Source organism: Cobetia sp. 29-18-1, from assembly GCF_029846405.1.
GTDB lineage: Bacteria > Pseudomonadota > Gammaproteobacteria > Pseudomonadales > Halomonadaceae > Cobetia > Cobetia amphilecti.
The window spans coordinates 229621-284331 of the sequence record NZ_JARWKS010000002.1 but is presented as its reverse complement, the minus strand read 5'-3'; the positions used below and the strand labels follow the sequence as shown (position 1 = coordinate 284331).

The 54711-nt window shown below is 63.0% G+C and carries 44 protein-coding genes and 5 tRNA genes (1 of these 49 only partly in view); 21 read left to right on the top strand and 28 right to left on the bottom strand.

The features are described from left to right. From QD208_RS03010 to xsc, 3 genes are all read right to left on the bottom strand, one after another. The coding region (locus QD208_RS03010) for a hypothetical protein (RefSeq protein ID WP_279835533.1) at window positions 1–801 on the bottom strand (801 nt) is incomplete at its 3' end. Window positions 802–960: 159 nt separating this feature from the next. Then, window positions 961–1980, bottom strand: a complete 1020-nt coding sequence (gene pta, locus QD208_RS03005; RefSeq protein WP_153636317.1) for a phosphate acetyltransferase — start codon at window positions 1978–1980, stop codon at window positions 961–963. Window positions 1981–2144: 164 nt separating this feature from the next. Continuing rightward, on the bottom strand, window positions 2145–3965 hold the full coding sequence (gene xsc / locus QD208_RS03000) for a sulfoacetaldehyde acetyltransferase (protein WP_235506947.1): 1821 nt from the start codon (window positions 3963–3965) through the stop codon (window positions 2145–2147). A gap of 253 nt (window positions 3966–4218) precedes the next feature. Here xsc and QD208_RS02995 point away from each other — a divergent pair, with 253 nt between their 5' ends. Both QD208_RS02995 and QD208_RS02990 read left to right on the top strand, forming a co-directional pair. Continuing rightward, on the top strand, window positions 4219–5070 hold the full coding sequence (locus QD208_RS02995) for an IclR family transcriptional regulator (protein WP_153636318.1): 852 nt from the start codon (window positions 4219–4221) through the stop codon (window positions 5068–5070). 121 nt (window positions 5071–5191) lie between these two features. Further along, window positions 5192–6076 carry a DMT family transporter gene (locus tag QD208_RS02990; protein WP_153636319.1) on the top strand — a complete coding sequence of 295 codons (885 nt, stop codon included), beginning with the start codon at window positions 5192–5194 and terminating at the stop codon, window positions 6074–6076. 161 nt (window positions 6077–6237) lie between these two features. Here QD208_RS02990 and QD208_RS02985 read toward each other — a convergent pair whose 3' ends face one another. From QD208_RS02985 to QD208_RS02965, 5 genes are all read right to left on the bottom strand, one after another. Continuing rightward, window positions 6238–8151, bottom strand: a complete 1914-nt coding sequence (locus tag QD208_RS02985; RefSeq protein WP_153636320.1) for a dihydroxyacetone kinase subunit DhaK — start codon at window positions 8149–8151, stop codon at window positions 6238–6240. A gap of 313 nt (window positions 8152–8464) precedes the next feature. Next, complete coding sequence (locus QD208_RS02980) at window positions 8465–9778, bottom strand: diguanylate cyclase (RefSeq protein ID WP_279835529.1); 1314 nt, start codon at window positions 9776–9778, stop codon at window positions 8465–8467. Window positions 9779–10231: 453 nt separating this feature from the next. Beyond that, window positions 10232–10936 carry a glutathione S-transferase gene (locus QD208_RS02975; RefSeq protein WP_153636321.1) on the bottom strand — a complete coding sequence of 235 codons (705 nt, stop codon included), beginning with the start codon at window positions 10934–10936 and terminating at the stop codon, window positions 10232–10234. 52 nt (window positions 10937–10988) lie between these two features. Further along, window positions 10989–11276, bottom strand: coding sequence for an HlyU family transcriptional regulator (locus tag QD208_RS02970; RefSeq protein WP_306424366.1), 288 nt, complete (start codon window positions 11274–11276; stop codon window positions 10989–10991). A 350-nt stretch (window positions 11277–11626) separates the two neighbouring features. Next, window positions 11627–12892 (bottom strand): argininosuccinate synthase, encoded by a 1266-nt coding sequence (locus QD208_RS02965; protein WP_225348161.1) that lies wholly within the window; start codon window positions 12890–12892, stop codon window positions 11627–11629. Between the two features lie 267 nt (window positions 12893–13159). On the opposite strand from QD208_RS02965, the gene rnt reads away from it, so the two are divergent. After that, window positions 13160–13855 carry a ribonuclease T gene (gene rnt / locus QD208_RS02960; RefSeq protein ID WP_054555724.1) on the top strand — a complete coding sequence of 232 codons (696 nt, stop codon included), beginning with the start codon at window positions 13160–13162 and terminating at the stop codon, window positions 13853–13855. A gap of 155 nt (window positions 13856–14010) precedes the next feature. On the opposite strand, the gene grxD is transcribed toward rnt, so the two are convergent. Continuing rightward, window positions 14011–14343: a Grx4 family monothiol glutaredoxin gene (gene grxD, locus QD208_RS02955; protein ID WP_043331357.1), complete on the bottom strand. Its 333-nt coding sequence runs from the start codon at window positions 14341–14343 to the stop codon at window positions 14011–14013. Between the two features lie 316 nt (window positions 14344–14659). On the opposite strand from grxD, the gene argF reads away from it, so the two are divergent. After that, window positions 14660–15577, top strand: coding sequence for an ornithine carbamoyltransferase (argF, locus tag QD208_RS02950; protein ID WP_153636322.1), 918 nt, complete (start codon window positions 14660–14662; stop codon window positions 15575–15577). Between the two features lie 146 nt (window positions 15578–15723). Next, a complete protein-coding gene (locus QD208_RS02945; protein WP_054555527.1) occupies window positions 15724–16803 on the top strand; it encodes an ABC transporter ATP-binding protein in 1080 nt (359 codons plus the stop codon). 86 nt (window positions 16804–16889) lie between these two features. On the opposite strand, the gene QD208_RS02940 is transcribed toward QD208_RS02945, so the two are convergent. The 3 genes from QD208_RS02940 to QD208_RS02930 form a co-directional block, all read right to left on the bottom strand. Next, window positions 16890–17762 carry an AraC family transcriptional regulator gene (locus QD208_RS02940; RefSeq protein ID WP_153636323.1) on the bottom strand — a complete coding sequence of 291 codons (873 nt, stop codon included), beginning with the start codon at window positions 17760–17762 and terminating at the stop codon, window positions 16890–16892. A 279-nt stretch (window positions 17763–18041) separates the two neighbouring features. Next, window positions 18042–18117: transfer RNA gene (locus QD208_RS02935), tRNA-Ala, on the bottom strand. Window positions 18118–18191: 74 nt separating this feature from the next. Continuing rightward, a tRNA-Ala gene (locus tag QD208_RS02930) sits at window positions 18192–18267 on the bottom strand. An 18-nt stretch (window positions 18268–18285) separates the two neighbouring features. Here QD208_RS02930 and QD208_RS02925 point away from each other — a divergent pair. From QD208_RS02925 to QD208_RS02890, 8 genes are all read left to right on the top strand, one after another. After that, complete coding sequence (locus tag QD208_RS02925) at window positions 18286–18438, top strand: hypothetical protein (RefSeq protein WP_153636324.1); 153 nt, start codon at window positions 18286–18288, stop codon at window positions 18436–18438. Window positions 18439–18567: 129 nt separating this feature from the next. Then, window positions 18568–19230 (top strand): UvrY/SirA/GacA family response regulator transcription factor, encoded by a 663-nt coding sequence (gene uvrY / locus QD208_RS02920; RefSeq protein ID WP_043331360.1) that lies wholly within the window; start codon window positions 18568–18570, stop codon window positions 19228–19230. Between the two features lie 299 nt (window positions 19231–19529). Beyond that, window positions 19530–21563, top strand: coding sequence for an excinuclease ABC subunit UvrC (uvrC, locus tag QD208_RS02915; RefSeq protein ID WP_277876241.1), 2034 nt, complete (start codon window positions 19530–19532; stop codon window positions 21561–21563). A gap of 249 nt (window positions 21564–21812) precedes the next feature. Continuing rightward, window positions 21813–22361 carry a CDP-diacylglycerol--glycerol-3-phosphate 3-phosphatidyltransferase gene (gene pgsA / locus QD208_RS02910; protein ID WP_043331361.1) on the top strand — a complete coding sequence of 183 codons (549 nt, stop codon included), beginning with the start codon at window positions 21813–21815 and terminating at the stop codon, window positions 22359–22361. 156 nt (window positions 22362–22517) lie between these two features. Beyond that, a tRNA-Gly gene (locus tag QD208_RS02905) sits at window positions 22518–22592 on the top strand. Window positions 22593–22704: 112 nt separating this feature from the next. Beyond that, window positions 22705–22778: transfer RNA gene (locus tag QD208_RS02900), tRNA-Cys, on the top strand. Window positions 22779–23265: 487 nt separating this feature from the next. Further along, window positions 23266–23350, top strand: a tRNA-Leu gene (locus QD208_RS02895). A gap of 343 nt (window positions 23351–23693) precedes the next feature. After that, window positions 23694–24146: an STAS/SEC14 domain-containing protein gene (locus QD208_RS02890; RefSeq protein ID WP_153636342.1), complete on the top strand. Its 453-nt coding sequence runs from the start codon at window positions 23694–23696 to the stop codon at window positions 24144–24146. Between the two features lie 44 nt (window positions 24147–24190). Here QD208_RS02890 and QD208_RS02885 read toward each other — a convergent pair whose 3' ends face one another. After that, window positions 24191–25624 (bottom strand): hypothetical protein, encoded by a 1434-nt coding sequence (locus tag QD208_RS02885; protein ID WP_153636343.1) that lies wholly within the window; start codon window positions 25622–25624, stop codon window positions 24191–24193. A 264-nt stretch (window positions 25625–25888) separates the two neighbouring features. Here QD208_RS02885 and QD208_RS02880 point away from each other — a divergent pair, with 264 nt between their 5' ends. Then, entirely contained in the window at window positions 25889–27619 is a 1731-nt protein-coding gene (locus QD208_RS02880) for a proline--tRNA ligase (protein WP_043331364.1), read from the top strand. Window positions 27620–27794: 175 nt separating this feature from the next. After that, window positions 27795–28637 (top strand): lytic transglycosylase domain-containing protein, encoded by an 843-nt coding sequence (locus tag QD208_RS17650; RefSeq protein WP_153636344.1) that lies wholly within the window; start codon window positions 27795–27797, stop codon window positions 28635–28637. 141 nt (window positions 28638–28778) lie between these two features. Here QD208_RS17650 and QD208_RS02870 read toward each other — a convergent pair whose 3' ends face one another. The 4 genes from QD208_RS02870 to yrfG form a co-directional block, all read right to left on the bottom strand. Further along, window positions 28779–30338: a phosphoenolpyruvate carboxykinase gene (locus tag QD208_RS02870; RefSeq protein WP_153636345.1), complete on the bottom strand. Its 1560-nt coding sequence runs from the start codon at window positions 30336–30338 to the stop codon at window positions 28779–28781. A 309-nt stretch (window positions 30339–30647) separates the two neighbouring features. Then, the gene (gene hslO / locus QD208_RS02865; protein WP_153636346.1) at window positions 30648–31562 is read right to left on the bottom strand and encodes an Hsp33 family molecular chaperone HslO; all 915 of its coding nucleotides are present in this window, start codon (window positions 31560–31562) and stop codon (window positions 30648–30650) included. 154 nt (window positions 31563–31716) lie between these two features. Further along, on the bottom strand, window positions 31717–32109 hold the full coding sequence (locus QD208_RS02860; protein ID WP_043331366.1) for a S4 domain-containing protein: 393 nt from the start codon (window positions 32107–32109) through the stop codon (window positions 31717–31719). Continuing rightward, window positions 32106–32816: a GMP/IMP nucleotidase gene (gene yrfG, locus QD208_RS02855; RefSeq protein ID WP_082388286.1), complete on the bottom strand. Its 711-nt coding sequence runs from the start codon at window positions 32814–32816 to the stop codon at window positions 32106–32108. The genes QD208_RS02860 and yrfG overlap by 4 nt, the downstream gene beginning before the upstream one ends. A gap of 201 nt (window positions 32817–33017) precedes the next feature. Between yrfG and nudE the strand changes: the two genes are divergently transcribed. Then, a complete protein-coding gene (nudE, locus tag QD208_RS02850) occupies window positions 33018–33614 on the top strand; it encodes an ADP compounds hydrolase NudE (RefSeq protein WP_153636952.1) in 597 nt (198 codons plus the stop codon). A 264-nt stretch (window positions 33615–33878) separates the two neighbouring features. On the opposite strand, the gene QD208_RS02845 is transcribed toward nudE, so the two are convergent. Further along, window positions 33879–34238, bottom strand: coding sequence for a hypothetical protein (locus QD208_RS02845; RefSeq protein ID WP_054555534.1), 360 nt, complete (start codon window positions 34236–34238; stop codon window positions 33879–33881). A 647-nt stretch (window positions 34239–34885) separates the two neighbouring features. Here QD208_RS02845 and QD208_RS02840 point away from each other — a divergent pair. Both QD208_RS02840 and QD208_RS02835 read left to right on the top strand, forming a co-directional pair. After that, window positions 34886–36454 (top strand): helicase HerA-like domain-containing protein, encoded by a 1569-nt coding sequence (locus tag QD208_RS02840; protein WP_153636347.1) that lies wholly within the window; start codon window positions 34886–34888, stop codon window positions 36452–36454. An 830-nt stretch (window positions 36455–37284) separates the two neighbouring features. Beyond that, window positions 37285–38898: a GGDEF domain-containing protein gene (locus QD208_RS02835; protein WP_153636348.1), complete on the top strand. Its 1614-nt coding sequence runs from the start codon at window positions 37285–37287 to the stop codon at window positions 38896–38898. Between the two features lie 214 nt (window positions 38899–39112). Here the strand turns inward: QD208_RS02835 and ilvD are convergent, their stop codons facing one another. Then, window positions 39113–40957: a dihydroxy-acid dehydratase gene (ilvD, locus tag QD208_RS02830; RefSeq protein WP_107336223.1), complete on the bottom strand. Its 1845-nt coding sequence runs from the start codon at window positions 40955–40957 to the stop codon at window positions 39113–39115. 430 nt (window positions 40958–41387) lie between these two features. Between ilvD and QD208_RS02825 the strand changes: the two genes are divergently transcribed. Continuing rightward, entirely contained in the window at window positions 41388–41729 is a 342-nt protein-coding gene (locus tag QD208_RS02825) for a YegP family protein (protein ID WP_043331370.1), read from the top strand. A gap of 281 nt (window positions 41730–42010) precedes the next feature. Here the strand turns inward: QD208_RS02825 and lon are convergent, their stop codons facing one another. From lon to nrdR, 9 genes are all read right to left on the bottom strand, one after another. After that, complete coding sequence (gene lon, locus QD208_RS02820; protein ID WP_153636349.1) at window positions 42011–44464, bottom strand: endopeptidase La; 2454 nt, start codon at window positions 44462–44464, stop codon at window positions 42011–42013. Window positions 44465–44659: 195 nt separating this feature from the next. After that, complete coding sequence (locus QD208_RS02815; RefSeq protein ID WP_153636350.1) at window positions 44660–45940, bottom strand: DUF945 family protein; 1281 nt, start codon at window positions 45938–45940, stop codon at window positions 44660–44662. Between the two features lie 115 nt (window positions 45941–46055). Next, a complete protein-coding gene (locus tag QD208_RS02810; RefSeq protein ID WP_043331372.1) occupies window positions 46056–46529 on the bottom strand; it encodes a phosphatidylglycerophosphatase A in 474 nt (157 codons plus the stop codon). Beyond that, window positions 46526–47644, bottom strand: a complete 1119-nt coding sequence (gene thiL / locus QD208_RS02805) for a thiamine-phosphate kinase (protein ID WP_279835526.1) — start codon at window positions 47642–47644, stop codon at window positions 46526–46528. The genes QD208_RS02810 and thiL overlap by 4 nt, the downstream gene beginning before the upstream one ends. 1 nt (window position 47645) lies before the next feature. After that, window positions 47646–48161: a transcription antitermination factor NusB gene (gene nusB, locus QD208_RS02800; RefSeq protein ID WP_054555539.1), complete on the bottom strand. Its 516-nt coding sequence runs from the start codon at window positions 48159–48161 to the stop codon at window positions 47646–47648. Next, entirely contained in the window at window positions 48158–48640 is a 483-nt protein-coding gene (gene ribE, locus QD208_RS02795) for a 6,7-dimethyl-8-ribityllumazine synthase (RefSeq protein WP_043331374.1), read from the bottom strand. Before ribE ends, nusB begins: the two co-directional genes overlap by 4 nt. 111 nt (window positions 48641–48751) lie before the next feature. Continuing rightward, complete coding sequence (gene ribBA / locus QD208_RS02790) at window positions 48752–49906, bottom strand: bifunctional 3,4-dihydroxy-2-butanone-4-phosphate synthase/GTP cyclohydrolase II (RefSeq protein ID WP_054555540.1); 1155 nt, start codon at window positions 49904–49906, stop codon at window positions 48752–48754. Between the two features lie 156 nt (window positions 49907–50062). After that, window positions 50063–51217, bottom strand: a complete 1155-nt coding sequence (gene ribD / locus QD208_RS02785; RefSeq protein ID WP_242007828.1) for a bifunctional diaminohydroxyphosphoribosylaminopyrimidine deaminase/5-amino-6-(5-phosphoribosylamino)uracil reductase RibD — start codon at window positions 51215–51217, stop codon at window positions 50063–50065. 232 nt (window positions 51218–51449) lie between these two features. Beyond that, window positions 51450–51938, bottom strand: a complete 489-nt coding sequence (nrdR, locus tag QD208_RS02780) for a transcriptional regulator NrdR (RefSeq protein ID WP_043331377.1) — start codon at window positions 51936–51938, stop codon at window positions 51450–51452. A 398-nt stretch (window positions 51939–52336) separates the two neighbouring features. On the opposite strand from nrdR, the gene QD208_RS02775 reads away from it, so the two are divergent. Together QD208_RS02775 and QD208_RS02770 are read left to right on the top strand one after the other, a co-directional pair. Continuing rightward, on the top strand, window positions 52337–52585 hold the full coding sequence (locus QD208_RS02775; protein WP_043331379.1) for a GlsB/YeaQ/YmgE family stress response membrane protein: 249 nt from the start codon (window positions 52337–52339) through the stop codon (window positions 52583–52585). 362 nt (window positions 52586–52947) lie between these two features. Continuing rightward, a protein-coding gene (locus tag QD208_RS02770) for a sugar phosphorylase (protein WP_279835525.1) crosses the window boundary here: on the top strand, window positions 52948–54711 show its 5' portion. The gene runs 135 nt beyond the window's last position; the window shows 1764 of its 1899 coding nt (coding positions 1–1764); its start codon is at window positions 52948–52950; its stop codon lies off the right edge, out of view.

Here is a 54711-nt window from a genome sequence, read left to right as displayed (position 1 = left end):
TGAAGCACCAGTCTGAGCGCTTAAACCGCGCAGAACCGAATTGATCATCGCTTCCTTAAGCATTTCATTGGTGACTATGGCTCTCTCATTGGTAGCTTCATTGAAGCTATTGTAATAGAGATTAATAATGCTAGATTCTGAGTTAACTCTTACTCTCCCATTTAAGGAGAGCAATGCTTCTCTCTGCCCTAAATAATGAATAAAATCTTTTGTGGTATCGAATTCTTTAAGCACTAATCCTATCGTATATTCATTAAAAACATGTATAAAGTGCTCCTGTTCGACCTCCCCAACACAAAAAGGTATGGCTTTTTCCTTACTCCATGTATCGTTACCTTTAAGAGAACTATCAAACATAAATGAAGAGTCAACATTAAAGCTACTAATGATTTCTTCGACACCATGACAAACTACTATATGATGGAAAACCACACCTTCACCAATAGGTATCTTTATAGGAATTTTATTTGTGCACAACTTATTAATATATATACGCTCAGGATATTTCTGCAACCACCTACGAGCACCATCTAACTGCTTTGCAGACTCACCTATAGCTTTCCTAGCCCACCTCGACCAAGCAATGTCAACATCTTTTTCGAGGTTGAATTTTATCTTTTTATCGCTAAACAAAATTATGTCATTATCAAAAACAACAATCAGATCACAAATTTCCTTACCATCACCATGCTTAGTAACGTCGCCTTGATCTCTAAATAAATTAGGCCAGCTCCAGAACTGCAAAAAAGAACGACCACCTAGTGAATTCAGATATTGCTCTTCTTTTGTGAATCCATTCATCACCATCTCCCATTAAACAAATAGCACTACCCTAAAGACACTTACTATAGATTAGAATGTGTATTTTATGCACTAAAGTCTTCATAAGATGATTTTCAGGCAGGCTTTCGCCTGCCCTATCCGCCGTGAGCGGCTAACAGAAGGAAAAGAAAGAGAAATTCAGTCTTGCGGGGTACGCTGCTGCGCCTGAACGACAGTCACCGCAATGACATTGAGGATGTCGGCGGTGGAGCAGCCGCGCGAGAGGTCGTTGGCGGGTTTGGAGAGGCCCTGGAGCAGCGGGCCGATGGCTTCTGCGCCGCCGATGCGTTCGGCGAGCTTGTAGCCGATATTGCCGGCTTCCAGATTGGGGAACACCAGCACGTTGGAGGTGCCTTTGACGCGTGAGGTGGGCAGCTTGCGCTCGGCGATTTCCGCCACGATGGCGGCGTCGAGCTGCACGTCTTCATCGATGGCGATATCTGGGCGTTGCTCGCGTACCCGATGCGCGGCCTGCACCACCTTGTCCACCGAGGCGTGATGCGCGCTGCCATTGGTGGAGAACGACAGCATCGCCACCCGCGGGTCTTCCCCGAGCAGAGCCTGGGCGCTGTCGGCGGCGGCCAGTGCGATCTGCGACAGCTCCTCGGCGTCGGGGTCGATCACCAGCCCGCAGTCCGAGAAGATCATGCCGCCCTTCAGATTGTGGAACGGCTTGCACAACATCATCAGAAAGAAGCTGGAGACCAGCTTGCTGCCCGGCGCCAGCCCCAGCAGTTGAATGGCGGTGCGCACCACATCGGCAGTGGTGAGCACCGCGCCGGCCACCGAGCCATCCGCCAGCCCTTCGCGCACCAGCATGTTGGCGAACGTCAGCGGATCACGAATCTTCTCGGCGGCCTGCTCCGCCGTCATGCCCTTGGCCGCGCGATGCGCGTGCAGCGCCTCGGCAAGCCTGGCGGTGTGCTCGGAGGTGGCGGGGTCGATCAGCTCGAGCCGTGCCAACGCCTGATCCTCAAGCCCGGCTTCCCTGGCGGTGGCGGCGATGACGACGGGGTCACCGACCACCATCACCTGCGCCAGGCCCTGCTCCGCCGCGCTCACCGCCGCTTGCACCACCCGCATGTCCTGCCCTTCGCAGAGCACGATACGGCGCGGGTCTGCCTTGGCCCGCGCCAGAATGTTGTTGAGTGCCTTCATGTCTGTCTCCTCGCTGCCCTTGCAGGCAGCCGACACATCCAAAAAGCCCCGGACATCTGAAATGGCCGGGGCAAGGGAGAGTTCCAGTCCTGCTTGCGCGTCGCGCTACACCCGCTTCATCGCGCTGCCATCCATGACCTGCACAGCGCGATCAGTGATGGGCGTTACACGTAATCCTGATACTTCTCGAGCAGACGCACCGGCTTCTTGAGGGCGTCGCGGCGGAACGGGTCGCCCAGTTCGCGAGTACACATCACCTCGATGACGCAGGTCTTGCCTTCGTTCATCTGCATGTCGATGGCCTTCTTGAGGGCCGGGCCCACGTCTTCCAGACGGTCGACGGTGATGCCTTCGGCACCCATGGAGCGCGCGATCTCGGCGAAGCTTTCGTTGTCCAGCTCACCGGCGACGAAGCGACGGTTGTAGAACTCGACCTGGTTCTTCTTCTCGGCCCCCCACTGACGGTTGTGGAAGACGACGGCCGTGACCGGAATGTCGTGACGCACGGCGGTCATGATTTCCATCAGGCTCATGCCCCAGGCGCCGTCACCGGCGTAGGCGATGGCCGGACGTTCCGGCGCGGCAGTCTTGGCACCCATGATGGTCGGCAGCGCGTAGCCGCAGTTGCCGAAGCTCATCGGGGCGAAGAAGCTGCGCGGACGATCGAAGCGCAGGTAGCTGTGAGCCACGGAATTGATGTTGCCGATGTCGGTGGAGACCATGACATCTTCCGGCATGGCCTTTTCCAGCTCGCGCAGTACCTGACGCGGGTGCAGGTATTCGCCGCCGGAGAACGGCTTCTCGTCCTTGGCTTCTTCGATGGCGTCGAGGCTGAAGGCGTCCTTCTCGTGGGTCCAGGCATCCAGCTCGGCTTCCCAGGCGGCCTTCTCTTCACGAATCTGGGTCAGACGCGAATCCTTGGAGGCATCGCATTCCAGATTGCGACCGGACAGGCGCTCGGTCAGGGCGATGGCCGCTTCACGCGCATCGCCGCAGATGCCGACGGAGATCTTCTTCACCAGGCCCAGCATCTTGTGGTCGGCGTCGATCTGGATGATCTTCGCGTCCTTCGGCCAGTAGTCCATGCCGTGCTGCGGCAGGGTACCGAACGGCCCGAGGCGTGTGCCCAGCGCGATGACGACATCGGCCTGGGAGATCAGCTTCATGCCCGCCTTGGAACCCTGATAACCGAGCGGACCACACCACAGCGGGTGGCTGGCCGGGAAGGAATCGTTGTGCTGGTAGCTGTTGACCACCGGCGCGCCGAGACGCTCTGCCAGTGCCTTGCACTCCTCGACGCCATCGGCCATCACCACACCACCACCGGAAACGATGACCGGGAACTTGGCGCTGGCCAGCAGCTCGGCTGCCTCATCCAGACTCTTGCTGCCACCCGGGCCGCGGTCGACACGTGCCGGCAGCGGAATCTCGCATTCGATCTCGCCGTAGAAGTAGTCACGCGGAATGTTGAGCTGGGTCGGGCCCATCTCGGACATGGCGCGGTCGAAGCAGCGACCGGTGTATTCCGCCATGCGCGACGGGTGCGTCACGTGACCCTGGTACTTGGTGAATTCCTGGAACATCGGCAGCTGCTTGCATTCCTGGAAGCCGCCCAGGCCGATGCCGGTGGTGCCGGCTTCCGGCGTGACGATGACCACCGGGCTGTGCGCCCAGTAAGCGGCCGCGATGCCGGTGACGCAGTTGGAGATGCCCGGGCCGTTCTGGCCGATGACCATGCCGTGACGGCCGGAAACGCGAGCATAGCCGTCGGCCATGTGGGCAGCGCCCTGCTCGTGCACCACCGGAATGAGGCGAATGCCGGCCGGGGCGAAGATGTCCATCGCATCCATGAAGGCGGAGCCCATGATGCCGAACATGTCGGTGACGCCATTGGCGACCATGGTTTCCACGAAGGCCTCGGAAGGGGTCATCTTCTGCTTGCCCTGCACGACCTTGCGATTGTCTGCGCTGTCTTGAGTGCTCATGGCGTCTCCAACTCTAAATTTTATGTTTATTGATACATTTAGTTCCGATTACCGAAACATGTGACCAAAATTAGCCCCCGCCGCGCGGTCCGTCAAGCCCGATTTCGGAAAATGATCAAAAACACTCCTTTTTTAGAAACTTCTTCCGATGAATGGAGTACTGTTAAAGTAGGCACAGCAACGCAAGGCACTGACGGGCCGAGCGTTTCGGCGCCACACTGCCCAGCGCACGGATTGAAGGAGGGAATAGCCCATGAACAGTGCCACCCAGCCCCAGGCGAGCCTGCCGCGTGACCGCAAGGACGCTGACAGGGAGACCGGCAAGGAAGGCAGCAAGATAGAAGGCGATACGCCCGCCCAGCGTCTGCTGGCGCTGCTGGAAGTGATCGCCGCCAAGGACCAGTTCTTCACCCTGCAGGGACTGGTGGAAGAGACCAGCCTGCCCAAGCCGACGCTGCACCGCATGCTTCAGCAGCTGGAAGGCAGCGGCATGCTGCAGCGCGAGGCGGACAACCGCCATTACAGCAAGGGCAGCCGTCTGCGCCGTCTGGCGGAGAACCTGCTGCTCAACGACACCGTGCAGGGCGCACGCCACGGCGTGCTCAACCGGCTGATGGAAGAGGTCGGCGAGAGCTGCAACATCACGGCGCTGTCCGGCAGCGAGGTGCTGTATCTGGACCGCGTCGAGACCCAGGCCCCGCTGCGCTTCTATCTGCACCCCGGTTCCCGGGTGCCGGTGCATTGCTCCGCCAGCGGCAAGCTGTTTCTGGCCCAGATGCCGCCCGCCCAGCGCCGCCGCCTGCTGACCGGCACGCCGCTGAACGCGATGACGCGCAATACCCTGACCGACATCGAGTCCGTCGAGGCCGAGATCGAGCAGGTCCGCCAACAGGGCTTCGCGCTGGATGACGAGGAATTCCTGCCCGGCCTGGTGTGCATCGCGGTACTGGCACCCAATCCCGATGGGCCTTCCAACATCGGCGTGGCGATCCAGGCGCCGGTGATGCGCCAGTCGCGCGAGGACATGCTCAAGCATCTGCCGGCTCTCGAGCGCGCCGCGCGCGATATCGCCGCCATCCAGCGCGGTGCGATACCCTCCGCCTGAGGCCAGCGGGCTGGAGCTGGGACTGGGAAAGAAGAGCGACAGGCACAAGGTCGTGCTTCCCGTGACGCGCATGAGGGGCTAGCCTAGCGGACTGCCTTTCACACGCCACGTCGAGAACACCATGTCCGCCAGCGATGCCTTGCGTCTTGTCCTGCTGTCCACCCTGTGGGGCATGTCTTTCATCTTCATGCGCGTGGCTGCGCCGGAATTCGGCCCGACCACGCTGATACTGCTGCGCATGGGCATCGGCGCGCTGGTACTCGCCCCGCTGCTGCTGGGCGCGGGACGCCTGAGGATGCTGTGGGAGCACAAGGGCCCGCTTGCGGTGCTGGGGCTGACCAGTCAGGCGCTGCCCTTCTGCCTGCTGGCGCTGGCCACCACCCAGCTGGAGGCCGGCTTCACCTCGCTGATCAATGCCACCACGCCGTTGTTCACCGCGCTGCTGGGCATGGCGCTGTTCGCCACGCCGATCCAGAAGCAGCAGTATCTCGGCCTGGCCGTGGCCTTCAGCGGTGTCTATGTGCTGTCGAGCGATCGCCTCGATTTCCAGCTCGGCGGTGACGGCTGGTTCATCCTCGCCGCCCTCGGCGCGACCTTCTGCTACGGCTTCGCCTCCAACTTCTCGCGCCAGCACCTGAATCACCTGCCGGCGCCGGTACTGGCCGCGGGCAGCTCGCTGATGTCGTTCCTGCTGTTGCTGATTCCGGGCCTGTGGATGTGGCCGACGACCAGCGTCAGCCTGGAGGCCTGGGGCAGCGCCATCGCGCTGGCGGTACTCAGCACCAGCCTCGCCTTCCTGATCTTCTTCCGTCTGCTGGCCAGCGCCGGCGCCACCGCGACCACCTCGGTGACCTTCCTGGTACCGGTCAGCGCGCTGCTATGGGGCAACATGCTGCTCGATGAGGTGATCGATGCGCGCATCCTCACCGGCATGGGCATCACCCTGCTGGGCACCGCCATCGCCACCCGTCTGATTCGCCTGCCGACACGTCAGAAAGTCGCCTGATCGCTTGCCGCATGACGCAAAAAAGGCCCGCCCCTGAACACGAGGTTCATGGGGCGGGCCTTTTGCTTTATGGGGCTTTGGCTTTATGAGCTTTGTGCTTTGTGGGCTTGAGCGCTCAGACACCAGTCATTCGGGTCAACCAGCTCAGCCGGTCAATCACATCAGCCCGCCGCTTCCTCGGCAGCATCGGCCAGCGCTTCGAAGACACGCGCCACAGCTTCCGCACCCGGGTCGCTGTTGCCGACCAGATGGGCGGAGGGCACGTAGGCGGAGCGCCCGGCCCGCGCCTTGGTCATCTCGGCGGTGGCATCCGCGCCCTGACGGGCGGCGCGCGCCATCGCGGCCCAGTCGACCCGCCCGGCGCGTATCTCCTGCCTGCTCTCGGCCGGCGAGGCTGACTGATAACCCTGCACCGATACCTGCTTTTCAGACTGCACCGACGCTTGCAGTGCCTCCAATGCCGGCAGCAATGCATCCAGCAGGCTGCGATCGCCGCGTGAGGCGCCACCGTAGTGCTGCATGCGGGCGACGCCGTGACTCAGGGCGTCGTGCCAGCGCTGGCCCAGCGGCGCCTGGCCATGCGCGTCCGACTGCTCCTTCCAGCGGGTGGCGGCGGCGGTGAACAGCGTCGAGAGCAGCACACCACTGGAGCCGCCCATGCCATGGGCAAGCTGCTTGCCGATGGTGGTCATCAGCTCACCGGAATCGCCACACGCCAGCTCGCAGTCTTCCAGCGCCTCGATCACCGCGCGCGCACCGTTGGCGAAGGTGCTGCCGGTATCGCCGTCACCGCTGATGGCATCGAGGCGGTCAAGGTCCGCCTCGCTGGCAAGCAGGATTTCCAGTGCCGCGCGCAGGCGTTGCTCGACCTGCGGATCGCCCGGCAGGCCGGCACGCGATTTCACGCCACGGGCGGCACGCTCCTGGCAGTCGGCCTTGGCCTGGGCACGTCTGGCATCCGAGGCCTCATCACTGGCCGTTCTGACGGCGTCCTGACTCGGCGAGAAGTGCGCCAGTGGCGTCACCGGCTGCACGCCCGGCCAGGCGACCGGCGCGCAGCTGGCGCTCAGCGCCTCTTCCAGCAGGCTATCCAGCGGCAGCAGCGTCAGCGAGAAACCGTGCATGTCCAGCGAGGTCATCAGCGGTTGCGGGCCGACCACGGCATGAATGCCCAGCGCCTGCAGCGACGGATGGGTCAGCGCTTCTTCCAGCAGCAGGCTGCGCTCCAGCGCCGAGCAACCGCCCAGATCATTGATCAGCAGCAGATGGCCACTGGCCGGCAGGTCGCCGCCGACATCCTTGCGCGAATGACCCTGCACCAGCGCCGTGACCACGGTGTCCATGACCGCATGCACGCCGTGGGTGTCCGAGTCGCTGCCAAGCTCGAGCGCCATGGCGCCCGGCTCGCCGTGAATGCCCAGCCCCAGTTCCGGTGCGCGTTGCTCACGCGGCTTGCCGGGATGGCGGCCGACATTGAAGGCCACGCCCAGGGTCGAACAGCTGTCGGCGACGCGCCGTGCGACGGCGGTGATTTCCTTGAGGCCCGCCCCGCGGGCCGCCAGCGCACCGGTGACCTTGTGCACCAGCAGCGTGCCGGCCAGCCCGCGCGGCTGCGGGTTGTCGGGCAGCGCCACATCATCGGCGACGATGACCATCTCGACCTTGAAGCCTTCCTGACGCGCCCGCTCGGCGGCCAGCCCGAAGTTGAGGCGATCCCCGGTGTAGTTCTTGACGATCAGCAAGGCCCCGGCCTCACCAGTCACTTCGCGGATCGCCGCCAGCACGGCGTCCACCGTCGGCGAGGCGAACAGCTCACCACACACGGCGGCCGTCAGCATGCCCGCGCCGACGAAGCCTGCGTGCGCGGGTTCATGCCCCGAGCCGCCACCGGATATCAGCGCGACCTGATCACGCGCCCAGTCATCGCGTACCACCAGGCGCATGCCACTGGCGGGGTCTGACAGCCGCACGCCACTGCCATCCGGGTGGCGCAGTCGTGCGCAGCCTTCCAGCGCCTCGCCGACGACCTGGCGTGGCTGATTGATGAACTGTCGGCCAGACTCGCTGCTACTCATCCTTCTCTCCTTGAGGACACTCGCCCTGCTGATAAAGGCGGCACTTGAGGCCGCCGTTCATGCCTGTCTTGTGCCACGACACTTCCCTGACGCTCGGGGGCCTCGACTCATCCTACCTTGCCGTTCCCCCAGCGTCGTTCGCGACTTTGCCGGATGCAATAGTCATATCAGAAAATGATGGCATTCGCGCTGCAGCGTTGTGCCACGCCCATCAGTCGGGTGGCCTGAAAGACAAAAGCCCCCCGACGCCTGCGCGTGCGGGGGGCTTGGAATGTCGGGAGCCAGCGGGAAGCGGGCTCGTTTGTCATGCGAGTCACCTTTCCTCCTTGGCCCTGGCCTCGGCAGACTCGGAATCAGCAGACACGCTATCGCCACGCTCGGTATCGGCAGGCTTGGTACCGGCAGACTCAGTACCGGCAGACTCAGTACCGGCAGACCCGGTACCGGCAGAAGCTGCCTGCTGCCTCGGCGGCGACTGGGAGGCTGGCCTGGGCGCTGGCGCCTGCTGCGATAGCGGCGCGGGCCTTGATGTCGGCTCGGGCTTTGATGTCGGCGCGGGCTGTGGGTGCAGCCAGGAAGGCAGGCGACTGGCGGGGGCTTCCAGGTTCGAGGCCTGGAAATCGCCGGCCTGGTATTCGCAGGAAGAGTACTCCACCGGCGTGTGCACCCTGAAGCCGTGCTTGCCGTGGTGCTTGACCCGGTACATCGCCTGATCGGCCCGTTCCAGCGCCAGCCCGAAGCGATTGTCGGCATCGCGCCCGAAGCAGATGCCGATGCTCAGGCCGATGCGGCCGAGGCCACCGCTGATCTCGAGGGGATGCGCGAAGCGCTCCAGCCAGCGACGGGCAATATGTTCGACACGCGGCAGTGACATGCGGGGCAGCTGAAAGAGGAATTCATCGCCGCCGAAACGCGCCGAGAGATGATGGTGGATGCCCAGCCGATGCAGCTCATCGTTCAGACCATGCGCGACCAGCACCAGCACTTCGTCGCCGGCACGATGGCCGAACTGGTCATTGACCTGCTTGAAGCCGTCGAGGTCGATGAAGATCAAGGCACTGTCGTCGGCCAGCGGTCGCTGATGCCAGCTGTTGATGGCCTGGCGATTGGCAAGACCCGTCAGGGCATCGGTGCTGGCCAGCGCATTGAGGCGCGATTCGTAGTCCTTCTCATGACTGATGTCGGTATGCGTGCCCAGCAGGCGCAGGGCATTGCCGTGCTCATCGCGCTCGACCACCCGCCCGCGATCGGCGACCCAGGTGATGCTGCCGTCGCGGGCCAGCATGCGATGCACGACCTGATAGACCTCGGTGCGCCCCTCAAGGTGATCATTGAGGTTGGCGAGCACTTCGTCGCGGTCTTCCGGGTGCAGGTGCTCACGCCAGACATCGAAATGGGCGTTCAGCTCGCCGGGCTGATAGCCCAGCATGCGCCCCCAGAGATAGTTGAAGATGGTGAGCTTGCCGCTGGGCACTTCGAGTTGCCAGAGGCGCAGGCCGGTACCGTCGAGCGTCGTCGACAGTTTCTCTTCCAGCCCCGCTAGTCGGCGTTCAAGGCGAGCCTTGTCGCGTTCCATCTGCTGGAGTGCTTGTTCCAGTGATTGTTCACGCAGACTCTTGCGTGCCATGCCAGGCCCCCGGTCGACTCCTTGTCCTGCATCCTGTTTATCCATCGGCACCACGGCGGACTCCCTGCTCGCTTGCCGATGCATCGCTCACGGTCTTGTGTTCTGTCTTGTTGTTATGCCATGCCGCTCTGTCTTGACGTTCAGTATTTACGTTCAGTCTTGACACTCTGGCTTGCGGTGTTTTTCCGCCTGGCGTCCTTGGCGCTTCGCTGCCCAGCCTGGTGACTGGGCGGTTGTCACCCGACTGAGGTCAATAAGCACTAACTGTAACTTAGATACCTAAAACAGAACCTATCGATATAACGTCCAGATGTGACAGCCCGAATGCCGAAAGAATCCCGACGAAAGTCTCAATCACATCAATAGCGCAAAAATGCGCAAGCCATATGATATTTGCGCAGCGCGCCCGAGCATCAGCGCATCAGCACCTCAGAGCGCAAAAGCATCAGCGCGTCAGAGCGCCAGCTCGCCACCCTTGGCCACGGCACGCTGAAAGGCTTCGCGCTGACGGATGCGGGCCAGCCATTCCTGGATATTCGGGTGATTCTTGAGCCCCTGGCGCGCATCGAGCGCCTGGATCGGGAAGCTCATCTGGATATCGGCACCGGTCAGCGAGTCGCCGGCAAGCCACTGGCGATGCTCGAGACAGGTATCCATGTAGGCGAGATGCGCCTTGATCTCCGGGCTGATGAAGCTGTCATTCACCCCCTTGGCCAGTTTGCGCGCGATCGGGCGCACCAGCCACGGCACCGGCGGCTTGTCGAGACGCGAGAACACCAGTCTGAGCATCAGCGGCAGCATCGCGGAGCCTTCGGCGAAGTGCAGCCAGAAGCGGTAGTCACGCTCGGCCTGGCTGCCGGCGGGCGGGCGCAGATGGGCAGTGCTGCCGCTGCCCTGGCCGGCGTACAGATCGATCAGGTATTCGATGATCGCACCGGACTCGGCGACCACCACCGGCTCGGCATTCTCTCCCGCCAGCGTGGTGTCGGTGATGATCGGCGCCTTGCCCAGCGGGTGAATCTCCTTCAGCGCCTTGGGCGCGCGCATGCTGTTGCTGTCGCGGGCATAGGTCTGCAGACGGTATTCAAGATTCAACTCTTCCAGCAGCCACAGGATGCGCTGCGAGCGCGAGTTTTCCAGATGGTGAACCGTGATCATGGGCGTGCTCCTGAGGGTGGGGGCAAGTGCGCAGCGGTCAGCTTCGGGGGGATCAGCGTTCGAAGATGCTGTCACCCAGGTCATCGATGGTGCGCTTCGCCTTGAGCAGGGTCAGCTCCACGGCGCCCTCTTCGCCCGGCACGGTGTCGGAGCGCTCGAAACGGTGCTCCAGCATCTCGCCGCCTTCCACCGGCTTGCGGATCACGCCCGACACCCGGTATTGACCATCGTGCTTCTGCGGCATCGCCACGATCAGATAGCCCTTGTATTCGGTGGCTTCCGGTTCCTTGACCGGCGCAGGCTCGCCTGCGGCAAACAGTTTCTTCAGCATACCCAGCATGAGACATCTTCCTTGGCCGGCCGCCATGACAGACGCCGGCGATCTACGTGCAGAAATGACAATGAAAAGGGGCTTCTGTCAGCATCGCATGCACTCACGGGGGAGAAAAGCGCTCAAAAAAGCCCCTGAGCGCCATGCGTGCCCTGGATGAGCAGCACCTCATCAGACGAAAGCGCGCCCGGCTCTGGTAGCCGACAGCGCGATTGACTCTGGCCGTCTAAAGCGCGATACGACAGCCGGATAATGTGGCACCGACAGCCGGATAGCACGACGCCGACCCCTATGGCAGCGAATGGCTGCAGCAGGGGCCGGCGTCATGGTGTTCCGAGATCAGGCTATCGGATCAGAGATTACTCGATGCCACGTCCCTTGCTGGCCGCGATACGCAGGCGCAGGGAGTTCAGCTTGATGAAGCCGGCAGCATCTTTCTGGTCGTAGGCGCCCGCATCGTCTTCGAAGGTCGCGATGGACGCATCGAACAGCGAGTCTTCGGACTGACGGCCGACGACGATCACGTTGCCCTTGTAGAGCTTGAGACGCACGACGCCGTTGACGACCTTCTGGGACTCATCGATGGCCGCCTGCAGCATGCGACGCTCCGGGCTCCACCAGTAGCCGTTGTACACCAGCTCGGCGTACTTGGGCATCATCTCGTCCTTCAGGTGGGCCGCTTCGCGGTCCAGAGTGATGGATTCGATGGCACGGTGAGCACGCATCATGATGGTGCCGCCCGGTGTTTCGTAGCAGCCACGCGACTTCATGCCGACGTAACGGTTCTCGACGATGTCGAGACGGCCGATGCCGTTGGCGCCGCCGACCTTGTTCAGGTACTCGAGCACTTCGTGAGCGGCCATTTCCTTGCCGTCGATGGCAGTGATGTCGCCCTTGGTGTAGGTCAGATCGATGTAGGTCGCGTCATTCGGCGCCTGCTCCGGGCTGACGCTCCAGCGCCACATCTCTTCTTCGCACTCGGTCCACGGGTCTTCCAGCACGCCACCTTCATAGGAGATGTGCAGAAGGTTCGCGTCCATGGAGTACGGAGACTTCTTCTTGTTCTTGGCGTAGTCGACTTCGATACCGTGCTGCTCGCAGTATTCCATCAACTTCTCGCGGGAGTTCAGGTCCCACTCACGCCACGGCGCGATGACCTGGATGCCCGGCTTCAGCGCGTAGGCGCCCAGCTCGAAACGCACCTGGTCGTTGCCCTTGCCGGTCGCGCCGTGGGAGATGGCGTCGGCGCCGGTCTCGTTGGCGATCTCGACCAGACGACGCGCGATCAGCGGACGTGCGATGGAGGTGCCCAGCAGGTACTCGCCTTCATAGATGGCGTTGGCACGGAACATCGGGAAGACGTAGTCGCGGACGAAGGTCTCGCGCAGGTCTTCGATGTAGATCTCCTTCACGCCGAGGGCTTCTGCCTTGGCACGCGCCGGCTCGACTTCCTCGCCCTGACCGAGGTCAGCTGTGAAAGTCACGACTTCACAGTTGTAGGTTTCCTGCAGCCACTTGACGATGACTGAAGTGTCCAGGCCGCCGGAGTAGGCGAGAACGACCTTTTGCACGTCGGACATGCTTGACTCCTGAGTTGATGCTTGTAGTTCCCGCGTACCACTGATGAACGCCGTGGCCGCAGGTGGGGTTGGATCGCCCGGTCCAGACGAGCGAAGGCCGCGCAAGCGCAGCCGCTCATCTACCCGAATCACGATGTGACGCCGATTATAGCGAGGCTGGCACCTCACCGATACTGCCAGGAGGGCCAGAGACACCCCGGCACGCGGCCAGCGCCGCGACGCGCCCTTTTCGCCCTGCTACAATTGGCCACCTTGAGCGTCGGCAATACGCACGACGCAGCACGAGATGCTATGACGGGATTGGAGATCTTGATGACCCAGGCGAGCGAGCGCACGCAGATGGCACAGCGCTTCCGTGGCTTTCTGCCAGTGGTGGTCGACCTCGAGACGGGTGGTTTCAATGCCGCCGGTGATGCACTGCTCGAGATCGCTGCCGTCACGCTGACCATGGACGACGATGGCAACATGGTGCCGGATGCGACCTATGCCTTCCACGTGGCCCCCTTCGAGGGCGCCAACATCGAACAGTCGGCACTGGATTTCACCGGTATCGATCTCGACAACCCGGTGCGCAAGCAGGTCGCGGTGGCCGAGAATCAGGCGCTGGGCGAGATCTTCAGCCCGGTGCGCAAGGCCATCAAGGCGCACGGCTGCACGCGTGCGGTGCTGGTCGGCCACAATGCGGCCTTCGATCAGGGCTTCCTGAACGCGGCGGTCGAGCGTTGCGGTATCAAGCGCAATCCGTTCCACCCGTTCTCGTGCTTCGATACCGCTTCGCTTGCGGGTCTGGTCTATGGCCAGACAGTGCTGGCGCGCGCCTGCCGCGCCGCCGGCATCGAGTTCGACAATGCCTCCGCCCACTCGGCGCGTTATGACACCGAACGCACCGCGGAGCTGTTCTGCGCGATGGTCAACCGCTTCAAGGACCTGGGCGGCTGGGACCTGGCGATGAAGGAACAGGGCATGAATGATGAGGTGCCGGCCTCGCTCGACGCGCCCGCGCCCTGACTGGCAGAGCTTCTGACAGCTTCTCCGGCTGACAGACTCTCCGAGAGCCAGACATGAAAACGCCCCCGCAGCCTGGCTGCGGGGGCGTTTTTCTGCTCGGCACTGCTCGGCTCAGAGCGAGCCTGATCAGAGCGACTCCTATCAGAAGATGCCGATCACTCGGCAGACGCTTCCTGAGCGGCCTGCTTGATCAGCGGCTCCAGTTCGCCGCTCTGGTACATCTCGACCACGATGTCGCAACCGCCGACCAGCTCGCCGTTGACCCACAGCTGCGGGAAGGTCGGCCAGTTGGCGTATTTCGGCAGCTCGGCGCGGATGTCCGGGTTGTCGAGAATGTTGACGAAGGCGAAACGCTCGCCGCAGGACATGACGGCCTGCACGGTCTGCGCAGAGAAACCACACTGCGGCAGCTGCGGAGTGCCCTTCATGTACAGGAGGATCGGGTTCTCGCCAATCTGCTTTTCGATCGATTCGATGGTAGTGCTCATGTGCAATCCTCGGACGGTGGGCGCAAGGCCCGTGAGTGTCATTCCCTCATTCTACTGGGGGTAAGCCATGAATTCAGCCCCCGATAGTGCCCGAGTTGTGGATTGCTGTCTGCAGCAGCGCGCATCGGCCCTGCCGCGCGCGTCATGGCCGCCCTGATAACGGCGCGAGCGTTGCACGCTCGAGCCGAGCTGGCTAGGATGGCTCTTTTGACAGGCAGCGCCATCCGGGCGCCGTGATCGTCGGCGACTTCCTTCCCTCCGACGCATGGCGCCCTTTTCGATGGTGCTGCCCGAGACCCTGACAGGAGCCCGCTCGATGGCCACCCGGCACTTTCTGACCCTGCTTGACCTTTCTCCGGAAGAACTCGACTACCTCATCAAGCGCGCCATCACCATCAAGGATGGGCTGAAGAAGGAAGGTCCGGTCTATACGCCGTTCGCCAACCGCACCCTGGCGATGATCTTCGAGAAGTCCTCCACGCGTACCCGCGTGTCCTTCGAGACGGCCATGGCGCAATTCGGTGGCCATGCGCTGTTCCTGTCGCCGCGCGACACCCAGCTGGGCCGTGGCGAGCCGATCGGCGACACCGCCCGCGTGCTCTCCGAGATGGTCGATGGCGTGATGATCCGCACCTTCGCCCACTCCGATATCGAAGCCTTCGCCGACGCCTCCAGCGTGCCGGTCATCAATGCGCTGACCGATGACTATCATCCGTGCCAGCTGCTGGCCGACGTGATGACCTGGACCGAATGTCGTGGCTCCGTGAAGGGCAAGACAGCGGTCTGGATCGGCGATGGCAACAACATGTGCCATTCCTGGATCAACGCCGCGCGTCAATTCGATTTCAATCTGCGCATCTGCTGCCCGGAAGGCTACGAGCCGGACAGCGAGATCGTCGCGGCGGCTGGCCAGCGCGTCAGCATCCATCGCGACCCGCAGCAAGCCGTGCAGGGCGCGGACCTGGTGACCACCGATGTCTGGGCCTCCATGGGCCAGGAAGAAGAGCAGCTCAAGCGTGAAGCCGACTTCGCCGGTTTCCAGGTCGATGAAGCCATGCTCGACAAGGCCGCTGACGATGTCATCTTCCTGCACTGCCTGCCGGCACACCGCGGCGAAGAGATCAGCATGGGCCTGCTGGATGACCCGCGCGCCGTCGTCTGGCAGGAAGCGGGCAATCGCCTGCACGCCCAGAAGGCACTGCTCGAGTTCCTGATGCTGGGTCGCCAGGACTGAGCCTCAAGGCTGAGCCGCCGCCCAGCAAGCCGAAGGGGTGCCCTGCCGCCGCCTGCATCCACGCAGGCGGCGCTCGCGTATGCTCAAGCGAGACGGACACTCCCCTGCTCCGCTGCCTTCATCGCCATCCGGACTGACCTGCCATCATGCAACCGCTCCTTCAGATCGATTCGCTGGAATGTCGCTACGACACTACCGTCGTGACCCGTGACATCAATTTCTCCCTCAACAAGGGTGACATTGCCTGCCTGCTCGGCCCCTCCGGCTGCGGCAAGACCACGCTGCTGCGCGCGATTGCCGGCTTCGAACCGGTAGCGATGGGCGAGATTCGTCTCGAAGGCGAGGTGCTGTCCAGCGCGACTCATCTGACTGCGCCGGAGCAGCGCCATGTCGGCATGGTCTTTCAGGATTACGCGCTGTTCCCCCACCTGAGCGTGGCGGACAACGTGGCCTTCGGCGTGCGCCGCATGACCCGTGAAGCGCGCAATGACAAGGTGACGGAGCTGCTGACGCTGGTCGGCCTCGCCCATCTCGGCGAGCGCTTCCCGCATGAGCTGTCCGGTGGCCAGCAGCAGCGCGTGGCCCTGGCCCGCGCGCTGGCGCCGGAGCCGCGCATTCTGCTGCTCGATGAGCCGTTCTCGAATCTGGACGTGGAGCTGCGTCGTCAGCTGAGTCAGGAGGTGCGGCGGATTCTCAAGCACCTTGGCATCAGCGCGGTGCTGGTCACGCATGATCAGAATGAGGCCTTCGCGATGGCCGACCAGATCGGCGTGATCCACGGCGGTCATCTGCAGCAGTGGGACACGCCGTTCAATCTGTATCACGAACCCGCCACGCGCTTCGTCGCCAACTTCATCGGCCAGGGCTATTTCATCCCCGGCACGCTGAAGGACAACGAATGCGTGAGCACGGAGCTGGGCGTGATTCGCGGCAACCGTGCCTATCCGTATGCGCCCGGCACGCCGGTGGATGTGCTGCTGCGCCCGGATGACCTGGTGCTGGCCGAAGGGGATTCGGAAGCCACCGATCTCAAGGCACGCGTGCTCAGCGCGACCTTCGCCGGTACCAGTACCCTCTATAGGCTGGCGCTGCCTTCCGGACGGGAAGTCGAGGCGGCCTTCAACAGCCATCACGACTATCAGCCCGGCGAGCAGGTCATGCTGCGTATCCAGGCCGATCACCTGATCCTCTTCGAGCGTGTCGAGGAGAGTGAAGCGGTGCTCTAGCGCCTGCGCGCAGGATGATCGCCAGCCATGAAAAAACGGCCTCCTTTCGGATGGCCGTTTTTTCTTGCCCCGCTGGTGGCGTGTCGCTATTTGAACTGACTCCATTGCTTGGGCGACTGCCCGTACAGACGCTTGAATTCGCGACTGAATTGCGAGGAGCTCACATAGCCCACGGCCATGGCCGCCTCGCTGACGGTCTTGCCATTGGCGATCTGCATGGCGGCGGTATTGAGGCGCATGGACTTCACGAACTGGATCGGCGACATCGTGGTCGCCTGCTTGAACTTGCGGTGGAAGACGGCGCGACTCATGCCGACCCGCCCGGCCATGTCTTCAATGCTGACCGGCTCATCCAGTCGGCTGGACAGGTAATCGATTGTCCGCGCGATCTCATTGCCCACACCGAAGGCACGTCGCGCCGACTCACCGGCCTCGCCCTTCAGGACGGCGTAGTAAAGCTCCCGCAGCCGCCCTTCTCCCAGTATCGCCGCATCGGCGGGGCTCTGCGCCACCTGCAGCAGCCGCAACAAGGCATCGCTGAAGGCGGCGTCCCAATGCGCCAGGGCAAGCCCGGGCGGCAGCGGGCCGCGGGCCGACTTGCGCACGAGGCCCGCGGCGCTTTCCATCTCGATGGCAAGCTCCGTCATTACCCGCGTGTCCAGCGAGAGGTAGACGCCCAGCAGCGGTGTCTCTGGCGAGGCCGTGGGGGCGCCCGCCTCGACCGGCATCGAGATGGGACAGCACAGATACTGACGGCTGTCATAGACATGCCGCTCGCCGTCCAGTATCGCCTCCTTGGCACCGCTGACGATCACCACCACGGCGGGTTCATAGATGGCCGGCGCGCAACGCACGGGCTCCGTCATGCGAAAGAGCTGCACGCCCTTCACTGCGGTCTCTCGAATGCCTTCCTCGTGGGCGAGACTCGCCACGAGTCGTGTGATCTCTTGTCTGCTCATGTCGCCAATCTAGCGCCATGCCTGCCTCTCATCAACAACTTGAGACGATCAGGCAACGAATGCAGGTAATTTCAGCCGATCTCGAGTCTGAGTGAGATTTATCGTCCATTTCTGTCAGTATTGGCAGACTCGGGCGCCGCCGGCTATATATGTGAAGCAGACAGGGTCGAGCTGCAAACAGGGGCATGCTGACAGGGGCGAGCTGCAGAAAGGAACGAGCTGAAAGCCGGGCACAAAAAAAGCGGCCACCCCGAAGGATGACCGCTTTTTCAATAATTCTGGTGGAGCCTAGCGGGATCGAACCGCTGACCTCAACACTGCCAGTGTTGCGCTCTCCCAGCTGAGCTAAGGCCCCGAATCAGACTGTCATTTCGCATGTCACTTGCAGGCAAGAGGCACATGAAATCTGGACAGGCTTGTCGTGAATCATGGTGGAGCCTAGCGGGATCGAACCGCTGACCTCAACACTGCCAGTGTTGCGCTCTCCCAGCTGAGCTAAGGCCCCGTCTTCACGATGGAGCGCATGTTACAGAGCGACGAATACGTCGTCAACCTCTTATTTTTGCTGCGCTTTGTGGAGCGCGCGAAGTCTGAGGATCACATCGCGGAGCACGGTTTCCCGCAGGGGCTCGCTCACGGACTCACGGCCGACGACAAGGAGCAGGAATCACGCTAGCACTATATCAGTAGTGGTTATCCTGAACGCGACGCACTGGATGACAGGGCATCGACAAGCCCTTGTCCAATGGGTACATTGGATCCCGCATTCACTTCACTGCTTATTGACATCTTTACTGGAGCCGCCTTGATCAAGGTTCTTGTCGCTGACGACCACCACCTGGTGCGTACCAGCATCGTCCGTACCATTGAGCTAGAGGATGGGCTCAAGGTGATTGCAGAAGCCTCGGATGGCGAAACCGCGATCAAACTCTGCCGTGAGCACAGCCCGGATATCGTGCTCATGGACATTCGCATGCCCGGCGTCGATGGCCTGGAAGCCACACAGAAGATCGTGCGCAGCCTGCCCGACGTCAGAGTCATCGTGCTGACCGCCTATCTGGAAGAGTCCTTCGCCAAACGCCTGCTGGAAGCGGGAGCCTTCGGCTTCATCTCCAAGGGCACGCCCTTTGACGAGATGATTCGCGCCATCCATCAGGTGGCCGCTGGCGAGCGCTATCTGTCCCCGGAAATCGCCCAGCGCCTGGTGTTCTCGGGCATGGACACCCAGCGCAGCAATCCCTTCGATCAGCTGTCGAGCCGAGAACTGCAGGTGGCGACGATGATCGTCAATTGCCATCGCGTCAGCGAGATCTCGGACCGCCTGCACCTGAGCCCGAAGACGGTCAACACCTACCGCTATCGCATCTTCGACAAGCTTGGCGTGACCAGCGACGTGGAGATGACGCATCTGGCCATGCGTCACCAATTGCTGGATGACTACGTGCTGGACCGTCCTGACGAGGCCTGAGCAAGCACACCTTGCTCGCCCGTCACACACTGCAGGCCCGCGCTGCTCGTAACACTCCCGAGCAGCGCCGACAACGCCTCATACAACAACGCCACCTTCCCCGGGTGGCGTTGTTGTATGAGGCGTTTCTGTCTGGAACGTTCATGCATGAGGCGTTTCTGTCTGAGATGTTCGTGAATGGCACGCCCTCACAGACGCGGCCATGACAGCAGGCATTGCAGCATGGCCCTGTTGCCCCCATGCCTGCGAGCAATCGCCCTTGTTTGATAGACTCGAGGCATCTCTGGACGAGGAACCTCATGGCCAAGCAGCACACTGATCCCACGATGACGGACACCACTTCTCAGTCGCCCGAGAATGAGGAGCCGGCAGGCACCGCCAGCCAGCCTGATGCCCAACCTACGTCCTCAGCGAGCGCGCAGGCTGACAGCCGCGCACGCAGCGACGCCGCGCGTGTCTCCAGCCGCCTGATCACCAGTGACGCGAGCAGTGATCTGCTGCAGGGCAGCGAGGCGACTGGCTTCGATGCCCGCCATTTCCTCAAGCATGTCAGCGACGCGCCCGGTATCTATCGCATGCTGGATAGCGCCGGTGACGTGCTGTACGTGGGCAAGGCCAAGCGCCTCAAGGCGCGCCTCTCCAGCTATTTTCGCAATACCGGCCTGAATGCCAAGACCCAGGCGCTGGTCGGGCGCATCGCCGATGTGCAGGTCACCATCACGCGCAGCGAGACCGAGGCCCTGCTGCTGGAGCAGACCCTGATCAAGGAGCTGCGCCCGCCCTACAACATCCTGCTGCGTGACGACAAATCCTACCCTTACGTCTTCATCAGCCAGCATCACGACTATCCGGCGCTGGAGTTCAAGCGCGTGCGCCACAAGCGCAATGACGGACGCTATTTCGGCCCCTACCCGAGCAGCGTTGCGGTACGCGAATCACTGACCCTGATGCAGAAGATCTTCCGCCTGCGCAATTGCGAGGATTCGGTGTTCGCCCACCGCGATCGCCCGTGCCTGCAATATCAGATCAACCGCTGCACCGCGCCGTGTGTCGACTACATCAGCAAGCAGGATTATCGCCGCGACATGGAACATGCGGTGATGTGCCTGAACGGCCAGAGCGACAAGGTCACCGACGAGCTCAGCCAGGCGATGGAAGACGCGGCCATGAGGCTGGAATTCGAGGAAGCGGCCCGCCTGCGTGATCAGGTCGCCCAGCTGCGCCGCATGCAGGAGAAGCAATACGTCGACACCGGCACCGGCAACGCCGACATCCTGGCGCTGGCCGAGCGCCCCGGCGGGCTCTGCATCAGCGTGGTCTCGGTCCGTCAGGGTCGCATGCTCGGCGCACGCCACTTCTCGCCGGGCAATGGTCTGGACCTGACCAGCAGCGAGCTGCTGACCAGCTTCGTCAGCCAGTACTATCTCGGCCAGGACAGGGAGATGCCCGATGAGGTGCTGACCTCGCTGGCCCTCGATGACGCCAACCTGCTGGAAGGCGCCTTGAGCGAGAAGGCCGAGCGGCGGGTACGGGTCGCGCATCAGGTGCGCGGCCATCGCGCCCAGTGGCTGACATTGGCGCAGACCAACGCCGAGCAACATCTGGCCACCCAGCTGGCCAGCCGCCAGCAGCTGTCCAACCGCTTCCTGTCGCTGCGCGATGCGCTGGGACTCGATGAGGTACCCAAGCGCCTGGAATGCTTCGATATTTCCCACAGTCATGGCGAGGCGACCGTGGCCAGCTGCGTGGTCTTCGATCATGACGGGCCGATCAAGTCGGATTACCGGCGCTTCAATATCGAAGGCGTGACGGCCGGCGATGACTACGCCGCCATGCAACAGGCACTGACGCGGCGCTTCAAGCGCCTGCAGGAAGGCGAAGGCAAGCGCCCGGACATCCTGCTGGTCGATGGCGGCAAGGGGCAGCTCAACATGGCGCGCGGGGTGTTCGAGTCACTCGGCGTGACCGATATCATCCTGCTCGGGGTAGCCAAGGGCACCACGCGCAAGGCAGGGCTCGAGACGCTGTTCATCGAGACGGTGCACGACACCCTGGACCTCGACAGCCACTCACCGGCGCTGCACTTGATCCAGCATGTGCGCGATGAATCGCACCGCTTCGCCATCGCCGGTCACCGCGCCAAGCGTGACAAGGCGCGGCGCACCTCAAGCCTGGAGGGCATCGCGGGAGTCGGCCCCAAGCGGCGCCGCGAGCTACTCAAGTTCTTCGGCGGCCTGCAGGGGGTGAAACAGGCCTCCAAGCCGGAACTGGCGCGCGTGCCCGGCATCAGCGAATCGCTCGCCGAGCTGATCCATCAGGCGCTGCATGGCTGATCCACCAGGCGCTGCATGGCTGCCCCCGTGCACGACATGGCTGCCTCTGGCACCATCGACTCAACGCTCAAGGAAGAGTGACAGAGCGTTGGCTTGAATAACCTGCCGTTTGGCATGGCTGAATGCGCCGCCGGCAGGCTAGAATAGACGACTTGTGCGGCGCCAATCGATCGGCTTTCTTCAGGGTCTCGACTCGCCCTCGATTGCGCCCAGCCACCTACGCTTCATGCAAGGACTCGTGCCGTCACGATGAGCATCCCCAATATCCTGACTCTGATCCGCATCCTGTTCATTCCGCTGCTGGTGGTATGTTTCTATCTGCCTTATGCATGGAGCCTGCCGTTGACGGCGCTGCTCTTCGCACTGGCCGCCATCACCGACTGGTTCGATGGCTATCTGGCCCGCCTGTGGAATCAGACCACGCCCTTCGGCGCCTTCCTGGACCCCGTCGCCGACAAGCTGATGGTCGCGGTGGCACTGGGCCTGCTGATCGAACGCTACGACAGCCTGTGGATGACCATCCCGAGCCTGGTCATCATCGGTCGCGAGATCGTCATCTCGGCGCTGCGTGAGTGGATGGCCGAGATCGGCAAGCGCGGCAGCGTCGCGGTGTCCTGGGTCGGCAAGCTGAAGACGGCTGCCCAGATGCTGGCCCTGTTCATGCTGCTGTTCTTCGCTCCGGGCAGTGTCGGGGGGGATGCCGGCCTGGCCCTGCTGTATATCTCGGCAGCGCTGACGCTGTGGTCGATGATCAGCTATCTGCGTGCCGCCTGGCCGGAACTGGTGCGCTCGGTCTGACACCCCGTTCAGCCACGAGACGCTGCGAATGCCTCAACGCCCACCGCCCCTGTGGCCGGTGGGCGTTTTCGTTTCCAGTGACCTGACTCGCGAGACAATTTTTCATTAACTGTTTGACAGCATGGGAATTATCCGTATAATTCGACCTCGAGTTCAGCGGGAATAGCTCAGTGGTAGAGCACAACCTTGCCAAGGTTGGGGTCGCGAGTTCGAATCTCGTTTCCCGCTCCAGTAACACAGGTAGCGCAACATTCACCTGATTTACTGACTCATGTATCTGCAGCAGCATCAGTGGATACTCCTCGGATCAGACATCAGTTTCGACTGACATCTCGATCATTGAGGCTGGATGGCAGAGTGGTCATGCAGCGGACTGCAACTCCGTGTACGCCGGTTCGATTCCGACTCCAGCCTCCATTTCAGATACCGAAACATCCCCTGTTTCCCTCTGGAATGGATTTGACACCCACCCCCTTCGGGTCGTCACACTTCCCTTACTTGTTTCGATTTACATTGCTGCAACCCTGACGCTTTTTCGCTTGGTTATCGTCTGATCTACGCCTTGCCAAGCCATTGCCTTGCCACATCATTTCTCTGTTTTCATCTGTCCGTGATTCTGACAGTGTTCCGGCACCCGTCAGCGACTTCCCCTGTGCGCCTTCGCGCTTGCTACTGACTATCTGTTGCCCCGCCCCTCTCCACCGCGCGCCTTTTCGCGTCGCTTGCCGCGATCATGCCGGGTGAAAAGCGCTCTGCTTTCCCTCCTCAATGTCAGCGCTCACGATAACCACAGACCGTCGCAATTTCATTGCATAACAGTCAGTTAAATCACGCATTCAGTAGAGTGTCATCGCCATTAAAGTTGACCTTGATCTGAAATATGATAAGTTATGCGCCAGTCTGCGCGGCCATGGTGGAATCGGTAGACACCGGAGACTTAAAATCTCCTGCCTTCGGGCGTGCCGGTTCGAGTCCGGCTGGCCGTACCAGATCAAGCAAGCACCATACTGAATTCAAGAGCGCCGCTCCTCTCACGAGGGGCGGCGCTTTTTCATGTCTGTCACTTTTCATGTCTGTCACTTTTCATGTCTGATAAATTTCGAGCCTGTCACTTTTCAAACCTGAACACAGCTCCGCTCGTCATGCCTCGCGCGGCCAGACGTCGAGAGAGGTAACCGTTGCTGGCAGCTCCTCGACAGGAACAGTACCGACAATCGCCTGGCCAGACGCCAGCAAGCTGCTTACATGCGACTACACTGAAGAGGTAGCGACGCCAGCGCTGGCTTCCAGCACGGCTCGCCCAGCCAACATGCATCAGTGCAGGAGCCAAACATGCTGACACTGCTCAAGAGTCCCGCCGATCACGTTGTCGCCCTGCATCTTGCAGGACATATCGATCAGGCCTCGCTCGCCCCCATCATCAAGGAATGCGACGAACGCCTGGCGCGCCATGAGCGAATCTCGTTGCTGGTGGAGATTGAACGCTTTGGCCTGATCACACCCGCCGCCCTGCTCAATGACATCGGCTACGCCCTGCGCCACCTGGGAGACTTCGAGCGCGAAGCCATCATCAGCAAGGCCGACTGGCTGCGTCATGTCACCGAGTTCAGCAAGCATCTGGTGCGTTCCATCGAGGTGCGCCACTTCTCGCCCGACGAGCGCGAGGCTGCCTATGCCTGGGTCGCCGAGCCACCGCGTGGTGGCTCTGGCATCGGTGCTGGTGCCAATAAAGCCCCCGCCGGCCGTGATGCCCAGACCCCAGCGGCGAAACGCCAACAGGCCTGAAGCACCCGCCATCGAGTGAGCCCCCAAAACGCCCTGCCACCGCCTCATGGCAGGGTGCGCGTCTGCACCAATCCCGCCAGCAACAGCGCTCCCATCGAAACCGCCCAGAGCGTCATCGCGCGCTCCACTTCCGCTCGCTCTGCACAGCGCAGCAGCTGGAAGACCGTGACCAGGGGCAGCATGTAGCGCGTCTCGATCAGCTCACGCGTGCAGACCATCAATGCAAGCATCACCAACAGCAGGCCACCATGCCCCAGCCGCAGCGGTGCTCTCAGCCACCAGAGCGCCATGCTGGTGGTCAGCAGCATGGTCACCCACAGCCCCACCGGGTGCTCATTGAGCCATAACAGCCAGCTGTTGCGGATCGTCCAGCGCTGGAAATTGTAGTCATGCGTCACCTCAAAGCTCATCACCAGCATGACCCACACACCCGCCAGCGCCCCCAGCAGCAGAATGCCCCGCCATGGCCAGGCACCCCGGGTGCACAGACGGCATAGCAGATGCCGCTGACGCGGCAAGTCGGCCAACCACAACGGCAGAAACACCACGCCGATCACGCCCAGGTAATAGCCGAGATTGCCGGTGTGCCAACCGGCCTGATGACGCGTGGTATCGCCCATGGCAATGCCGTCGTTCCAGACGACAAACCCGATGAAGGCGGCCACTGGAATCACGGCCACCCACCACCAGCGCACGATCAGGCCCCACCAGACGGAAAGCTGACGCAACGGCGAGCGCAGCGGTGGTGCCATGCCGACAGCCTGCGACCGAACCCCTGGCTGCGCATGCGTCATGAACAGCAACAGACCGCCCCACAGCCCGAGCAGCACGATACTGTCCTGTCGCAAGCCGAGGCCGGCCAGGATCAACACCAGCAACAGCAGACGCCGCTCACACACCAGCGCGACGAGCTGCAGCGCGACCAGCACGATGATCCACGGGTCGGTATACACCAGCGCCAGATAGGGAAAGATGATCGGCAGCCATAGCCACTGCCAGCTCTGACGATTCGCCTGTTGCTGGGCGCCGCTCTCATCGAGCATGGGGTCCAGGCGCCGATAGACGCTCGGCAGCGCCCGCCAGACCATGCACGCCATGACACTGAAGCCGAGCAGCGACAGGCCCCGCACCCAGTTCACCGAGGGCATTTCAGGCCAGCGCCCGGCCATGGCGTCAGCCGCGAGGGGAAGATTGAGCCACTCCCCCAAGGTCTGGAGTGCCATCAGCGTCACCGCCATGGTGGCGTGATACAGGGTCAGGGTGGTCAGCTTGGGATGCTGGCTCCAGTCGCCGGCGAGAAACTGGCGAATCTGCGCGAAATGCACTCCCTCATCGACGAAAGGGATCGGCAGGCGAAGGCTCACCAGCCACAGGGAAACGCTCAGGCACGCCCCCAGTGCGAGCAACGCCAACCCCACCTTCAAGGGCCAACGATGTCTGGCGCGCGCGTATCCCATGCGCTGATCGAGTGACGACATATCCTTGTCTCCTTGTCAGGTCTCCCTGAGAAAGCCGTTCACGGCCCTCTCCAAAGGGAAATCCCGTGTCACCAGTATCGGCAGGCGGGCGCGGATTTTCCAGTCTGGCCATGCACTTTGCCCCTCCAAGGCTCGCGGCAGTACAATGCGCTCAGTCTGCTTCGCTGATACGCCTGTAAAAGGCGTGCCGAAGACCTGCCTGTTCATGCTTCGCGACTGCGAAGCGTACCGATCAAAGCGACAAGTCGAGGGATCGCTGAGCCCATGCGTGCCAGTCAACTGCTGATTTCCACTCTCAAGGAAACCCCGTCCGACGCCGAAGTCGTCAGCCACCAGCTGATGCTGCGGGCCGGTTTCATCCGTCGCCTGACCTCCGGCCTCTACACCTGGATGCCACTGGGCCTGCGCACGCTGCGCAAGGTCGAGCGCATCGTGCGTGAAGAGATGGACCGCTCCGGCGCCCAGGAACTGCTGATGCCAGCCGTGCAGCCAGCCGAGCTGTGGCAGGAGTCCGGTCGCTGGGAGCAGTACGGCCCCGAGCTGCTGCGCGTCGTTGACCGTCACCAGCGCGACTACTGTGTCGGCCCGACCCACGAGGAAGTCATCACCGACCTCGCACGTCGTGAGCTGAACAGCTACAAGCAGCTGCCGGCCAACTTCTACCAGGTCCAGACCAAGTTCCGCGACGAGATTCGTCCGCGCTTCGGTGTGATGCGCTCACGCGAGTTCGTGATGAAGGATGGTTACTCCTTCCACCTGGGCGAAGAATCCCTGAAAGAGACCTATCAGGTGATGTACGACACCTACGTGCGCATCTTCACGCGCCTGGGTCTCGACTTCCGTCCCGTCATCGCCGACAACGGCTCCATCGGTGGCACCGGCTCCCACGAATTCCACGTGCTGGCCGCCTCCGGTGAAGACGCCATCGCCTTCTCCACCGGCTCCGATTTCGCCGCCAACATCGAGAAGTGTGAAGCGCTGCCGGCACCGCTGGGCGAGACGCCTGAGCGCGCGGCACCGACCCAGGAGATGCAGCTGGTCGACACGCCGAACGCCAAGACCATCGCCGCGCTGGTCGAACAGCACGGCCTGGACATCAAGAAGACCGTCAAGACGCTGATCGTCAAGGCGGCCGAAGGCGTCGAAGGTGGTCTGATCGCACTGATGGTGCGTGGCGACCACGAGCTGAACGAGATCAAGGCCGAGCACCTGCCGCAGGTCGCCGAGCCGCTGACCATGGCCAGCGACGAGGAAGTGCGCGCCGCCGTCGGTGCTGGTTTCGGCTCCCTCGGTCCGGTCGGCCTCGAGATGCCGATCATCATCGATCGCAGCGTCGCGCTGATGAGCGATTTCGGTGCCGGTGCCAACATCGAAGGCAAGCACCACTTCGGCCTCAACTGGGAGCGCGATCTGCCGCTGCCGGAAATCGCTGATATCCGTAACGTCGTCGCCGGTGATCCGTCACCGGACGGCCAGGGCGTGATCGACATCGCACGCGGTATCGAGGTGGGTCACATCTTCCAGCTCGGCACCAAGTACTCCGAAGCCATGAACGCCACCGTGCTCGACGAGAACGGCAAGGCGCAGCCGCTGTCCATGGGCTGCTACGGCATCGGCGTGACCCGCGTGGTCGCCGCTGCCATCGAGCAGGGCAACGACAAGGGCGGCATCGTGCTGCCGGAAGCCATCGCGCCCTTCCAGGTCGCCATCGTGCCGATGAACGCCCACAAGTCCGTGCGCGTCAGCGAGACTGCCGAGCGCGTCTATCAGGAGCTGACCGCCGCCGGTTACGACGTGCTGCTGGATGATCGTGATCTGCGCCCGGGCAACAAGTTCGCCGACGGCGAGCTGCTGGGCATTCCGCATCGCCTGGTGATCGGTGACCGCGGTCTCGACAATGGCGAGTACGAGTACAAGGGTCGCACCGATGGCGAAGCGACCATGATCGCCGTCGACAGCCTGCTGGACTTCCTGGCCGAGCGCAGCGCGAGCTGAACTCGAGCAGCCTGAGCCACTGGCTCACGGCTGACGCTATCGCAGTACCCAAGACAGCCCGCTCCTCTTCTCGAGGGGCGGGCTGTCTCGTTATCTGCCTTCCTAGAACATCCCATTACCGTCAACGCCGCGGTAACGGCATAATGGCGCCATGACTGATAAGCAGGGACTGCGCATGACCATCTCATCGATTTCCCCTTCAGCGCCGCCCGCAAAAGGCGCTGCAGGTGACACCCCACTTCGCCGCCTGCGCCCGTGGCTGGCCGCTGTCCTGCTGACGTTGAGCGCCGCGTCTACCGGACTGACAAGCCCCCCTGTGCAGGCCGCCGCCGCTATCCCCGAGCATGGGCTATCGCCGGGGCTGCGTGACAGCCTGCGCGAGGCCTTGGCCGAGCCCGAGGCCTTCGAGGACCCCATCGATGCCCTGCACTGGGTATTGAGCATGCAGCAGCGTCTGGAGCGCTACATGCCCGACCGCGCCGCGCGCATCGACCTGCTGCGCAAGGTGCGCCGCGAAGCGACGCGCACAGGCCTGGCGCCGGAGCTGATCCTGTCCGTCATCCAGGTCGAGAGCGCCTTCAAACCCACCGCGGTCTCCCACGCAGGTGCCCGCGGCCTGATGCAGGTCATGCCGTTCTGGAAGCGTGAGATCGGCGAGCCCGACGACAATCTGCTCGATCAGGACACCAGCCTGCGTTACGGCGCCACCATCCTTGCCCACTACCTCAAGCGCGAGAAAGGCGACATCACCGATGCGCTGGCACGCTACAACGGCAGCCTCGGCAAGACCTGGTACCCGGAGCGGGTGATGCGCGCCTGGACCACCCGCTGGTGGTATCAGGCGCCGGCACCCTTCGTCGCCGAACGCACGCCCGAAGGCCTTGTCGACACCGCTGACGAAGACGCGTCACGACGCGCCGAGACCAGCAGCACTGAGCCAGGCCAGGAACCGCTCGCCGCCGAGGACACCTTCGACGGCCCTGCCAACCGCTCGCTGGCCGCCGGCGGCAGCCCCTGACAGGCCCGACAGCGCCTGACAGACCCGACAGCAGGTGATGACAGCAGCTGTTGACGAGAAAAGCAGCAGACACGAAAAAGCCTCGCCCGGAACACCGGGCGAGGCTTTTTGCTTACCGCTTGCGATCAATCCCGCTGATCGTCAGACCAGGGTCGGGCCTGCCGCGATGATCGCCTCATCCACGCCGGCGAACTTCTTGAAGTTCTCGACGAACTTGGCTGACAGGTCACGCGCCTTGCTGTCGTAGGCGGCGCGGTCTTCCCAGGTCTCACGCGGGTCGAGCAGGCTGGAATCGACGCCCGGCACGCGTACCGGCACATCCAGGTTGAGCACGTCGATGTGACGCGTCTCGATGTCCGCCAGCGCACCGTTCTGGATCGCGCTGATGATGCCGCGCGTGGTCGGGATGGAGAAGCGTGAGCCGCCCTCACCGTAGGAGCCACCGGTCCAGCCGGTGTTGACCAGGTAGACGCGTGAGCCGAAGGCATCGATGCGCTTGATCAGCAGGTCGGCGTATTCACGTGCCGGACGCGGGAAGAACGGCGCGCCGAAGCAGGTGGAGAAGGTGGCTTCGAGACCGGCGGTGGAGCCCATCTCGGTAGAGCCGACCTTGGCGGTGTAGCCGGACAGGAAGTGGTAGGCCGCGGCCTGCTTGCTGAGCACGGACACCGGCGGCAGCACGCCGGACATGTCGCAGGTCAGGAAGACGATGGCATTCGGCTCGCCGGCACGGTTTTCCGGCACGCGCTTCTCGATGTGCTCCAGCGGGTAGGCGGCACGCGAGTTCTGGCTCAGACTGTCATCGCCGTAATCCGCGCCACGACGATCATCCAGCACCACGTTTTCCAGCACGGCACCGAACTTGATCGCGTTCCAGATCACCGGCTCGTTCTTCTGGGACAGGTCGATGCACTTGGCGTAGCAGCCGCCTTCGATGTTGAAGACGGTGCCTTCGCCCCAGCCATGCTCGTCATCACCGATCAGGTAACGCGCCGGGTCGGCGGACAGGGTGGTCTTGCCGGTGCCGGACAGGCCGAAGAACAGCGTGGTCTCGCCGTCGTCACCGACGTTGGCGGAGCAGTGCATCGGCAGCACGTCCTTTTCCGGCAGCAGGAAGTTCTGCACCGAGAACATGGCCTTCTTCATCTCACCGGCGTAACGCATGCCCGCCAGCAGGACGCGGCGACGCGCGAAGTTGATCAGCACGACGCCGTCGGAGTTGGTGCCATCACGCTGTGGCTCGCAGGTGAAGTGCGGCGCGTTGAGGATGGTCCACTCGCTCTTGTCCTTGGCATTGAAGCTGTCCGGACGCACGAACATGGTACGCGCGAACAGGTTGTGCCAGGCCGTCTCGGTGGTCACGCGGATCGGCAGGTAGTGCTCGAGGTCAGCGCCGACATGCAGCTCGGAGACGAAGCTGTCGCGCTCGCCGAGGTAGTCCTCGACGCGTTCCCACAGGGCGTCGAAACGCTCCGGGCTGAACGGGCGATTGACGCTGCCCCAGTCGATGGCGTCCGAGGTGGACGGCTCGTCGACGATGAAGCGGTCGTTCGGGGAGCGTCCGCTACGGGCGCCCGTCTCCACGACCAGCGCGCCGTTGTCGGCCAGACGTCCTTCGCCGCGAGCCACTGCCAGCTCGATCAGCTCTGCGCTGCTGAGATTGGTGTGAGTGGTCACCGCACTGTCTTGATGCTTGCTCATTCGCGTCTCCGCGGCTCAGGGCCGCCCTCTCTCTTGATGGCTGAAGCCAGATGCCCGAGGTACATGCCACAGGCTTATTTTGTGATCGATCGTTGCTGCCCGATCGCGCATGACGGCATGCCATGACACCGTCGATACCACCAGCACAGGGCATCCGGCCCTGTGCTGGCAAGGCATTATGGCAAAAAGGGTGTCGGGCGGAAACGCCCATTGTTGCAACACTTTGGCGCAGTCGCCGTCGCCTGACGGACGACGATATGTCAGACAATCATCATCCCCGTGGCCAGCCGCCGGCGCGTCGGGAAATGCTCAATGCACGACGGGGCTTTCGGCGTCAGGATCTTCGATGATCGTTTCCACTTCCGCGGCACTGAAGGAATAGCGGGTATGGCAGAAGTGACACTGGGTGGCCAGCTCGCCCTGCTCGGCGACGATCTGACGCAGCTCGTCGGCGGCGATGCTGTGCAGGGCAGCGCCCAGACGCTCGCGCGAACAGGTGCAGCCGAAACGCAGCGCCTTGGGTTCATAGATGCGCACGGTTTCTTCGTGATAGAGACGATGCAGCACTTCCTGCTGGTCCAGCGTCAGCAGCTCCTCGGCCTTGAGGGTCTCGGCCAGATGCACGACGCGCTCCCAGGCATCCGGGTCCTTGTTGGCGTCATCGTTGGGCAGCTGCTGCAGCATCACGCCGCCGGTGCGCTTGCCATCGGCCATCAGCCACAGGCGGGTCGGCAGCTGCTCTGACTGGCTGAAGTAGCTCTCCAGACAACCGGCGAGGCTGTCCTGATCGATGGCCACGATGCCCTGATAGCGCTTGCCTTCACGCGGGTCGAGGGTGATCACGATCTGCCCCTGGCCGACCAGCTCCTGCAGGCTGGACTCTTCCGTCGGCAACACCGCTTCATCGCTGAGGCGTGCGATGGCGCGCAGCTCACCGCCGGGGTTCGACTCGGCCATCAGCTGGCGCACGACACCGGTGCCGCGCACTTCCAGCGTCATGGTGCCATCGAGCTTGATGGTCTCGGTCAGCAGCGCCACGGCCGCCAGCATCTCGCCCAGCTGGCGCGAGATGGCCTGCGGGTAGGAGTGACGATCGAGCACCTCGGCGTAGGCCTTGTCGAGTGTGACGATCTCGCCACGCACGTTGGTGGCATCGAACAGGAAGCGCTGGATCTGATCGAAGCTCGGCGCGGCCGCATCGTCAGTGGAATGGGAATCTTGCATGTCGTGTTCGCTCATTGAGGGACCTCAAGGCAGGCGTGAAGGGAGAGCGCACAAGCGCTCCCATGTCAGGCCGCCAACAACGATGTGCTGACACACATCGGTATGGAAATTGTGCCGGTCGGTGCCAAGGCACCCGGCGGTGACTCGCTCTGGCTCAGCTATCGGCATCCTGGCGCTGGAAGCGATGGATGTTGCGACGCTGTTTCTTGTCAGGACGGCCGGGAGGCGGCGTCATGCCCTGATTGCCGAGGCGACGCGTCTCGGCCTCACGCTCACGGCGCTCGCGGGACTCCTGCGTCTCCTGATAGAGCTTCTGGGCCTCGGGGGCGCCACGGCGCTGGTCGCTGAGGGCCAGCACCTCGACAACGAGGCGATCCCAGCCCTGCGGCACCTCGATCACGGCGCCGACCTCGACGGTCTTGGAGGTTTTCACCTTGCCGCCGTTGTACTGGATCTTGCCGCCTTCGATGGCCTTCTTGGCCATGCCACGCGTCTTGAAGAAACGCGCCGCCCACAACCACTTGTCGATACGTACCTGATCGCTCATGACGCCTCCTTGCCCTCCCCGTCGCTCGAGACTCCGGCATTGGCCACCTCAGGGCCCGCCCCCTCGGTCAGCACTGCAAAGCCGTCCAGGCCGTGCACACGCTCGAAATCACGCGCAGGGCGCTTCGAATCCGGCTGACGCACGCCCAGCAGATGGGCAATGCCATAGGTGTGGGCACTTTCCAGCACCTGGGGATTGTCATCGATGAACAGGGTACGCGCCGGATCGAAGGGCTCGATCTCGTTGAGCTTGTGCCAGAAGGCCTGCTCTTCCTTGGCGTGGCCCAGATCCGCGGACGACACCACGGCGTCGAAGTAGTCGCCCATGCCGGTCAGCGCGAACTTGAGATCGATGCCATGACGGTCGGCGTTGGTCGCCAGCACCACGCGTTGCGGCTGATCGCGCAGCCAGGCGAGGAAGTCCTCGGCCTCATGGCGATAGCCGATCAGATGCTGCACTTCACGCTTCAGGGCGACGACGTCGAGCTCGAGCTCACGGCTCCAGTAATCGAGGCTGTACCAGTTGAGCGTGCCGGACTCGCTGATGATGCGCGCCTTGAGATCGGCCTGCAGCGCCTCATCGAGGCGGTGCAGCTCGCAATAGCGCCTGGGCAGGTGTTCGAGCCAGAAGTGGCTGTCGAAGTGAAGGTCAAGCAGAGTGCCGTCCATGTCCAACAGCACGGTGTCGATAGTGTTCCAGTCAAGCATCGGATTCTGTCAGCCAGAGGGAAATTTGGCCTCATAGTGTAAAGCATGGCCCACGGGCGCGCATGTGCAACGAGGAGTGATGACGGCTTGTGATTGCCCCGCTCGCGGCGGCCTGCCACGATGAGCGACAGTGTTCTCTCTTCTCATACTGCCTCGCGAGGACTTGCGATGGATGATGCGCCAGATACCGTTCACCCGACCATGAATCATTCAGACACCAGCCACACGCTGACGCCGCCGCGGATCGACTCACGCCGCGAGGTCGCACGCTCGCGCCTGTTCGCCGTCGAAGCGCTGGAATTGACCTTCTCCAATGGCGCCACCCGCAGCTTCGAGCGCCTCAAGAGCGGCGGTCACGGCGCGGTGATGATCGTCGCCATGCCCGACCCCGACCACGTGCTGATGATCCGCGAATATGCCGCTGGCCCTGAGCAATATGTGCTGACCCTGCCCAAGGGACTGATCGACCCGGGCGAGGACCCGGTGACCGCCGCCAATCGCGAATTGATGGAAGAATGCGGTTATGGCGCGCACAACATCGAGCCACTGGCCGAACTGAGCCTGGCGCCCAACTACATGGATCACCGCATGAACGTGATGCTGGCGCGCGATCTGTTCGAAAAGCGCCTGCCGGGCGATGAGCCGGAACCGCTGGTCGTCGAGCGCCACCGCCTCGATGAACTGCCGGCGCTGTTGGCGCGTGAGGACTTCCACGAGGCGCGCGCGATCGCGGCGCTGTTCATGGCCCGCGAACGCCTGCTGGCCGGGGAAGATACCTACAGCCCGCGCTGGTGGTAGGGGCTTGATGGCAAGCGCTGTTGGCAGGCATTGATGGCAAGCACGGGTAACAAGTACTGGCCACAAGCGCCCGAGGGCCCAGCCCCCTTCCCTCCTGCCCCTCACACCCTGCCTTGCATGCTCCCATACGACGACAAGCCCCCGCCAATGGCGGGGGCTTGTCGTTTCACTCGCGATGCGCTCAAGCGGGTCGTGCTGGCGACTCGTTCAGGCACCGCAAGATCCATTGCGGGTCTGGCCTGAGACCAGACCGTCAAGGCACGTTTATTCGGTCTTCATGCTGCCATCAGCGGTGTTGGACGAACCGGATTCCGGGCTGACGCCCATATGGTCTTCGCCTTTATCCATGACCTTGCCGTGCTTGGCGGACTCGGACTGGGCCGTGCCACCTTCCACCATCATGGAATCCTTCTTGGTATTGGCAGAACCACTCTCGGTGTTGCGTTCGGCGTCGTCATGCACCTTGCCATCTTCATGACCCGCAGCAGTACCGCCCTCTACCTTGGTGGAGTGGGCGCCAGTGTTGGCGGAACCGGTGTTGCTGGATTCGTGGTGCTCGGCAAAGGCAGCGGTGGTCGGCAGTGCCAGGGCAGTCGCGAAAAGTGCAGCAGTCAGCTTCTTCATGATCCATCCTCCAGTAGCGGTCTGTTGCAAGAGACGAGCAGATGATTCGCTCGGCCGTTGCCGGTAAGCCTTCAGAAATCCCGAGACTGGATGTCTCGAGTTCCAGGCTCCACAAGACGCTCCTAACTATCTCAACGACGTCTTGTGGTACTGCGTCAAATCTTTGCGGCGCATGTATCGAACACCCTCTAGCGCGTCGGCTGCTTGTCGGAGCAGTCTTCAAAAAACGTCACCAGAGTTGTACCCGAACCTGCTGATGTCATTCTTGACGAAAGCGCCAATCTGCCGAGGCATGTTGCGTCACATGCGCCCTGATGCCTAAAGATATGGAACTACAGGGCCAGACTTTCAAGCAGAGAAGGGAAAGAAAAATATCTTTCTTCCAGATTTCCTATACAAGAGTGAGATATCGGCTCGCGTTTAATTAGCGCCCATATGGGCTGCTGGCCGCTCATCAGGCGGCTTGCCGCGCATCGGTTGCCTGACGCCATGCGTCAAGTGACGCAAGATGGCTTGCAGTATTTTACTCAACGAAACATTTTGTAACCCTATGACTCCACGACATCGCCCATCTCTGCGGTCATCGGCAGTGGTCGCCACACCTCCCTCTGCAAGCACCGCCATCACCTGAATGACAGGAGACTCACATGCCAGACGTGCTGATCGGGGGACTCGCAGGACAGGGACCCAAGGGCCACATCACGCTAGCCGGGGCACTGGCCAATCGTCACGGCCTGGTCGCCGGTGCGACAGGTACCGGCAAGACCGTCACGCTGCAGGTGCTGGCTGAAGAGTTTTCGCGCATGGGAGTGCCGGTGTTCACCGCCGACGTCAAGGGTGACCTCTCCGGTATCGCCGCGGCGGGTAACCCGCATCCGCGCGTCGATGAACGCCTCGCCAGCCTCGGCATCAATGACTGGCAGCCTCAGGCCGCGCCCGTCAGGCTGTGGGATCTGTTCGGCAAGAGCGGACATGCGGTGCGCGCCAGCGTGGCTTCCATGGGGCCTGAGCTGATGTCGACCCTGCTGGAATTGAACGACACCCAGAGTGGCCTGATGCACCTGGCCTTCGATCATGCCGAGCGTGAAGGGCTGGAGCTGATCGACCTCAAGGACCTGATCAGCCTGCTCAAGCATATCGAGCGTGAGCGCGAAGGCTTCGAGGAGCGCTATGGCAGTGTCAGCCCCCAGAGCCTCGGTGCCATGCTGCGCCGGGTGCATGTGCTGGCCACCCAGGGCGGCGAGCGCTTCTTCGCCGAACCGGCGCTCGACATCAATGACATGCTGGCGACCACGGGCGAGGGAGACCAGACACGCGGCTTCATCAATCTGCTCGATGGGCGTGAGTTGATGCAGAGTCCACGCCTCTATACCACCTTCCTGCTGTGGTTCCTGTCGACGCTCTTTCGCACCCTCCCAGAACGCGGCGATGCCGACCGCCCGGTGCTGGTCTTCTTCTTCGACGAGGCCCACCTGCTCTTCGATGCCGCTCCCAAGGCATTGCTTGAGCGCCTCGAGCAGACGGTGCGCCTGATTCGCTCCAAGGGGGTCGGCGTCTACTTCGTGACCCAATCCCCCGCCGACATCCCCGATGACGTGCTCGGCCAGCTGGGCAACCGGATCCAGCATGCCCTGCGCGCCTTCACTCCACGCGACCAGAAGGCCGTCAAGACCGCTGCCGAGACCTTCCGCCCCAACCCGGCCCTCGATACGGCTCAGGTGATCACGGAGCTGGGCGTGGGCGAGGCACTGGTCTCGGTGCTCGACAGCAAGGGCACGCCCACCCAGGTGGAGCGCACCTTGATCGCGCCGCCGCGGGGGCGGATCGGCCCGTTGAGTGACAGCGAGCGCACAGCGCTGCTGGCAAGCTCATCACTGGCCGGTCGCTACGATGAGGTGATAGACCGTGAATCGGCTCACGAGCGTCTCGAGGCGCAACTGACGAGCTCGGCGACGGCCCAGGTTCGGCCAGAGGAGACACCAGCGGCTACGCCTGACACCACGCCGCCTGCCACAGAACGGGATGGAAGCGCTCAAGCCGCTGCCAGCCGCGACTCCGAGCAAACAAGTCCGGTGGCCGAAAGCGCCCCACGCTCCGGTGGCAGGCAGCGTCAGGGTGTCATGGAGACCCTGCTCAAGTCCGTGATGCGCGCCTTGGGGTCACAGCTGGGACGGACCCTGATTCGCAGCCTGCTGCGCTCCTTCACTCGCCGCTGAGGCTCGCTCCTTTCAGTCTGATACCACGCCAACAGCGTGACGCCTCGCCAACAGCCTGAAGCGCTCACTGGCAAGGAAAGGCTTTTCCCGGCAAGCAAGCTCTCGAGACTGAGAGACTCATCCTTCACGAAAAGCAGGACATCACCCATGGTCAAATGACCATGGGTGATGTCCTGCTTTCGCTATCCAAGGCTGCTGACATCATATCGTCGCGCAAACTTCATTCGCTCTCGGCAAGGAGACGCCATACTGATGATTGCTGCTTACCGGCAGCACACCATGACACACACGCGCTTGCCACTACTCTCGGGGAGACTTGACGATGTGCATGAGCAATGAAGCATTGGAATTGTGGCTGAACGACAACTGGTTCTCGATCGAACTGGCGTTGGAAGCCATCGATATGGAAGCGACAGCGGAACCTCAGCTGGCAGAAGCCGCTTGAGCCAACAACGATACGCATGACAACAGCGGGATCCTGCCTGCCCCACCGGTGACATCAGGTGTGAAACGGCACAGGACACGGATGACAGGACAAGCGGCACACAGACTCTGCCACGCATGACGACGCATCATGGTGGGCAGAGAAAGAACTTGTCGGGGAGGCCGTCGATCAGCCATCGACCGGCCTCCCCGTTTCTTTTGTACCACCACCAGAGTCACGGCCTGGCGCGCCTCCAATCCAGTCGCACCTCGAAAAGCCCCGCCAGTCTTACGTGTATGAACAGTTGATTTCCTGCCCCGGCAAAACGCCCGTTCATCGCTCCCAACCGCCATACTCTTTTTTTGGTCATTCCCTCTCCCCGCAACATGCAAGATAAGGATGTCACATGCTGCCTACTCCGCCCGCGCGACCACCCTCTTCGGGGCATTCGAGTCCCGTTGATACCTCAGAGCTCTCGCCACAAGCCGCCGCCGCGACTGTCTTCCTCAATGAGAATCTCGGACCCGCCCAGCTGCAAGCGCTGTTTGCCCTGACACTCGCGCCTGCGGGAACCTTCAGCGAACAGCTCAGAGAGTACCTGGTGACCGCTTGCCGCCTGCTGGGGATGACCACCGGCATCCTCGGCCACGCTGAGGCCAATCGCTATGAAATCATGGCGGCGGTCAATCCGCCGCCCGGCAAGGTCGAGGGCGCGATCGCACCGCTGAACGAGACCTACTGCAATGAAGTCGTTGAGCAGGCTGGCTGCATCGCCTACGCCAATATCGCGACCACGCCAGCACTCGAGGCTCATCCGGCCCTCAAGTCGATGCCCTTCCAGAGCTATATCGCCGCCCCGGTATGGACCGAAGGCCGTCTGACCGGCACCGTCTGCTTCGGCGACAACTCGCCGCGCGCGGCAGATTTCAGCGCCAGCGATCGTGCACTGGTCGAGACACTGGCCAGCCTGCTGGGAGGCTTGATCGATCGCGAGAATGCGCGCAAGCGGCTGACCAGTGAACTGAGCAACCTGCGCCTCGCCTACCAGGAGATGGAGCTGCTGTTCTCGCGCTGCCAGCTCCCGATGGCGATCATGGACTTCCATGGCCATTGGACACGTCTCAATCCGGCGCTGGCCCAACTGCTGGGGACGGAGAGGAGTGAACTGCAGCGTGGCGCGCTGGAGGATGTCTCCCACCCTGCTGACATGCAGGCCTGTCAGGAGGCGCTTCTGGCCATGCAGGCCGGCGAGATCACCCACTTCGAGCAGCCGCATCGCTATCTGGGCAGACAGGGGCAGATCATCGAAGTCATGCTGCATCTGGATGTGATCGACAGCCACTCCGGCGTCATTCTCAGCCAGCACCAGGATCTCAGCGAGCAGCGCTCCCACGAGGAGAGCCTGGCCCGCATGCGGCACAAGCTGGCCAGCATGGCGCCCCCGGGCCCGGCCGTGCCGTCGGTGCTGGACAAGCTGTTGCCCACGGAGATCTTCGAGCAACAGCTGGATGGTGAAATTGCGCGCAGTGCGCGCCATGGGCAGCCACTGTCGATTCTGCTGCTCAACGTGGATGCCTTTACCGACTTCAATCGCCAGTACGGCCGCGCCGCAGGAGACCGTGCTCTGCAGCAGGTCTCCACTATCCTGCGCAACGCGACACGCAAGAGCGACCTGCTCAGCCAGCGTGATGATGGCTCGCTGATTGCGGTGCTGGGCCAGACAGATTCCAGCGGCGCCATCATCCTCGCCGAGCGCGTCCGCCATGCCACGGCAGAACTGCATGGTCTCGACGGGCCGGTCACCTGCAGCATCGGGCTGACCTGCTATCATCCGGCACCCGATACGCTCACGCTGGCCAACCGTCTCGAGCTTTGCGAGCGCGCCCAGCACGCACTCAAGAAGGCCAAACGCCAGGGACGCAATCGCGTGCGCTTCCTGGAGCTTGAGCCGGTCATCCCGACGGACACCTTCGCAAGCCCCCAGTCACCGAGCGGCTTCCCCTCACCCGATCTGCCCTGAGTGGCGCCTTTCGTGTGTGCGGCCTGCCGCGGATGCCCTTCAGGCACCTCCCCATCAACGACAACGGCCACCCCAAGGGGTGGCCGTTGTCGTTTGACTCACTCAGCACTCACTCAGTACTCACAAAGGAGACATACAGGAGTCACACAGGCTTGCGCGGTGTTTCAGCGCAGAGGCCTGCTCAGAGACCGGGTCAGATATCTGAGACCGATTCTCAGTCCAGCTTGCTCAGGTCGCGCACGGCGCCCTTGTCAGCGGAAGTCGCCAGCAAGGCATAGGCCTTGAGCGCGGCGGAGACACGACGGTTGCGCTGGATGCTCGGCTTCCAGGCATCCTTGCCACGGGCATCCATCGCTTCACGGCGCTCATGCAGCTCACTGTCGCTCAGCTTGACGTTGATGGTGCGGTTCGGGATGTCGATCAGGATGGTGTCGCCATGCTCGACCAGACCGATGGCACCGCCCGCCGCCGCTTCCGGAGACGCGTGGCCGATGGACAGGCCCGAGGTACCGCCGGAGAAACGACCGTCGGTGAGCAGCGCACACGCCTTGCCCAGCCCCTTGGACTTGAGATAGGACGTCGGGTAGAGCATTTCCTGCATGCCCGGACCGCCCTTCGGCCCTTCGTAGCGGATGATCACGACGTCGCCTTCCTTGACCTTGTCGGCCAGGATGTCTTCCACCGCCTGATCCTGGGACTCACAGACGTAGGCACGGCCTTCGAAGACCAGGATGGAGTCATCGACACCAGCGGTCTTCACCACGCAACCATCCAGTGCGATATTGCCGTACAGCACGGCCAGGCCGCCCTGGGTGGAGAAGCAATGGTCGTAATCGCGGATACAGCCCTGGGCGCGATCACCATCCAGGCTCGGCCAGCGCGCGCTCTGCGAGAAGGCGGTCTGGGTCGGGATACCGCCCGGGCCGGCACGATAGAACTCGACGACTTCATCAGTGGGTGAACGCATGATGTCCCACTCTTCCAGCGCCGCAGACAGCGAGTCGCCGTAGACGGTCGGCACCGAGGTATCCAGCACACCGGCACGATCCAGCTCGCCCAGGATCCCCATGATGCCGCCGGCACGATGGACATCCTCGATGTGATATTTCTGGGTGTTCGGCGCCACCTTGCACATCTGTGGCACGCTGTGGGACAGCTTGTCGATGTCGGACATGGTGAAGTCGACACCGGCTTCCTGAGCGGCGGCCAGCAGGTGCAGGATGGTATTGGTCGAGCCACCCATGGCGATATCCAGCGTCATCGCGTTGGCGAAGGCGGCGCGGGAGCCGATGGCACGCGGCAACAGGTGCTCTTCGTTGCCTTCGTAGTAACGGCGCGCCAGCTCGACGATGCGATGCCCGGCGTTCTCGAACAGGCGACGACGATCGGAGTGCGTGGCCAGCACGGTGCCGTTGCCCGGCAATGCCAGACCCAGCGCTTCCATCAGGCAGTTCATGGAGTTGGCCGTGAACATGCCCGAGCAGCTGCCACAGGTCGGGCAGGCGCTGCGCTCGATCTCGGCGACCGTCTCGTCGTCGACGCTGTCATCGGCGGCGATGACCATGGCATCGACCAGATCGAGGCCGTGATCCAGCAGCTTGGTCTTGCCGGCTTCCATCGGGCCGCCGGAGACGAAGATGACCGGGATGTTGAGGCGCATGGCGGCCATCAACATCCCCGGGGTGATCTTGTCACAGTTGGAGATGCACACCAGCGCATCCGCACAGTGGGCATTCACCATGTATTCGACGCTGTCGGCGATCAGGTCACGCGACGGCAACGAATACAGCATGCCGTCGTGGCCCATGGCGATGCCATCATCGACCGCGATGGTGTTGAATTCCTTGGCGACACCGCCGGCCTTCTCGATCTCGCGCGCGACCAGCTGCCCCATGTCCTTGAGGTGGACGTGGCCCGGCACGAACTGGGTGAAGGAGTTGGCAACGGCGATGATCGGCTTCTGGAAGTCGCCATCTTTCATGCCGGTGGCGCGCCACAGGGCGCGAGCGCCGGCCATGTTACGACCTGCGGTGGTCGTACGGGAGCGATACTCTGGCATGGTAAACCTCATTCAATGCTTGGCCGCTCTCCTGTGCGAAGAGGGACTGATTCATGGAATTGCGCCTGGCAGGATCAGGAAACTGACGCCGCCCTTCTGCGCAATCCGCTGCAGAATCACTCCGCACGGGAGCGGCTTCTGTTTTGGTCAGGCGGCGCCCCGCTCGGGGTACGCACACCTGGTGTCCAGAGGAGACGCGTACCTCTTGGGTCAACGCTGTCTGCCTAGGGTCAATTCTGTCATGTACCGGCCCCGCTTGCCTACCAGATAGCACCGCCCACGCCATCAGTAGCCCCGAAAGATACCGACAAGCACCGAAAGCGTTGAATGAAGCGGTCTCTAGCGTGGGCCTGCGGCGGGAGGCGCTGATTACACTGAAGGACGACACATCAGGCAATGCCAGACACCCCACAAGGAACAGGAGTCACCCATGGCCGGAAAATTCGTCATCACTCGGGGCAAGGACAGCAAGTTCTACTTTGCACTGAAGGCAGGCAACGGCGAGAAGATCCTGCAGAGTCAGGGCTATGCCGACAAGCGCGGCTGCCTGAACGGCGTGGAATCCGTGCGCAAGAATGCCGTCGAGGAAAAACGCTTCACCCGGGAAGTCGCCAAGGACGGACGTTTCTATTTCACCTTGCTGGCCGCCAACAGCCAGCAGATCGGCCGCAGTCAGATGTACAAGTCGGAATCCGGCCGCGACAACGGCATCGCCAGCGTCGGGCGCAATGCCGCCGAGGCGGCCGTCCTCGAGCAACTCGACACCGCCTGAGCACGAGCCAGGCTGACCAGCTCCTTTCACGACCACCCTCCCGATCGCTCTTCCAATCGCTCTCCCAGACTTTCCCGGAATCGACAGACAATCGACAAACCCAAGCACAGCAAGAAGAAAGCACAGGCAGCAGAAAGCACAGAAACGACAGAGGCCCCGCCAATTGGCGGGGCCTCTGTCGTCTTGCGGCTGACTTCGGCGCTGGTGGAGCTCAGCATCTGGCGCTCAGAGCCTGGCAATCAGCGCTTGCCACTCAGGGCTCGCCGCTGATCACACACCACTCAATGACGCTGGGCGCTGTCACTGTCGAAGACCACACGCGAGACATCCGCGTAGCGCGCCGCGAAGTGCACGATCATGCCTTCCTTCAGGTATTCCGGCAGCTCATCGTAATCGCGCTGGTTGGCCTGCGGCAGAATCAGCTCGTAGATATCACTGCGCCGCGCCGCAATCACCTTCTCGCGGATACCGCCCACCGGCAGCACCTGACCGGTCAAGGTCAGCTCACCGGTCATCGCCAGCCCCTTGCGCGGCGCCTGATGCTTGGCCAACGACATCAGCGCCGTGGTCATGGTCACGCCGGCGCTGGGGCCGTCCTTGGGCGTCGCGCCTTCAGGCACGTGCAGGTGAATGAAGGACTCGTTGAAGAAGTCCGGCTCGGCATCGTAGGCCTCGAGATTGGCCAGGGTGTAGGAGTAGGCGATGTTGGCCGACTCCTGCATCACGTCGCCCAGCTTGCCGGTCAACTTCAAGCCACGTGTCAGGCCATGCACCCGGGTAGCTTCGATGGGCAGGGTCGCACCGCCCATGCTGGTCCAGGCAAGCCCGGTCACCACGCCTTCGCCGGCCAGGACCTTCTCGCGACGGAAGATCGGCGCACCGAGGAATTCCTCGAGGTTCTTGACCGAGACCTTCACGGTCGGAAGCTCCTCTTCCAGCAACTTCACCGCCGCCTTGCGCACGATACGGTGCAGCTGTTTCTCCAGCTGGCGCACGCCGGCCTCACGGGCATAGCCCTCGATGACCTGACGCAGCGCGGCGTCACTCAGATTGATGCGCTTCTTGGGGATATTGTCGCGGGTCAGCAGCTTCGGCCACAGGTGGTGCTTGGCGATCGCCATCTTCTCCTCGGCGATGTAGCCGGAGAGGCGAATCTGCTCCATACGGTCCAGCAGCGGGCCGGGAATGCTGTCCAGCGTATTGGCGGTACAAACGAACAGCACCTTGGAGAGATCGAGGCGTACATCGAGGTAGTGATCGAGGAAGTCGACGTTCTGCTCCGGATCCAGCACCTCGAGCAGCGCCGAGGCCGGGTCGCCCTGGAAGGACTGCCCCAGCTTGTCGATCTCATCGAGCATGATCACCGGATTCTCGACCTTGACCTCCTTGAGCGCCTGCACCAGCTTGCCGGGCATGGCACCCACATAGGTGCGGCGATGGCCCTTGATCTCTGACTCATCACGCATGCCACCGATCGAGAAGCGATAGAACTCACGACCCAGTGCCTGGGCGATGGAGCGCCCGATGGAGGTCTTGCCCACGCCGGGCGGGCCGACCAGCAGCAGGATCGAGCCGCCGACATCGCCCTTGAAGGTGCCCTCGGCCAGAAACTCGACGATGCGTGACTTCACATCATCCAGCCCATCGTGATCGCGATTGAGAACGGTGCGCGCATGCGCCAGATTGAGCTGATCGGTGGAGGTGATGCCCCACGGCAGCGAGGTCAGCCAGTCAAGATAGTTGCGCGTGGTGCCGTATTCCGGCGAGCCGGTCTCCAGCACCGACAGCTTGTCGAGCTCATCATCGATGCGCGACTGGACACGCTCCGGCACCTTGAGCTCGTCGAGACGGCCGCGGAAGGTATCGACGTCGTTCTCGCGATCATCCTTGGAGATGCCCAGCTCACGCTGGATGACCTTGAGCTGTTCGCGCAGGAAGAATTCGCGCTGATGCTTCTCCATCTGCGCGTTGACCTGCTGGGAGATCTCGGTCTGCAGCTGTGCGACCTCGATTTCCTTGCGCAGCAGGGGCAGCACCTTCTGCATGCGCTCCATCACCGGCAGCGACTCCAGCACCTCCTGCAGCTCAGCGCCCTTGGCCGAGGTGATGGCGGCGGCGAAATCAGTCAGCGGACCCGGTTCATGCGGGCTGAAGCGGTTGAGGTACTGCTTGAGCTCCTCACCGTACAGCGGGTTGATCGGCAGCAGCTCCTTTATGCCGTTGATCATCGCCATCGCGTAGGCGCGCGCCTCATCGCTCTCGGCATCGACCGGCTCGCGCGGATAGGTGACCTCGACCAGATAGGGAGGCTTGCGCGACAGCCAGCGCGTGATGCGGAAGCGGCGCAGTCCCTGGGCGATGAACTGTACCTGGTCATCGCCGTCTTCAGGCTTGTGGACGCGTACGGCAGAGCCGATCTCGGGGAAGTGCTCGACCCCCAGCTCATCGACCTCGACATCGCCGACGAAGGCCAGACCGACAGCATGATGCGGCGTATTGCCGACCAGCTGCATGGTCTCGGCCCAACGCTGCTTGTTGATCACCAGCGGCTGGACCTGGGCCGGGAAGAACGGGCGATTGTGAATCGGCAGCAGGTAGATGCGCTCCGGCAGCTGGTCACCACTGGGCACCAGCCCACCCGAGGCGGAAGAAGAAGAAGGCTCTTGTGACTGGCTGTCATCCTCGAAGCCGGCAAGAATATCGTCGTTATCGGAAATCTCTTCGTGACGTGGCATGCAACCCTCATGAAACCAGGCCTCGGTTGAGGCGATCATCTCCCCCAATGCGGCCAGTGAGCCACTTTATCAAGGCAGGCTTGCCGCACCGGGGGCGCAACACTGCGTGTTCAGGGTGGCACCTGATGCGCCCCCTGGAAACGACAATGCCCGCCATGAGGCGGGCATTGTCGTTTCCAGCATACTGCGCGGCGCTCAGTAGATCGGGGTGCCGTTGATCTTCACGCTGTCACCGTCGATCTCGACCACGAGGTTGCGGTCGGCGGCCTGCGGAGAGACACCCGCCATCATGGCCATCATCGGCGGCACGTTGCGGAACTCGAAGCGCCCGCTCAGACGATTCAGGAAGGCCTGCTGACCCGGTACGGTCTGCAGTTCCTGGATGGTCAGATCAGTGATGTCGGCACCATCGAGAATCATCTGGCCATCACCTTGCATGTCGACACCGAAGGCATCGCTCTTGGCATTCAGCGATTCCAGCGTCATGCGCGGAGAGGTGCTCAGCATGGTGAACAGCGGCGCTTCGACCTTCTCGAGGATGGCGACCTGCTGCTCTTCGCTCAGCTCCTCGAACGGCTTGCCCGCTTCTTCCAGCAAGCCCTGCAGCTGGGTGATGAAGTCATAGACGGCCGCACCCTGCAGACGGTCGATCGAGATGGACACGTCGCCGCTGGCCATCTGCTGATCACCCGCACTGACATCCTGCACCGACAGCTTCATCAGATAGCGCAGCTCGGTCGGGTCCAGACGCGTTTCGCCGCTGTAACGGATGTCGCTGGCGACCACCGGCGGCTGACCGGTGCCGTTGTCGATGGTCAGGGTGTCCAGCACGATCTTGTCGTCCTGGCGGAAGTCATTGTCCGCCCCGCGATAGATGCCGTTGAGGCTCAGGGTGCCGACGCTGACCTTCTCGGCGCCATTGGTGATATCGAACGGCGTGATCTCACCATCCACGGTAATTTCCGGGGTGTCACCGCCATCGTGGGAGGCCAGCAGCTCACCGCCCTGGAAGTCGATGCGCGTGCCGCTCTCCGAGTCCTGCCAGTCGAAGGCCGGCAAGGTCAGGGTGGTGTCGCTGGCGCCGCTGAAGTTGTCGACGCTGCCATCGAAGGCGATCGCCTTGCCATCGCCGAGCACTTCGGCGAAGACATCGCGTGACGGCGTACCGTACAGCACCTTGACGTTGCCCTGCATGGTGGTCGACAGCAGGCCGTGGCCGGCTTCATAGGGCAGTACGATGCGCATGGGACCTTCACCGTCCCCGGTGGCGAGTTCCATCTCTACCCGGCCCGTGGAGCCGAACCAGCCGCTGTCGACATCCTCACGGGTCGCCTTGATGTCGGAGCTCCTGTCGAGCTCTGCCACCATGCGGGCCATCTCATCTTCAAAGCGCTGGCTTGAGTAAGCCACGCCGCCGACATAGCCGGCTGCCCCGATGACGACCACTGCCGTCGCGGTTACCAGTCCCTTGCCCATCGCATTAACCCTTGTCCGTTATTGGAGCATCACACCGTCTGCGCGGTGCCTCTTGTCGCATCTGCTTCCATCAGTGAAACATGTGCGTGAGCCTCGCCACCAAGGCAGCGAAGCGTCAGTGCAACCACAGCCACAGATGCATCGTCGACCAGGCATAGATACCGGCGAAGACGTCATCCAGCATGATGCCGAAGCCACCGGCAACCCGGCGGTCGGCCCAGCGAATCGGCCATGGCTTGAGAATATCGAAGACCCGGAAGACCACGAAGCCCCACAGCGCTGCCTGCCAAGAGAATGGCACGGCGGCCATCGTGATCCAATAGCCGACGAATTCGTCCCAGACGATCCCGGAGTGATCATGCACACCGAGATCGCGCGAGGTGCGATCACAGATCCAGATCCCGACCAGCGACGCGACCAGCACGATGGCCAGATACGGCCACAGCGTGAGGTTGGTCATCAGCCAGTAGAACGGGATTGCCGCGAGAGTACCGAAGGTGCCCGGTGCAAAGGGCGCGGTACCACTGCCCAGACCGAAGGCCAGGAAGTGGACGGGGCGCCGCCAGACACTGGCGGGAGCGCGATTCATGGTGCCACCCCGTTCGCGTTGCGTGGCGACGCATCGCCGCCGGAGCCGTCTGCCCTAGAAGCCTGCGTGGCAGAGACCTGTGTGTCAGAGCCCTGTGTGACAGAAGCCTGCGAGGCAGAGAAATGCTGCCAGCTCTGGCCCGTCGCTGCCTGCTCAACGCCCTTGTCCATCAGCATCACGCGCGGCGCATCGCTGCCCGCCGCCTGCATGCGACCGATGACATTCAAGGACAGATTGAGCGAGCGCAGGGCGAGCCTGGCCGTCTCGAGATTCTCTTGGGGCAGCGTGAGCAACAGCTCGTAATCGTCGCCGCCATTGAGGACCGCCTCGCGGGCACCCTGCTCGCCCAGCGCCGTGACCAGCTCCGGCGCCAGCGGCAGTTCGCCAAGCTCCAGCGACGCCGACAGCTGACTGGCACGACAGATGTGTGCCAGGTCGCCCATCACGCCATCGGAGACATCCAGGCCCGCACTGGCCAGCTCACGCAGCGCCAGCCCCGCATCGACCCGCGGTTCTGGTCGCAGGTAGGCCGCCAGGCAAGGATTCAGCACATCGCGTACGCCATCCTGCCAGGCCTTGAGGCCAGCATGCGCCAGCCCCGGCAGGCCGGTGACCGCGATGAGATCCCCCTCACGGGCGCCGTCACGCCGAAGAATCGGGCGGGTCACGCTATCGGCCTGCTGGGCAGGCTCGAGTACGCACGGCAGCTCGCCATGCACGGTGATCGTGATGGAGAGCGGGCCGCGCGTGACGTCGCCGCCTACCAGCGCGATGCCGTAGCGATCCGCCAGCGCGTGGAAACCGGCTGCAAAACCATGCAGCCAGTCTTCATCCACGTCCGGCAACGTCAGGGCCAGCAACGCCCAGCGCGGGGTCGCGCCCATCGCCGCCAGATCAGACAGATTGACGGCCAGGGCGCGATGGCCAATGGACGCCGCAGGCGCATCCGGCGGGAAGTGCACCCCCGCCACCGAGGTATCGACACTGACCGCCATCTGCATGCCATCACTGGCGGCAAGAAGTGCACAGTCGTCACCCGGCCCCAGCAACACGCCCGGTGCCCCGGACAGATCGCGCTGGAAGTAGCGGGCAATCAGCTCGAATTCACCTGGCATGTCAGCGCAGGCGGGCCTGGGTCACCTCGGCACTGCGCAGCTTGACTGCCAGCTTGTCGAGGATCCCGTTGACGTACTTGTGCCCGTCGGTGGCACCGAAGGTCTTGGCCAGCTCGACCCCTTCGTTGATCGCCACGCGATACGGCACTTCCATGCGCTTGGACAGCTCGTAAGCGCCCAGACGCAGGATGGCCAGCTCGATCTCGTCGAGATCCTGCAGGCGACGGTCGAGCAGCGGGCTGATGCTGGCATCCAGTTCTTTCTGGAAGCGCGGCACGTTGTGCAGCAGCTCGTGGAACAGGGCCTGGTCGGCGATGCGCATCACCTCGACCCAGTTCTCGTGCAGCTCGACGTCATCGTCGACCTTTTGACCACGGAACTCGGCTTCGATGGTGGTCATGTTCTTGCCGGTCATCTGCCACTGGTAGATGCCCTGCACGGCCAGCTCGCGAGCGGCGCGACGCGCCTGCTGCTGCTTGGACGGCTCGCGCTCGGTACGTTCCTTGCGTTCGCTCACGCGTCACCTCCCATGGCCTTGAGCAGGGAGACCATTTCCATCGCCGCCATGGCCGCTTCGGTACCCTTGTTGCCAGCCTTGGTGCCGGCACGCTCGATGGCCTGCTCGATGGAATTCACCGTCAGCACGCCATTGGCGACCGGGGTGTCGAATTCGAGCTGCAGACGCGACAGCGCGGAGTTGCATTCACCGGCGACATATTCGAAGTGCGGCGTACCACCGCGGATCACCGCGCCCAGCGTGATGACAGCGTGCGGCTTGACCTTGGCCAGCACGGCCTTGACGGCCAGCGGAATTTCCCAGGCACCCGGCACGTGGATCAGGTCGATGTTTTCCTCATCGACGCCGTGGCGTACGAGAGAATCGACCGCGCCTTCCACCAGGCTGTCGACGACATGGTGGTTGAAACGCCCGACGACGATGACGTAACGGCCATCGACATTGGTGAAAGTGCCTTCGAGTTGAGCAATCGGTTGCATGGTCAGTCCACAATGCTAGCGCCCCGGAGAACCGGGGCGGGGATATCAATCATACCGGGGAAGGCCGCCAGAAGTGCGCAACCTCCCCCGCCATTTGGGGTGCCGAAGCGCTTACGCGCCTGCGGCGTCTGCGCCTGTCTCGCCTGCCGTGTCATCACTGCCGACCAGTTCGACCACTTCGAGGCCAAACCCGGACAGGGCAGAGAACTTCCACGGCGAGCTGAGCAGACGCATCCGGCCGACACCGAGATCCCGAAGGATCTGGGCACCGGTACCGGTGGTCAGATAATTGCCCGCACCATCGGATTCGTTGGTGCGCGGCGTACGACGTCGTCCGAGGAAGACATCGAGACGATCCTTGTAATCCATCGCGTCGCTGCCGGTGTCCAGCAGTACCAGCACGCCGGCATCGGCGGCGGCGACTTCGGCGAGCGCATCATTGAGCGCCCAGCTGCTGCTGCCCGGCTGACGCAGGGTCAGCAGGTCGCGCATCGGGTCCTGCACGTGCACGCGCACGGTGGTCAGAGACTCGGCGTCCGGCGTGCCCTTGACCAGCGCCAGGTGGTGACGGCCCTGGATGCGATCGCTGAAGCAATGCAGCGTCAGCTCGCCGAAGGCGGTCTCGACCTGCTCGCTGTCCAGCACTTCCACGGTCTGCTCATTGTGGATGCGATATTCGATCAGGTCCGCAATGGTGCCGACCTTGAGGTCATGCTCGGCGGCGAAGCGCTCGAGCTCTTCACGACGCGCCATGCTGCCGTCGTCGTTCATGACCTCACAGATCACGCCGGTCGCGCCAAAGCCCGCCATGGACGCCAGGTCACAGGCCGCCTCGGTATGGCCGGCACGACGCAGCACGCCACCCGGTTCCGCCATCAGCGGGAAGATGTGCCCCGGCTGGACGATGTCCTGCGGGCGCGCATTGCGCGCGGCGGCAGCCTGCACGGTACGGGCGCGGTCAGCCGCCGAGATGCCGGTGGTGACGCCTTCGGTGGCCTCGATGGAGAGCGTGAACTTGGTGCCGAAGCCGGAACCGTTGGCCTGAACCATCAGTGGCAGCTGGAGCTGTTCGCAATGCTCACGCGACATCGGCATGCAGATCAAGCCACGCGCGTGGCGTGCCATGAAGTTGATGTGCTCGGCTGTCACGGCTTCCGCGGCGATGATGATGTCGCCTTCATTCTCACGATCCTCGTCATCCATGAGGATGACCATCTTGCCTTGCCGGATATCCTCGACGAGTGCTGCGATGCCTGATAGCGCCATGCTTGCTCCACTTTACGGGCTGCGCCGGCCCATGCCGGACCCACGCGTATTATCAAAAAGTCGGGCGTCAGGGTACCCCGCCACCCCGTTTTGCGCCAGCACCCAGCGACGCCGCTGTCGCCAGACGGCGGCAAGTGCTTGCGTGACAAGAAGAAATCAGTCGCCGCTCTCCTGCGGGTCTGGCGATGCTACCGGCACTGCGGTGATGCGCCAATCACGCCCCACCGCCCGGATACCGCGAATCTCGACCCGTCGCTGCTGCGCCATGTGATCCAGCCCCGGCAGCGCCAGCAGCGGGCGAGCCTCGCCCCCCAGCAGCGTCGGTGCCATGAATATCTGCATCTCATCGACCAGCCCCGCATTAATCATGGCCCCGGCCAGCACCGCGCCGGTTTCCAGCAGCACCTCGTTGGCCTGCTCGTGCTCGGCCAGATAGCGCAGCAGGGCCTCGAGGTCCACGCGTCCATCTTCGCCGGCCGGCAGCGCCAACACCTCGGCACCGGCCGCCTCCAACAAGGTACGTCGCTCAGCCAGCGCCGCTGTCTCATCCGCGACACATACCAGCAGCGTACGACCGGATTGCGCCAGAATGCGCGCCGCCAGCGGCAGACGCAGATGGCTGTCCACCACCACGCGCAACGGCTGACGCGCCACCAGCGCCTCGAGCCCCAGCGGATGGTCTTCGAGCCCGAGCTGGTCGGCGCGCACATTGAGACGCGAATCATCGAAGATGACCGACTCGATGCCGCTCATCACCACGCTGGAGCGCGCGCGCAGACGCTGCACGGCACTGCGCGCTTCGGGGCCGGTGATCCACTGGGATTCGCCGGAAGCCATCGCCGTGCGCCCGTCCAGACTCATGGCCTGCTTGAGGCGCACGAAGGGCCGACCGCGCTCCATGCGTGACAGGAAGCCGGGATTGAGCGCTCGCGCCTCCTGCTCCATCACCCCGACCGTCACCGCGATGCCCGCGCCCTGCAGCAGCGCGATGCCGCGCCCGGCAACCTGCGGATTCGGATCACGCATCGCGATCACCACCCGCGAGACGCCCGCCGCGATCAGGGCCAGTGAGCAAGGGCCGGTACGCCCGGTGTGGGAGCAGGGCTCCAGCGTCACATAGGCCACGCAGCCCAGCGCGCGCTCGCCTGCCTCTGCCAGCGCATTGACCTCGGCATGCCCTTCCCCGGCACGCACGTGAAAGCCGCTCGCGATCACCTCGTCGGTCTCGGCCTCTACCAGGACACAGCCGACACGCGGATTGGGCTGCGTCGTGTAGCTGCCCAGTCGTGCCAGGCGCAGGGCGTGGGCCATGTGGCGCGCATCACGCGCCGAGGGAGCACTGCGGTCGTGAGAGTGGCTGTCACGGGGAGCATGAGAAGCATGAGGAGAAAGAGACATGCGATACCTTGGCGTGAAACGAGAGAAGGTCAGGCGTTGCCCAGACGGCAGACAATACCCCGAGGCCTGAGCCACGCAGCGTGACGCGACAGGGCCAGCAGGCGCAGGCCTCGAGGGCATCTGCAAGGATGCCTGTGGCGAGGCATCAGGGCCGCGCGTCTTCCTCGCCCGGCAGGAAGCTGGGTTCCTGGGCGAGACGGTCAATCTCGGCGCGGAACTCATCAAGATCCTGGAAGCGACGATAGACCGAAGCGAAGCGGATATAGGCGACCTGATCCAGCCGCTTGAGCTGCTGCATGACCTCATCACCGATGCGCCGCGCCTCGATCTCACGTTCGCCGGTGGCACGCAGACGCTGACGAATGCGCTCCACCGCGGCCTCGATCAGCTCGGAGGAAACCGGGCGCTTTTCCAGCGCGCGCAGCATGCCGGCACGCAGCTTGTGCTCATCGAAGCTCTCACGCGAACCGTCGCCCTTGACCACGCGCGGCATGACCAGCTCCGCCGTTTCGTAGGTCGTGAAACGCTCACCGCAGGCCGCGCACTGGCGACGCCGCCGCACCTGGTCACCCTCGACCACCAGTCGGGAATCCGTGACCTTGGTTTCATGAGTTCCACAGAAGGGACAGTGCATGTTGGAGAGCCTGCTTGGGTGCGAGGTGGCTGCGGCCCCGCGCGAAGCACAGCGAGGAAGTGGCGCAGCGCAGCCGAATGACAGCGAATGGCGGGTATTGTAACCGTTAAGGCACCGCCACGGGAGCCTATGTCAGCCCCGACATGACTGAACTAGCCTTGAGGAGCGCCCAAGGGGCGACAGGAGTTTCCTGGATTGTCGCCCCGGGGGGGCGGACACCGCGGCGAAAGCGTCCATCAACCTGCCGGCAGGCTTGAAATCCCCGCCCGATAACCGAAAGATGACATCAGGGTGCAGCGCCTCACAAGGACGCTTGCCCGAGCCGTGAAATCCTTTCACGACTGGCGGCAGATGATCTCTGCCGCGAGATTGATCACGATGACGCAAGGAGCTGCGACATGGGAATCATTGCATGGATCATATTCGGTCTTATTGCCGGCATCATCGCCAAGGTGATCGTGCCCGGCAAGGACCCGGGTGGCATCATCGTCACCAGCATCATCGGCATCCTGGGTGCCGTTGTCGGTGGCTGGGTCGGCACCCTGATGGGCTTCGGTGAAGTGACGGGATTCAATCTGGCCAGCTTTGTCATTGCCGTGCTCGGCGCCGTCATTCTGCTGATTCTGTATCGCGTGCTGCGCAAGTAAAGCATGTCATGAAGCGCAGTGGCGTCAGCTGGCCGCAGGCCACATGACGCCAGACAGGACGGCCAGCCGGCACATGCAGGCTGGCCGTCCTGCCTTGCAGGCTTGACGAATCTGGCCCGAGGCGTGCATGACTCATGAGTAAAGGCGCCAGGCCGTCACCCACGGGCGCCGCTGAGCGATGCGCCATTCAGGGATTTCACCAAGCGACGGCCAGCCGACTTCATCTGATATGTGATTTCCAGTCTTGCCACCGGCCCCGCAGGATTGCACCGGCGGGCTTCCCGAAGATCACCCGCGACACGCTCTGCCATTGCGGCTCACGAGGCAGAGTCTGACCGCTTTTGCTGCCACGAGGATTGCCCATGTCCGATACGTCATCTCCCGATCACTCGACATCCACTGCCTCAGATCCTGCGCCGAGCGAGGGCAGCGCCAGGCCACGCGCCAGAGTCTCTCTCGCCAAACGTCTCTCGCAAGCTGATTTCCAGGCGCACGCCACACGCCTGCTCGCCGAGATCTACCCACAGCGTCATGAAGAAGTCCTCAGACGCCTGGAGACGGTGCTGGATTTCCATCGCACGCGCCTCAACCCCCGCGTACCGGAAGGCGAGCCGCTCTGGAGCGAGCGCGACCAGTGGCTGATCACCTACGGCGACAGCCTGCAGCAGGAAGGCGAGGCGCCACTGGCGACCCTGCACGACTTCCTCGCCAGCCGACTGGACGACAGCCTGTCCGGTGTCCACGTGCTGCCCTTCTTTCCGTGGAGCAGCGATGACGGCTTCAGCGTCATCCACTATCGCGAGGTCAATCCGGTCCTCGGCGACTGGCAGGACATCCGGCGCCTGAGTGAGCAGCGCGACCTGATGGCAGACCTGGTCATCAATCACTGCTCGCGCGAGTCACTGTGGTTCGCCGATTATCTGGCCGGCGTGCAGCCCGGCCGCGACTACTTCATCGAGATGGACCCCGACACCGATGTCTCCGAGGTCGTGCGCCCGCGTCCATCTGCCCTGCTCACGCCGGTGCATACCCGTCGTGGCCTGCGCCATCTTTGGGCAACCTTCTCGGATGACCAGATCGACCTGAACTTCGCCAATCCCGATGTGCTGCTCGAGTTCATCGGCATCCTGCTTTACTACCTCGAGCAGGGCGCGGGCATCATCCGCCTCGATGCGGTGGCATTCCTGTGGAAACGCCAGGGCACCTCCTGCATCCACCTGCCGGAGACACACGCCGTGGTGCGCCTGCTGCGCGCCATCGTCGACCATCTGGCGCCGGGCAGCCTGTTGATCACCGAAACCAACGTGCCCCACGCCGAGAACATGTCCTACTTCGGGCTCGATCGCCTGTCACAGCACGACCTCACCGCCATCGAGGGCAGCGCCCAGGCCGATGAAGCGCACCTGATCTATCAGTTCACGCTGCCGCCGCTGACGCTGCACACCCTGACCTCCGGCGATGCCAGCGCCCTGACCCAGTGGGCCACCAGCCTGCCGTCCCTGCCTTCCGGCTGCAGCTACTTCAACTTCACCGCCAGTCACGACGGTATCGGCGTTCGCGCCCTTGAGGGCCTGCTGCCCGACCACGAGCGCGACACCCTGGTGCGGCTGGTGCATGACTTCGGTGGCTACGTCAGCATGCGCGCCAACCCGGGCCGCGCCGACACCCCCTATGAGCTCAACATCAGCTACTTCGATGCGCTCAAGGGCACGCGGCGCGGCCAGGACCCGTGGCAGATCGAGCGCTTCATCGCCAGCCAGACCCTGATGCTGAGCCTGCAGGGCATCCCGGGGCTGTACATCCACTCGCTGACCGCGACTCCCAACCACCAGGAAGGCGTCGAGCGCGATGGCCATCTGCGCGCCATCAACCGCCGCAAATGGCAGCGTGATGAACTGGAAGCGCTGCTGGCAAGCCCCAACACCGCGACCCATGAGGTCTTCCACGCCCTCAAGCGCCGCATGGCACTGCGCCGCAACGAACCCTGCTTCCACCCGGATGCCGACCAGAATGTCTTCGATGTCGGCCCGGATTTCTTCGTCTTCGAGCGCGTCACCCATGAAGGGCGACGCCTGCTGTTCGCCCTCAATGTCACCGATCAGCCGCGCGTACTGCCGCTGCCGGAA

Bases quoted from the DNA above. Each gene is read 5' to 3' on its own strand.
- nudE (WP_153636952.1), top strand. From the start codon at position 33,018: ATGAATCATTCAGACACCAGCCACACGCTGACGCCGCCGCGGATCGAC.
- QD208_RS02880 (WP_043331364.1), top strand. From the start codon at position 25,889: ATGCGTGCCAGTCAACTGCTGATTTCCACTCTCAAGGAAACCCCGTCC.
- yrfG (WP_082388286.1), bottom strand. From the start codon at position 32,816: ATGCTTGACTGGAACACTATCGACACCGTGCTGTTGGACATGGACGGC.
- argF (WP_153636322.1), top strand. From the start codon at position 14,660: ATGGCCACCCGGCACTTTCTGACCCTGCTTGACCTTTCTCCGGAAGAA.
- QD208_RS02775 (WP_043331379.1), top strand. From the start codon at position 52,337: ATGGGAATCATTGCATGGATCATATTCGGTCTTATTGCCGGCATCATC.
- QD208_RS02860 (WP_043331366.1), bottom strand. From the start codon at position 32,109: ATGAGCGATCAGGTACGTATCGACAAGTGGTTGTGGGCGGCGCGTTTC.
- grxD (WP_043331357.1), bottom strand. From the start codon at position 14,343: ATGAGCACTACCATCGAATCGATCGAAAAGCAGATTGGCGAGAACCCG.
- QD208_RS02870 (WP_153636345.1), bottom strand. From the start codon at position 30,338: ATGAGCAAGCATCAAGACAGTGCGGTGACCACTCACACCAATCTCAGC.
- thiL (WP_279835526.1), bottom strand. From the start codon at position 47,644: ATGCCAGGTGAATTCGAGCTGATTGCCCGCTACTTCCAGCGCGATCTG.
- lon (WP_153636349.1), bottom strand. From the start codon at position 44,464: ATGCCACGTCACGAAGAGATTTCCGATAACGACGATATTCTTGCCGGC.
- pta (WP_153636317.1), bottom strand. From the start codon at position 1,980: ATGAAGGCACTCAACAACATTCTGGCGCGGGCCAAGGCAGACCCGCGC.
- QD208_RS02985 (WP_153636320.1), bottom strand. From the start codon at position 8,151: ATGAGTAGCAGCGAGTCTGGCCGACAGTTCATCAATCAGCCACGCCAG.
- QD208_RS02980 (WP_279835529.1), bottom strand. From the start codon at position 9,778: ATGGCACGCAAGAGTCTGCGTGAACAATCACTGGAACAAGCACTCCAG.
- QD208_RS02825 (WP_043331370.1), top strand. From the start codon at position 41,388: ATGGCCGGAAAATTCGTCATCACTCGGGGCAAGGACAGCAAGTTCTAC.
- hslO (WP_153636346.1), bottom strand. From the start codon at position 31,562: ATGCAAGATTCCCATTCCACTGACGATGCGGCCGCGCCGAGCTTCGAT.
- QD208_RS02995 (WP_153636318.1), top strand. From the start codon at position 4,219: ATGAACAGTGCCACCCAGCCCCAGGCGAGCCTGCCGCGTGACCGCAAG.
- QD208_RS02845 (WP_054555534.1), bottom strand. From the start codon at position 34,238: ATGAAGAAGCTGACTGCTGCACTTTTCGCGACTGCCCTGGCACTGCCG.
- ribD (WP_242007828.1), bottom strand. From the start codon at position 51,217: ATGGCCCACGCCCTGCGCCTGGCACGACTGGGCAGCTACACGACGCAG.
- ribE (WP_043331374.1), bottom strand. From the start codon at position 48,640: ATGCAACCGATTGCTCAACTCGAAGGCACTTTCACCAATGTCGATGGC.
- xsc (WP_235506947.1), bottom strand. From the start codon at position 3,965: ATGAGCACTCAAGACAGCGCAGACAATCGCAAGGTCGTGCAGGGCAAG.
- QD208_RS02835 (WP_153636348.1), top strand. From the start codon at position 37,285: ATGCTGCCTACTCCGCCCGCGCGACCACCCTCTTCGGGGCATTCGAGT.
- QD208_RS02945 (WP_054555527.1), top strand. From the start codon at position 15,724: ATGCAACCGCTCCTTCAGATCGATTCGCTGGAATGTCGCTACGACACT.
- QD208_RS02815 (WP_153636350.1), bottom strand. From the start codon at position 45,940: ATGGGCAAGGGACTGGTAACCGCGACGGCAGTGGTCGTCATCGGGGCA.
- ilvD (WP_107336223.1), bottom strand. From the start codon at position 40,957: ATGCCAGAGTATCGCTCCCGTACGACCACCGCAGGTCGTAACATGGCC.
- QD208_RS02925 (WP_153636324.1), top strand. From the start codon at position 18,286: ATGTTACAGAGCGACGAATACGTCGTCAACCTCTTATTTTTGCTGCGC.
- QD208_RS02975 (WP_153636321.1), bottom strand. From the start codon at position 10,936: ATGATCACGGTTCACCATCTGGAAAACTCGCGCTCGCAGCGCATCCTG.
- rnt (WP_054555724.1), top strand. From the start codon at position 13,160: ATGACCCAGGCGAGCGAGCGCACGCAGATGGCACAGCGCTTCCGTGGC.
- QD208_RS02840 (WP_153636347.1), top strand. From the start codon at position 34,886: ATGCCAGACGTGCTGATCGGGGGACTCGCAGGACAGGGACCCAAGGGC.
- QD208_RS02970 (WP_306424366.1), bottom strand. From the start codon at position 11,276: ATGCTGGGTATGCTGAAGAAACTGTTTGCCGCAGGCGAGCCTGCGCCG.
- nrdR (WP_043331377.1), bottom strand. From the start codon at position 51,938: ATGCACTGTCCCTTCTGTGGAACTCATGAAACCAAGGTCACGGATTCC.
- QD208_RS02940 (WP_153636323.1), bottom strand. From the start codon at position 17,762: ATGAGCAGACAAGAGATCACACGACTCGTGGCGAGTCTCGCCCACGAG.
- QD208_RS02810 (WP_043331372.1), bottom strand. From the start codon at position 46,529: ATGAATCGCGCTCCCGCCAGTGTCTGGCGGCGCCCCGTCCACTTCCTG.
- QD208_RS02890 (WP_153636342.1), top strand. From the start codon at position 23,694: ATGCTGACACTGCTCAAGAGTCCCGCCGATCACGTTGTCGCCCTGCAT.
- pgsA (WP_043331361.1), top strand. From the start codon at position 21,813: ATGAGCATCCCCAATATCCTGACTCTGATCCGCATCCTGTTCATTCCG.
- QD208_RS02990 (WP_153636319.1), top strand. From the start codon at position 5,192: ATGTCCGCCAGCGATGCCTTGCGTCTTGTCCTGCTGTCCACCCTGTGG.
- ribBA (WP_054555540.1), bottom strand. From the start codon at position 49,906: ATGGCGCTATCAGGCATCGCAGCACTCGTCGAGGATATCCGGCAAGGC.
- QD208_RS17650 (WP_153636344.1), top strand. From the start codon at position 27,795: ATGACCATCTCATCGATTTCCCCTTCAGCGCCGCCCGCAAAAGGCGCT.
- QD208_RS02885 (WP_153636343.1), bottom strand. From the start codon at position 25,624: ATGTCGTCACTCGATCAGCGCATGGGATACGCGCGCGCCAGACATCGT.
- uvrC (WP_277876241.1), top strand. From the start codon at position 19,530: ATGGCCAAGCAGCACACTGATCCCACGATGACGGACACCACTTCTCAG.